We start from the raw sequence: 57,671 nt of genomic DNA on the forward strand, positions 1-57,671 counted from the left end.
CGGCGCACCATTTCTTCTCGACTACGAACCGTCAGTTTGGCATTCTTATGGCTGTTCACCCTTTCCCCCTCTCGGTTTGCTGTTGTCTGTTAACTCCAGCTTTACCGATTTGGGGAGGGTGAACAACCTATTGAAACACTACATCTAGCGCACTTTCAGCCTGAAAGCGCGCTAAAAATCCTTTGCCCCCAGGTCACAGGGCTCGCCCTCTGCCGTTCTGCGTGGAAGCAGCGGTTTTTGCGGCCTGGAAGTTGTGATAATTCATTATATTTCAGAAAATTATCTGTCGAGGACGGGCCTTCTCGTTACGGACAGGCGGGGCTATACGCCTGCACCGCCGGGCCCTAATACTCAATTCCGGCCGCGGCAGTGACGCCGGTGCGCCAGGGGTGTTTGATTTCGGTCATGGAAGTGACCAGATCTGCCGTATCCACCAGCCAGTCCGGGGCGTTGCGGCCGGAGAGGACCAAATGCCGCCCGCGCGCGCGGGCCAGGGCAATCAGTTCTTCCACTTCCTCGCGGGTGAGCACGCCGGCTTTGAGCGCGTAGAGGGTTTCGTCCAGCACCAGCAGGTCCACGTTTTCCAGTTGCTTCTGAGCCCACTGCAGCACGCGCAGGGCGGCTTCGCGGTGGGCGGGGCGGTCTTCCTCCCGCCGCAGAAAGCCCGGCCCGCCGGCCATAAAGCGCGGTCCCAGCCATTGCGCCAGCATGGCCTGTTCGCCGGCCTGACCGTCGCGTTTCATAAACTGCCCAAAGGCCACAGCCAGATTTTGCCCCAAGGCGCGCACGGCCTGCCCTATGCAGGCGCTGGTCTTGCCTTTGCCGTCGCCGGTATAAACAAGGATCATGACCACACCCCAGCCAGATGCGCACCGCAGGCCGGGCACAGCCCGTTGCGCCCGTGCAGGCGCACGGCGTAGCCCGCGCGTTCCACCACGAGCGCGCCGCAGTGCGGGCAGAAGGTATTGGCGCCCACGGCGCTGGCGGCGTTGCCGATGTAGACGTAGTTGAGGCCGGTTTGGCGGCCCAGACGCCAGGCCTGCTCCAGGGTTGCGAGGGGTGTGGAAGGATGGTCGGCCATGAGGTAGGCTCCATGAAAGCCAGAAATGTGCCAGGGCGTGTCCGGTCCCAGTTCGTCGTGGATAAAGGCGGCCAGGCGGCCTAGTTCGTCGGGGCTGTCATTGACGCCGGGGATGACCAGGGTGGTCACCTCCAGCCACCAGCCCATCTCCTTTATTCTTTTGCAGGAATCCAGCACGGGCTGCAGGCGGGCATGGCAGTAGTGGCGGTAGAAGCGGTCGCTGAAGCTCTTGATGTCGATATTGGCGGCGCAGATGCGGTGCTCCAGAGCACGCAGGCAGTCCTGCGACATAAATCCGTTGCTCACCAGCAGGCAGCGCAGGCCGCGGTCCACGGCCAAGCCTGCCGTGGCGTAGACCAGCTCGAAAAAAACTGTGGGTTCATTGTAGGTAAAGGCCATGCTGGGCGTGCCGTATTCGCGCGCCAAGGCCACCAGGTCTTCGGGCATGGCCCGCTTGCCGGGTATGCGGCCATCGGCGGGCAGTTGGGAAATGCCGTCGTTCTGGCAGAAGCGACAGGAAAAATTGCAGCCTGCGCTGCCTGCGGAAAAGGTGCGCGTGCCGGGCAAAAAATGGTAGAGAGGCTTTTTTTCCATGGGGTCGAGGCTCACGGAGGTGACCACATCGCCCACCAGCGTAACCATGCCCCCATCACGGTTGACCCGCACGCCGCAAAGGCCCTTTTCGCCCGGTTTGAGGCGACAGGCCTGGGCGCAGAGGCGGCAAACCACGGATTTGTCCGGTCGGCCTTCCCAAAGCAGTGCCTGCATATATTTCTCCTCCATGCCGGTGGTTATTGCCGCAGGGAACCCTGGGGGGGCGGCCGGTGGCGCGTGGACGACCACGGGCGGCGGTCTTCGTGTTGGCTGGGGCCGTTGTAGCCGCCGTGTGCCGCGCCGCTGTTCCCGCCGGGGCGGTCAGCGCCGAAGTCCCGGTATCCGGAGTCCTGGCCCGCGCCCTTGTGGCCGGGACCGCCCTGTGGCCGGGAAGACGACGGGTCGCCGGGCCGGGCGTGGGGTACAAAACCCTGTGCGTCATGGCCGTAGAAACCGCCGCCTTGGGGGCCCGCGCCATGGCCCGGCACTCTGTGCCGGTTCGGGCCGTTGTGGCCGGGGCCGCCGGGTCGGCCGGAATGCCCCGGCGCGTTCCATCCGGGCGGAAGGGGCTGGGGCCTCTGGCCGTCTGGGCCGTAAGGCATTTGCGGGTAGATCTGCGGCGCGATGAACAGAAAGTTGGGGTTCTGCTGCTGCGGCTGGTGGGGCGGCGTCACTGAGGTGATGCTGTCCCCGCTTTGCGGATCACGCCACTGGCGGACCTGCCCCTGGTCTGAAAAGTTGCTTCCCTGCAAATCCGCTGTGCCCTGCGTCTGCGCGTCTTCTTCTGTCCAGTCCGTCTGGGGCCAGTCCGTCTGGGGCCAGTCCGTCTGGGGCCAGTCCGTCTGGGAAGGATCAGCGGGCCGCTGGCCTGTTTGTTGCGGGGCGTTGGGGGGCAGGTCTGCCTGGGGCAGATCCGTCGGAGCCCGATCCGTCTGCGGCGGAGACGCCGCTGGGGGCAGGCCTGCCTGAGTCCCGTTTACCTGCGGCGGGGCAGGCTGCAAGGCAAGTGGTGCTGCGCTGCGGGCGGCCTTTTCTGCGCCTGCTGTCGGCGTGGCGGCGGTGGGCTGCGCCCGCAGCACCTCTGCGTTCACGGGGGCGCGGTATTCCTGTGCGGTACGAGGGAGCGCGTCTGGCGCGGCAGCGGCGGCCAGGGTCGGGCCTGCACCCAGCAGGGCCAGGAAGAGCCCGCCGCTCAGGCGCGGGAATTTGCGGAAGGCTGCAAACAGAAGCATGGGCACACTCCGGTCTTGAAGGCAGAATAGCAGCAGGGGGCGCGTCGGTCCATGAAAAAAGCGGGGCGGGTTCGCCCAAAAAGAGGCTTGGGGTTTGCGCTGAAATCTGCTAAGGTTGGTCAAGAAGTAAGGAGGGACGGATGTCCAGCGAACGCGCAAAAGCCTATGCCCAGGCGGGCGTCAACATCGAAGCGGGCAATGCCCTGGTTTCGCGCATCAAGGATCTGGTGCAGAGCACCCAGACCCGGGGCGTCATCTCGGACATAGGCGGATTCGGCGGGCTGTTCCGTCCTGATCTCACCGGCATGGCCGAACCTGTACTGGTAGCCTCTACGGACGGCGTGGGCACCAAGCTCAAGCTGGCCTTTGCCTGTAACAAACACGATACCGTAGGCATCGACCTGGTGGCCATGAGCGTCAACGACATTCTGGTCCAGGGCGCGACGCCGCTGTTTTTCCTGGATTATTTTGCCACTGGCAAGCTGGACGTGGATACGGCCCAGACCGTGGTGGGCGGCGTGGCCGAAGGCTGCCGCCGGGCGGGCTGTGCCCTTTTGGGCGGCGAAACTGCCGAAATGCCTGATATGTACGGTCCCGGCGAATACGATTTGGCGGGCTTTTGCGTGGGCCTTGTAGACAACGCCCGGCTTATCGACGGTTCCAGCATCCAGGTGGGCGACAAGATTGTGGGCATAGCTTCTTCCGGCCTGCATTCCAACGGGTATTCCCTGGTGCGCAAAATTCTGGCCCAGAGCGGCCTTGGCCCGGACGATACTCTGCCCGGCGCAGCGGCCAGCGTGCGCGAGGTGCTGCTTGCCCCCACCACCATCTATGTGGAGGTGGTGCGCTCCCTTTTGCGCGACCTGAACATCAAGGGCATGGCGCACATCACGGGCGGCGGCTTTTACGACAACATCCCCCGCGTGTTGCCCGGCCAGGTGGAGGCCCGCATCCACTTCGGCAACTGGCAGATGCCCCCGGTCTTCCACTGGCTCAAGACGGCCGGTGGTCTTACCTGGCCGGAAATATTACAGATTTTTAATGCTGGTATTGGCTATGTGCTGGTATTGCCCGCAGATCAGGCCGAGGAGGCCGTGGGACGCATCCGCGCCTTTGAATTGGAGGCCTGGTGCCTGGGCGACATAGCCCGCCGCAGTGCGCCCGACAGCGAACAGGTGGTCATCACGTTTTAGCGTCGGCGCGGACACAACTGCTGTCTGTATGCGCGGCTGCGCGCAGAAAAGAGCGTGTATTGCCTTTGAGAATGCATTTTACAAAGGCAATACACGCTTTACGCATTTTATTTCTGAACGAATATGCCCAAGGGTATGTCGCGCCAGAGCATGTTGATTTTGAAGAGTACGTTTTACCTATTTCCAGCCTTCCCCGCGTTGTCGCTTACCACAGGTAGCGAAATAATTTATCCTAATAGTTCAATATCCTGTCGGCTTTTTTGACCTCTTCGTAAAGAGCCTTCATGCTGGACTGTCTGACGTGCTCGCTTTCGTCCACCCCGTGGACGATCATGCACTTTCCTCAGGCGGCTATGGCGCCGTCGCTCAGGGCAAATTTTTTTGCTTCCTCCGCAATGGGAAACTGGGCGGAATCGCCCTCATACAGGTCAACGCCAGCGCCGTTAAGAAAAAGCGTGACCTCTTCGCCCGCATTGAGCAAAAAATTGCCGAAGCGCACGGCGTTCCACTTAATTTCCGGAACATTGCTGGAAAGGATGATTAATACTTGCATTGGCTTGCCTCCTCTGGCTTTGAGGGAGGATAGCCCCTGGGAGGGAAATGTTCAACCGGAGCGACAACAGCGGCTTTGTCCGCTTTGTTTTGCACTCGGTAGTTCTGAGCCTGTGCGTTTAACAACCTTGGGCGAATGCGCGGGCAGCGCACGCGCGGCCTTCCCCGCTTGTCGCTGCCACATGCAGAGCAGGCTTGTCCGCGCAGGACTCTGCGAAGGCAGAAGACGCCGGGGGGATCTGAGGCCAGTCGGAATTGTTGCCGCGGCAGCCTCCCGGGCGTAGTGGGGTTCAGGCCTGAGGGGTTTGCCCCTGCGGGACCACAAGCGCGTGGGCCGGGTGCAGCAGGCGCAGCTCCAGGGCGTCCAGCAGGGCAGGCAGGCCTTCGCCGCTGTGGGCCGAAAGGGGCAGGGCCTGGGGCAGGGCGTCGGCCAGCTGCGCACGGGCTGGGGCGGCGAGCTGGTCCCATTTGTTGAGCAGCAGCAGGCGGGGCACGCGGTCCAGGTCCATCTGCGTCAGGGTGTCTTCCACGGCGGCTATCTGCTGCAGCAGATCTGGGTGGGCGGCGTCGGCCACATGCAGCAGCAGGTCTGCGGATTCCAGTTCTTCCAGAGTGGCCTGAAAGGCCTCCGTCAGTTCTTTTGGCAGGTTGCGGATAAAGCCCACGGTGTCAGCCAGGACCAGTTCGCGCGCGGCGGGGAAGCGCAGCCTTCTGGTGGTGGGGTCCAGCGTGGCGAAAAGTTTATTTTCGGCCAGCACTTCTGAGCGGGTCAGGGTGTTGAGCAGGGTGGATTTGCCCGCATTGGTGTAGCCCACCAGCGCGGCTACGGGCAGGCCCTGGCGCGCGCGCCGGGCGCGGGTGAAGGCCCGTTGCCGGCGCAGCTGGTCCAGCGCGGTGCGGATGCGGGCCATGCGTTCTCGGATTTTGCGGCGGTCTGTCTCCAGCTTGGTTTCACCGGGGCCGCGGCCGCCAATGCCGCCCATGAGCCTATCCATGGCGCGGTTTTTGCCCACCAGACGGGGCTGGGTGTAACGCAGCTGGGCCAGCTCCACCTGCAGCTTGCCCGCGCGGGTTACGGCGTGCTGGGCAAAAATATCCAGAATGAGCTGGGTGCGGTCCATGACCTTGCGCTCGGTGATGTCCGCCAGGTTGTGCAGCTGGGCCGGGGCCAGCTCGCCGTCAAAAACCAGCATGTCCGCCCGGCCCTGCAGGGCCTGCACCTCCAGCTCCGCCACTTTGCCCTTGCCCAGAATAAGGCGCGGATTGACCTGGGTTACGCGCTGCACCATGCGCCCGGCCACGGTCAGCCCGGCCGTGTGGGCCAGAGCCGCCAGTTCGTCCAGGTTGCGCTCCTGCACTAGCCGGGGCAGGGCGGAAACAGAAACCAGCAGGGCGCGCGGGGTGTTGGCTGCCTCGCGGCCCACGGCGGCCACGCGCGCCAGTTCGTCTTCCAGGGCCTGTGCCGTGGCGGCAAAGTCGGCCGCCGTGCGCGTCCAGGCCTGGGGCGCGCTCAAATGGTAGGGCAGACCTTCCACGGCGCGGGGCAGCAGATGGGCCGCCTGCCACTGTATGGGCTCGCCGGCGGGATTGACGCTGAGGGCGATAACCGCGTCCAGCCGCAGGAAAAGCAGGTCCATAAGGTCTTCTTGACTGACGCCTTCGGGGGTCAGGTGGGTGTGCAGCAGGCGCAGGCCGCGCAAACGCTCCTGCCCGCTGCGGCCGCGCGCAAGCTGGGGGATGAGGATGCTGCCGGCCTCGCCCACCAGCACGGTCTGCACCCGGCCTTTGCGGTCGATAAGCAGGCCCAGCTGCCGGCCCAGCGCGCGGGAGAGCAGGGCGATTTCACGGGCCTGCTCCGGCGTGTAGACGTCCGCTGCGGGAAAGCGGCGGTTGAACAGCCGGTTGAGCGCGGTAAGCTGGCTGGGTTTGAGGCCCTGCACGTTGCCTTCTGGCTTGGGAATGGGAAGCTCCTCGGTTAGGTGTCTGCCGGGCGCAAAAAAAGGGCGGCCCTGGCCGCCCCTGCTTTTACGGCCGCAGATAGGAAGTGATGAGCGCGTCGTAGCGCGAGGTGGCCTCAAAAGCCCGTGATGCCATAATCTGCCGGAACTCCAGGCCCACGTTCATGTCCTTGTTGCGCAGCTCGTCCATGGCGGCGCCGTACCATTGGGGCGAGGACAGCACCAGCACGCTGTGAAAATTTTTGGCGGCGGCGCGCAGCATACAGGGGCCGCCGATGTCGATTTCCTCCACGGCGTCCTCCAGCGAGAGGTTGCGCTCCACCGCGCCGGCAAAGTCGTAGAGGTTGACGCAGACCAGGTCAAAGGGGCGGATGCCTTTTTCCGTAAGGGTCTGCATATGGGCGGGGTCGTCCTTGCTGGCCAGAATGCCGGCGTGGATTTTGGGGTGCAGAGTTTTGACGCGGCCGCCCAGAATTTCCGGAAAGCCGGTGACCGTGCTCACGGCCGTGACGGGCAGGCCCGCGGCCTCCAGGGCCTTTTGCGTGCCGCCGGTAGAAACCAGCTCCACCCCCCTGGAAGTGAGGAAGGTGGCCAGATCCACCAGACCGCTTTTGTCCGTGACGCTCAGGATGGCGCGACGAATGGGCAGATTTTCCATAACCGACTCCTTTCCCTTCCTCATATAAACCAGAACCGTGACGGAAGCAATGGCGACGCCCCTTGCCCGCCGGCTGTGGCCCGGCTATGCTGCGCCACGGAGGAACGTATGCTGCTTAAACTTGTATCGTGGAATGTGAACGGCCTGCGGGCTGTGGCCGGCAAGGAGGCCTGGGACTGGTTTCGCCGCACGGACGCCCAGGTGGTGGCCCTGCAGGAGACCAAGGCCCATCCGGACCAGCTGGACGAAGACCTGCGTCGGCCCGAAGGCTGGGAGGCGCATTGGGCCTCCAGCACGGTCAAAAAAGGCTATTCCGGCGTGGCCGTGTTCAGCCGCCTTGCGCCCCAGCGGGTCAGCGTGGAGCTGCCCCAGCCTGAATTTCAGGGCGAAGGCCGCCTGCTGCACCTGGAGTTTCCGCATTTTCATTTTTTTAACGGCTATTTCCCCAACGGCGGGGCTGAAGAGCTGGACGAAAACGGCAAACCCACGGGGCGCTTTAAGCGGCTGCCTTACAAGATGGGTTTTTTTGAGGCGTTTTTCGCCTATGCCGAGGCCTGCCGCAAGAGCAAGCCCATAGTGGTCTGCGGGGATTTTAACATTGCTCACAAAGCTGTGGACCTGGCCCGACCCAAACAAAACGTCAAATGCACGGGCTTTCTGCCCGAAGAGCGCGCCGTGCTGGACCGCTTCACGGCCATGGGCTATGTGGACACCTTCCGCCAGGTGCATGGCGAGGAGCCGGGGCACTATTCCTGGTGGTCCTACAAAAGCCGCGCGCGGGAAAAAAACGTGGGCTGGCGCATCGACTACTTTTTTGTTTCGCAGGAGCTTGCCCCGGCCGTGCGCGACGCCTGGATAGAAGACGCCGTCTACGGTTCGGACCACTGCCCCGTGGGCCTGAGCCTGGATCTTTAGAGCATTTAACACTTGAAATGCTCGATTACGGCAGGCAAAAACCTGCCTTCTCGCATTTCGTGGCAAGGATTTTCAAGAAAATCCTTGCAGAGCAGTTAGCTCATTTCATTCGCTAACTGCTCTAGAACAGGGAACCTTTGAGAATATGTCTGCTCAAAGGTTACGGGCCCGCTCGTTCCGGCGCTTAGCCGCGCAAATACATAGGGGCGCTGTCTGCATCCGCAGCCAGCGCTGCTGTTTTGCCCCGTAACCTTCTTCGTTGTAACGGCTGTAGTTACGCTTGCGCCTCTGCGGCGGGCGTCTGCGTATGCAACCGTCAAGGCATTGCAATGCGGCACGTCCCTGGGTGAAAATTGCCCGGTGCGCGGCGGGCTTTTGCCGAGACGTAAAGGCCGTGTGTCGCCTGACGCAACGCTACTCCAGCAGGTCCAGCAGCCGGGCCACGCGCTGGGCGTTGAGGCCGGAGTGAACCTCGGCCAGCTCCCGGCTGTGGGCCTGGGCCTGGGCTTCCACATCGGCCAGAGCGGCGCGCAGTTCTGCCGTGTTGAGCATGTGCGGGGTTTCCGGCGCGGCTGGCGGCAGAGCCGGGGCGGCGGCGGTTTCGGCTCCCTGCCCGGCGGTTTCGGCCCGGTTTACGGGCAGCATGGCGTTGACCCTTTCCTGAAACGTGGGCAGCAACGGCCCCAGGTCGTTGTTGCGGACGCGAAATTGCAGTTCCATACGGACGCTCCTTGCGGGATATCAGGCGGCAAAACCGGCCGCCGTGAGCGGACGCCCGCAAGGTAGCAATATCCGTGCCTGACGGTTTTTTGCCGCGGGCAGCCACGGCAAAAAATCAACCCGAAGACAAATGCCCGTTCGGCCCGGCGTCCCGCAAGGCCCGTGGCGCTTCCATTATCGGTTTGTATTGACTTTGCGGGCGGGACCGGCATAATGACGCTTCTTTTTTTACAAGTCCGCGCGGCGCATCCGTGCGGCAAGGAGCAGGCATTGGCAAAGAACCGCGCGTTGCAGCAGTGGCGGGTGGAAGACTCCATAGAGCTTTACGGCATCCGCAACTGGGGAGCAGGGTATTTTGACGTTTCTGACGCGGGCGAGGTGGTCATCTGCCCGCAGGGCCCCCAGGGGCCGCAGGTGTCCATTCCGGAAATCATCGCCGGGCTGCGCGACCGCGGCTACGATATGCCCGTACTTCTGCGGGTGGAAAACATCCTGGATTCGCGCATCAGCAATATCCATGAATCGTTCCGCAAGGCCATTAAAAACCTCAGTTACACGGGCTGCTACCGGGGCGTCTTTCCCATCAAGGTCAACCAGCAGCAGCAGGTGGTGGAAAAGATCGCCCAGTTCGGCCCTTCCTACCACCACGGGCTGGAGGTGGGCTCCAAGGCCGAACTCATTGCCGCCGTTTCTCTCATGCGCGACCGCGAAGCCTGCATTGTCTGCAACGGCTACAAGGACGAGGAATTTATCGACCTGGGCCTGCAGGCCCGGCGTCTGGGCTTCAACGTCTTTTTTGTGCTGGAAATGCCCGGCGAACTGGGGCTCTTGCTGGAACGCAGCAAGGCCCTGGATGTGCGCCCCAACATCGGCGTGCGGGCCAAACTGGCCGTAAAGGCCGGCGGGCACTGGACGGATTCCGGCGGGGAGCGCTCTACCTTCGGCCTTTCTCCGGCCCAGGTGGTGGACGTGGTGGATACCCTCAAGGCCCACGACATGCTGGACTGCTTTAAACTGCTGCACTACCACCTGGGTTCGCAGGTTTCCAACATCCGCGACATCCGCACCGGCGTCATGGAAGGCGCGCGCCTCTATGTGGGCCTGGTGCAGGAGGGCGCGCCCATGGGCTATCTGGACCTGGGCGGCGGCCTGGCCGTGGATTACGACGGCTCCCACACCAACTACATTTCGTCCCGCAACTACACCCTGGACGAATACTGCACCGACGTGGTGGAAGCCATCATGAGCATCCTGGACGAAGAAAACGTCCCCCACCCCCACATTATCACGGAATCAGGCCGCGCCACAGTGGCCTACTATTCCGTGCTGCTCTTCAACGTCCTGGACGTGAGCACTGTGGAGGAGGTGCAGCTGCCCGAAGACCTGCCCGAAGGCACGCCCGAACCCGTGCTCAATCTGCGCGAAACCCTTAACAGCATCACCCTGCGCAATCTGCAGGAGTGCTACAACGACGCCATCTATTACCGCGACGAAATGCGCCAGCTCTTTTCTACCGGAAGGGTCAATCTGCGCCAGCGTACCCTGGCCGAGCGCTTCTTCTGGGCCATCATCCTGCGCATTGCCCAGGAAAAAACCCGCCTCAAAACCGTGCCCCGTGACTTGGCCGACATCGACGTGAGCCTGGCCGACATCTATTACGGCAATTTCAGCGTGTTCCAGTCCCTGCCGGACTCCTGGGCCATTGACCAGCTCTTCCCGGTCATGCCCCTGCACCGGCTGAAGGAATTCCCTTCCCGCCAGGGCATCATCTCGGATATTACCTGCGATTCGGACGGCCGCATCGACCACTTTATCGACCCACAAGGCATGAAGCCCACTCTGGACCTGCACCCCCTGCGCGAAGGCGAGGAATACTATCTGGGCGTCTTTCTGGTAGGCGCGTATCAGGAAACTCTGGGCGATTTGCACAACCTCATGGGCGACACCAACGTGGTTTCCATCCGTGTGGCCGAAGACGGCAGCTACGAATATGTGCGTGAAATCCGCGGCGACTCCGTGGCGGACATCCTGAGCTATGTGGAATACGACCCCCGCCGCATTCTGGAAGATCTGCGCAGCACTGCAGAGCTGGCCGTGCGCCAGGGGCGGATTACGCCCAGTGAGCGTTTTGCCGTTATGCAGGCCTTTGAGGACGGGTTGCGGGGGTATACGTATTTTGAGCGCTAACCTTTAACTTATATATATCCGGGGCGGCCACGCGCGCGGCTTTTGCCCCCTGGCTGCGTCAAAAAACGCTGCGGACCGGGTCTGTACCAGAAGAGTACTATCCCCGATTCCGCAGCGTTTTTTTCCTTGCCAGGGGCCAAAATCCGCGGCGCGTGGCCGCCCCGGATGCGACGGTGGCCGGGGTCAACAGCGCATGGTCCTCCGCGGCTGCGTCAAAAAACGCTGCGGACCGGGTCTGTACCAGAAGAGTACTATCCCCGATTCCGCAGCGTTTTCGAAGCTACAGGCCCTTGTCGGCCATAAGGCAGATCAGGTCGCAGACCCGGTTGGAGTAGCCCCATTCATTGTCGTACCAGGCCACGGCCTTGACCAAGTGTCCTTCCTGCACGGTGGTGTAGGAAGATTCCAGAATGGACGAGGCCGGATTGCCCTTGAAATCCATGGAAACCAGGGGCTTTTCATTGTATTCCAAAATGCCCTTGAGGTCGGTTTCAGCAGCCTGGCGCAGGGCGGCCAACAGGCCTTCCGTATCCGTTTCCTTTTCCAGAATGCCGGAAAAATCCACTACGGAAACCGTAGGCGTGGGCACGCGCAAAGAATAGCCGCTGAATTTGCCCTTGAGCTCCGGAATGACCTTGGCCACGGCCTGGGCCGCGCCCGTGGAGGTGGGGATGATGCTGCAGGCGGCGGCGCGGGCCCGGCGCAGGTCTTTGTGGGCCATGTCCAGGATACGCTGGTCGTTGGTGTAGGAGTGGATGGTGACCATATTGCCCAGTTTGATGCCGAAACTGCGCTGCAGCACCAGGGCCACCGGGGCCAGGCAGTTGGTGGTGCAGGAGGCGTTGGACACAATATGGTGTTTTTGCGGGTCGTACTGGTTCTGGTTCACGCCCATGACGATGGTAATGTCTTCTTCCTTGGCCGGGGCGGTGATGATGACCTTTTTGGCGCCGTTGTCACGGTGCACGGCGGCCTGAGAGGCCTTGCGGAAGATGCCCGTGCTTTCTACCACAATGTCCACGTCGTAGTCGCGCCAGATGAGCTGACGGGGGTCGCGCTCGGCAAAGCAGTGAATGTTCCAGTCGCCCACGCGCACGTCCGTGCCGTTGATGGCCACGTCCAGGTGCGCGCGGCCATAGACGGAATCGTATTCCAGCAGGTGAAAATTGGTTTCCGCATCAAACAAGTCGTTGATGGCCGTCACTTCCACCCTGTCGGCATAGGACTGATGCAGGGCGCGAAACACCTGCCGGCCGATGCGGCCAAAACCGTTGATGCCCACTTTGATCTTGCGCATTGCTGCCTCCTCACAATCTGCAAAGAAAATTTTGTGTGTCGTCGCCACCCAAGCTGTGGCGGCTAATCTTCATAGAGCGAGTAGGCGTGCTTGGCCATGAGGTCGTAGTTGTTGCGCAGGGCCTCGTGCAGCCGGGCGTTTTCAATGGCCAGGGCCGAGATGGCGGCCACGGCCTCCATAAAGGTCTGCTCATCGGGGCTGAACTCGCGCTCCACGTCAGAATAAACGCGGATCAGGCCAATGGCCTTGCCGTCCGCCATAAGCGGGGCCGAGAGCACGGAAACCAAGCCTTCGGCCTTGGCCGACTGCGGGTACTGAAAGCGCCCGTCCGAGGTGGCGTCCTTGAGGTGGATGGTTTTGCCCGCCAGCACTTCGCCGTCAAGACCGCTGCGTTTCACTTCCACCGGGCCTTTGCGCATGTAGGTGGCGGAAAGGCCGTAGGCGGCGCTGGGCAGCAAAAAACGTCCGGTGCTGTCCAGCAGGCGGATGGTGCTGGCCTTGCAACCCATGGTTTGGGCCGTTTGCTCTGTAATTCTGTGCAGCACGTCGCCGGGTTCCAGGCTGGAGTTGATGACCAGCGCCACATCCCTGAGCGCGCGGAAATAATCCTGTGCCATAAAAACCTCCTGTAAAGAACGCCTCCGGCGTGGCCAGGGGCGTTGGAATGGGTAGGGAGGAAAGTCCGCCAAAGGCGCGGATTGAGCGGCGAGAAGCGCCCGCCTTGCGGGCGCTTGTTCATTTTATCACTAGGGCGGTGCCACGTTGCAATGCCCTGCGATTGCGTAAGCGCAATTTATTTGCACCTTAAGCGCTGGAACGAGCGTGCCGTAACCTTTGAGACGGCATATCCTCAAAGGTAATCTGCCTTACAGTATGGCCTTTTTTTGCACCGGGGGCAATGGCCCCCGGGCTTGGGCATGTGGCGTGAACGGCGGGGCGCGCTGCTGCAGGCGCAGCGTTTAAAATTTCCGGGTAGCGCCTACGGCAGGCCCGCCCGGCGCTCCACCGCCGGCAAGTTATTTTGCCAGCAGCACCCAGGCCGGGCCTTTGGCGTCCAGGTGGCTGGCCACATAGTTGGCGCGCTCGTCGCCACCGCAGAAAATATCAATGCGGTTGCGTTTGATGGCCCCGCCCACATCCTGCGCAAAGCCGATGCCGCGCAAAGGCACGCGGCCGCGTTTTTCGTCCGGGGCGTTCACGCCGTAGGCCACTACCGCGCCCAGGGGGATAAAGCCTCTGTCTGTGGCCAGGCTCAACCAGTCGTCCACCTGGTAGCCCATGGCCCCGGTAGGGCCGCGCGTGCCGAAGCGGAAAAAGACGTAGCTCGGATTTTCATTGAGAATTTCGCGCACCCGGTCGGGATTGTTGCGGAACCACTCGCGCTGTTCGTAAATGTCGCCGCGTCGGAGCAGGCCTTTTTCACGCATGATCCGGCCGGAGCTCTTGTACTTGTGTTTGTTCTGCCCGGCGTAGTTCACATAGGCCTGGGTACCATCATCAAAAATCAGGCGACCGGAGCCCTGAATTTCCAGAAAAAACACGTCCACGGGGTCGGCGGCCCAGGCCAGCTCCAGACCCCGGCCCGCCAGAATCTGTTTTTCCTCAATAGTCCTGCGGTCATAGTACCGGCCCTTCTGGGCCAGCACCTTGCTCAGTTCCGGCGGCCGGGCGTAGATGGCCTGGGTGTAGCCGGGCTTGCGCGTGCGGCTGGCGCGTACCGCCGGCTCATAGTAGCCGGAATAGTTGATGCCGCCCGCCACCTCCACCCAGCGAAAATTCTCCAGCAGCAGCCCTGGTTCGGCGTCCAGGCGGGGCAACAGAGCCTGCAGCCGGGTCAGCGTGCGCTTGAGGTCGCCCCAGGTCACGTCCAGGCCGGGCCGCTGCACGGCCACGTTGCCCTGGGGTCGGGTGTTGACATAGTTGAGGGACTTGCGCACCGTTGGGGCCATGTCCTTCCAACTGGTCAGATCCTGGTTGCGCGGGGCAAGATAGGTGACAAAAAAATCCGGGCTTTCCATGGCCACGGGCGGGCCCAGCGGCTCAACTTCCGGCGTGGGCGCTTTTTTGGCGCAGGCCGTGAGCAGCAGACCCAGCAGCAACAGTACTCCCAGCCGCCGCAAACGCGGCGGGCTGTACGCAGACCTGTAAGGAGCCAGCCTATGCATGACGCTTTTCCCATCCCCCATGTCTGGATGCCCCACCGGGTGTCCTACGGCGAAACGGACACCATGGGCGTGTTGTACTACGCCGAATATCTGCACCTGTTTGAACGCGCGCGCGGTGATTATATCCGCCGTTGCGGCATGGGCTACGCCGAGGTCGAACGCCGGGGCATCATCCTGCCCGTGCGCGAGGCTCAGTGCCGCTACCGCTCTCCCGCCCGCTACGACGACCTGGTGCTGGTGCGCGCCGGCATCGAAGAGTGGGGGCGCGCGTCACTGCGTTTTGTATATGAGATATGGAATGAGGACAAGACGCGCCTGCTCGCCACCGGCATGACCCAGCACGCCCTGGTCAACCCCCAGGGCCGCCCCGTGCCCGTGCCGGACTGGTTTCGCAGCCTGACTTTCAGCATGGAAGCGTAGTTGTTACGGCAGGGAGGCAAAATTTTTTGTGCGGTGAGGGGTACTGCCATGAACAGCAGTGCCCCTTGCCCCTATCCCTAAAATTTCTTTCCACAAGCATCGCGCCAGCCTGCGCCGGGCAGGCGCGCCCCAACCGGCACAGCGTGCCGCCAACGTCCTTATTCCGGCTTGCCTCGCCACTGCGGCGGCATGGCCTGCTGCGGGGTATGGGCCGCCTCCCCGGTGGGGCGTTCCGTCTTCCGGCGCGTGCCCGGACGCGCCAGACGGCGGGCCAGGTGCGGCGGCTCCGGCCTGACCGGGTCCGGCAATTCCGCCCCCGGCTGCGGCGGCAGGTGGGCCGGGCGGGTGCGCTGTGCCAGACGGCCGTTGCAGGCGCGCAAGAGCTGGACCAGGTCCGTAAAATCCTCTTCCACGCCCGGTCCGCTGAGCCGCCAGCGGGCCTGGCCGTGGGCCACTTTGTGGGTGCCGCGCAGTTCGCGTTCCCGCATAAACAGGCGCACGCGCCATTCCTCCGGCCTTCCGTCCGGACCGGGCAAGCGCCAGACCAGGCACTGGCCTGCCGCGTCCATCTCCACCAGCAGGCCGTCTTCTGTGGGGGCGCCTGCCTGCCGCAGCAAATCCTCCAGCGCGGCGTGCACAATGCGCAGATGCTCGCCGGAGGGCATGTTTTTCTGGTCTTCCCGCACCTGCTCTTCCATTTCGCGGATGCGCTCCAGGCAGCGGTCGCGCTCTTCCTCCAGCGTGCCCAGACCCTGCCGCGTGAGCCGCAGGCAGAACAGTACCGCCACAATGACCGCTGCGGCCGCCGCCGCCCATTCCCACAACATGCCTCACCTCCGCAACAAAAGCCTGCGGACAGGGCTACTCTGTGCCGCTGCGTTTGCCGGTGCAATGGACCACATCCACCCGCCAGACGCCCAAGGGCTTACGATAACCCTCCACATAGGCCCGGCCCTTTTCATAAAAATCTGCGGAATATTTGCCCACCAGCGCCATCAGCGCCCGTCGCCGCTCTTCGGGGTCCTCCACCAGCACCGCCTTGCCGAAAACAATGACGCTGGCGTAGCTGGTGGTGAACCGCTCCGGCGCCACCTGCTCATAGCCGATAACGGCCAGGCTCACCCGCGCGTCGCGGCGCAGGGCCGCTACCTTGTGACCCTCTGTGGCGCAGTGAAAATAAATGGCGTCGGGCTCCACCAGCACAAAGTTGAGCGGCACGGCATAAGGATAGCCCACAGGGCTCAGACAGGCCAGGGTGCAGAAGGGCGCTGCGCGCAAAATATCCAGGATTTCTTCGTGGCTCAGGGCCTTGGCGGCGCGGCGCAGAGGGGGGAAATTACATGAGGACATGGGGGCTCCTTCGGAAAGGGGAGTTCCGCCGGGGGCGGCGGGAGAGTCGGTTTTTGGTGCGTTGCGACAACCAGGGAAAAGGCATGATTGGACCCAGGCCGGGATTTTTATTGCCCTGTGGCAACTGGAGAAAAAGGCGTATCCCAACCGGGAGTTTTTGTTGCCCTGCGGGCATGGCGGCCTGGTTCTTTTATGGCGTTTGGGCCGCCTCCGGCGAGGGCAGGGGGCCAGGGGCGGGGCTGCCTCCCCTTCGGCCCCCTACAACCCCCATAACCCCCGCTTTCCCAGGGCAGCCGCGCGCAACCTTCGGGGGGGCATGACATGAATGTGGAGGTGCAGGGTGGCAAAAGCCCGTACCGTGGTCATCTGCCATGCAGATTTGTTTCGGGCAGGGTACGCCCGGCGTATTCCTTCGGGAAAGAAAGTTTTTTGAAGGATGGGGGCGTGGGGGAAGGGAACTTTTGTGAGCAAAAGTTCCCTTCCCCCCACAAAGCCTTTCCCTCCCCCCGCAAAGCGCTACACTTCCGGCCCGCGGCCATTGCGGCGGGCGTGCCACCAGAGTTGGAAGACCAGCAGGGTCCAGAGGGGTTTGCGCAGGTCTGCCTTGCCGGAGAGGTGGGCGTCCATAAGGCCGCGCACGGCTGTGGGGTTGAACAGCCCCTGAGCTGTGAGGGTGTCGGGCGCCAGGAGGTCTTCCATGAGGGGGCGCAGGCGGCCGCGCAGCCATTGGGCCACGGGGATCTGGAAGCCGCGTTTGTTGCGGTGCAGGATTTCTTTGGGCAACAGGTCGGCAAAGGCTTTTTTGAGCAGCCATTTGCGTTTGCAGCCGTGCAGCCGGTAGCGCACGGGCAGGCGCGCGGCAAAGGCGGCCACGTCCTTATCCAGAAAGGGGGCGCGCACTTCGAGGCTGTGGAGCATGGAGCAGCGGTCCACCTTGACCAGGATGTCGTCCAGCAGAAACTGCCGCACATAGACGTGGAAGGCGCGGGCCAGGGGCGTGGCGGCCTGCGGGGGCTGCCAGTGTTCATAGGCCTGGCGGGTGGGGGCAAAGAGGTTTTCGGGCGCGAGCAGATCGGGGGCCTGTTCCCGCAGGGCCGGGCTGAGCAGTGCGGCCTGTGTGTCCGGGCCCAGGGCCGTGAGCATGGTCTGCACCCTTTGCCAGGCCGGAGCGGCGGCCGCGCGCAAAAAGGTAGCCACGGCCAGGCGCGGATTGATGTAGCCGGCAGAAGAGGGCAGCAGGCGGGCCAGGGGCTCCACCAGGCCGCGCCGCAGCGCTGCGGGCAGGGCATTATAGCGTTCCGCCAGTTTGAAGCCGATGTAGTGCTCGTAGCCGGCCCAGAGCTCGTCCGCGCCGTCCCCGCCCAGGGCCACGGTGACTTTTTCGCGCGTGACGCCGGAAAGCAGCCAGGTGGGCGCTACGGAAGCGTCGGCCATGGGCACGTCCATGCTGCTGATGATCTCGGGCAGGGTGTCGGCGCACTGGGCGGCGGAGAGCACGCGCTCGTGGTGTTCTGTGCCGTAGGCGGCGGCGGCCAGGCGGGCGTAGCGCGATTCGTCGTAACTGGCCTCGCTGAAGCCGATGGAAAAAGTCTTGACAGGCACGGCGGACTGGCTGGCCATAAGCCCGGCCACAATGGTGGAATCTATGCCGCCTGAAAGAAAGACGCCCAGGGGCACGTCGCTGACCATGCGCCGCCGCACGGCGCGGGCCAGCAGGTGGCGCAGCTCTGCGCACAGTTCGGGCACGGGGCGGGTTTCGTCTTCGTCCGGCACGGGCATGTCCCAGTAGCGTTCCAGGCGCAGGCGGCCTTCCTCCAGCAGCAGCCAGTGGGCAGGCGGCAGGCTGACCACCTCCTTGTACATGGTCTGGGGGGTGGGGGCGTATTCGTAGGCCAGGTAGCGCATGAGAGCGGTGGGGTCCAGGGTCAGGGCCAGGCCCGGCAGCTGTTCCAGGGCGGTCACTTCAGAGGCGAAGTGGAAGCGTCCCTGCTGCAGGGTATAGAAGAAGGGTTTTTTGCCGAAGCGGTCCCTGGCGCAGAACAGGCGGCGGCGCGGCGCGTCCCAGAGGGCAAAGGCAAACATGCCGTCAAACCGGGCCAGGCAGTCCGGCCCCCAGAGGCGGTAGGCTTCGAGGATCACTTCCGTATCTGAACTGGTCTGGAAGCGTGCGCCGTGGGTCAGGAGTTCTTCCTTGATCTCCGCGAAGTTATAAATTTCGCCATTGAAGGTGACGGTAAGTTCGCCCGCCGTGCTGCGCATGGGCTGGCCGCCGCCGGACAGATCAATGATGGAGAGCCGCCGGTGCCCCAGGCATACGGGGCCGTCCAGCCAGAGGCCGGAACCGTCGGGGCCCCGGTGGGCCAGTCGGTCGGTCATGGCCCGCACCCATGGCCCGGCTTCCTGCGGCAGGGGGCTGCCGTCCGTCTGGCAGAGGCCCGCTATGCCGCACATGATTGCCGCCACTTCTGGTAATATGTGATGAAGATGTCCGCCAGGCGGCGACTGTTGCGTTCAGGGTCGAACATTTCTTCAGCCAGGCGCCGGCCGTTCCGGGCCAGGCGGCGGGCCAGGTCGGCGTCGTCGGCCAGGCGGGCCAGGGCTTCGGCCAGGGCCGGGGCGTCGCCCGGAGGGACGGCCAGGCCGGTTTCGCCGTCGCGTACGACCTCCGGCAGGGCGTTGACCGTAGTGCTCACCACGGGCAGGCCGTAGGCCAGGGCCTCGATAACCGTGTTGGGGATGCCGTCCCGCCGGCCCGATTTGTGCACAATACAAGGCGCGGCAAAGATATCGTGGCTTTCAAGAATGTGCGGCAGGTCGTTGTGCGAGATGAGCCCCGGCAGGTTGACGCGGCTTTCCAGAGCCAGTTCTTTGCGCAACTGCACGATCTGGGCGGACATGCGGCCCAGGCCCATGACGGCGCCGCCTCCGCCCGCGAGGGTGAGGGTGAAGTCCAGGCCTCTGTCCCGCAGCAGGGCGCAGGCCCGCAGCAGCACGTCAAAGCCCTTGGTCACGTCGAAGCGCCCCAGGGCCAGCAGACGCACGGGCCGGGGCATGGGGCGGACGGCCCCCGGAGGCGTCGGTTCGTCAGTGGGAGCGCTTTCCGGCGGGGCGGGCGGCAGGGTAAGGCTGTTGTAGACCAGAGCCACCTTGCCGCTGGCCTGGCCCTGGCCAAAGGCTTCAATACGGGCCAGGTCCGCCGCGTTGTTGGCGCGGATAAAAAAGGCCGCTTCCAGCTTGTCGCCCAGGTCCGGGTCCGCGGGGGCCAGGTTGTCGCCGCGGGCGGCCGTGGCAAAGGGCAGCCCCGTAATGCTGGCCGCCACCCAGGCGGCCGTAGCCGTGCCGCGCGGCCACGGGGCGTAGATCATGTCTATGCCCGCGTCCTGAAACAGGCGGCCCAGATACAGGCCCACGCAAAAGGCCCAGAAATTCTCGCCCAGCGTTTCCCAGCTCTGCCAGCGGCGACACACGCTGCGGCGCAACAGTTTCCAGGTGCGCCGGGGGTGCAGCAGGGTTTGCCGCAGCACCTCGCCCAGCACAGGAAACAACCGCCGCGCGCCCAGCACATAGGATCTCCCCGCGGCGGCGCGCATTTCCGTGGAGCACTGGCGCAGGTTGCGGCCATAGAGCGTAAAGACAGAAAGCGGCAAGAGCCGCCGCAACCCTTCCACTTCCCGAAAAATGAAGGGCTGCGTGAACAGTGGGTACCAGAGCAGCACATACGCTATGTGGGGCAGCCCTTCTGGGAACGGACGGGATTCGGCGGCGGTCTGTGACATGGGGGCGGGAACCTGCGGTTGGGGTGATGGGGCGGGAGCGGTGGGCCTTCAGCCAAAGGTGCGGGCACTGCGCGTCGGGCGTGGTGCGCCGTGCGGCAGAGCGGTCTGTCACAGTCGTTGAGGCAACAGTGCAAGCCGCGCTGCCGACAGGATGTTCAGCGAAGAACTATAGCCCCGGCGGGCACGTCAGGCAAGGGGCGCGCAGGTCCAGTCGCCCACGGCCGGAGGCGTGGGCGTGGGGGCCGTGGGGCCCATGGCGCGACGCAGCTCGTCCAGGGTCAGACAGCGCACCTGGTAGCGTTCATTGAGCCAGTGCAGCCAGGACAAAATTTTGTGCAGCAGGCGGTCCACGGCCGCCGCGTCGGGCATATGGGGCGCGCCACCGGGCATCATTTCAGAAGAATGCCAGGTCAGGGAAAGGACCCGCCCGCCCCGCGCCACAAACAGGCTGGTGATCCGGCGCATGGCCCAGAGTGGATGGTAGACGGGCAAAAGGGCCAGCGCCCCCCACTGCCGGAAACCCGCCCGCATGGCGACGCCCGCCTTGCCTGGCGCGGTTCGCAGCAGACCGGGCAGCGCCTGCACAAGCGGCGTGACCGTAAGGGGCAGCTCAAATATGGCCTTGTCCGCCACAGGCGCCCAGTAGGGGGCGGTGGGAGCGTCAAAGTGGTCCGGGCCCTGCAGGGGGGAGCGGGCACAGTGCAGGGGCCGCACCGAAGCGTCGGCCAGAACGCCGGCCTGAGCCAGCAGGGGCCAGTGGGCGCGGTGCAGATCCCACCGGCCCATGCGAAAGGAGGTCAGGGGCGCGCCCTGAAAGGATCTGCCGACGGCCATAAGGGTTGCCAGCTTGGCGGCCATGAGTTCCGGGCTCACGGCAATGGCGGGCACGGCCGCTGCCGTATCCGGCGGTTCCGGCGTGCCGGGCAGGGCCAGGGGCGGGGTGTTCCAGTGGTGCAGGTGCGCGCCGATTTCTGCATTGCAATGGTCGCGCAGCCGGGCCAGTATGGGCAGGGATGCCGGGTCGGCAAGCACACTGTGGGCGCAGAACAGGGTGGGGCGCACGCCAACGTCGCAGAGGGGGATCAGGCGCTCCAGGCAGGCCGTGTTGGCGGTGGTGCAGCCTCGCCGGGCGTACTGCCCGCCGAACAGGCCTTCTTCTTCCACGTCCAGGCTGACGGTGAGGTACAGCTCCGGCCGCGCGTTCATGCCTGCGAGGAAGGGGCCTGCCAGTAGCGGCGGCCTTCACTGACATACAGATCAAGAAGGGTCGCGATGTTGCGCTCGCGGTCAAACATGCGCGTCACCCGTTCCCGTCCGGCCTCGGCCATGCTTTGGGCGTGGTCCCGGTCTTCCACCATGCGCCGCACGGCGTCGGCTAGGGCGCGGGCGTCGCGCTGGGGCACCAGCAGGCCCGTCACGCCGTCTTCCACCACCTCGGCAATGCCGCAGACGTCGGTGGCAATGACCGGCATGCGGTGCGACAAGGCTTCCATGATCACGTTGGGGATGCCGTCCCGGTCGCCGTTGGTGTGCACCACGCTGGGCATGATCAGGATGTCGTGGTCCAGCATGTAGCCGCAGATCTGATCGTGGGGGATAAAGCCCGGCATGTTTACCACATCCTGCAGGCGCAGGCGTTCGCACATGGCGGTGAGCTTGCGCCGCCACCTGCCGTCGCCCACCAGGGTCAGGGTTACGGGCACGTTTTCACGCCGCAGCCTGGCCATGGCCGTGAGCAGATAGGGAAAACCCTTGGTGCGGGCAAAGCGTCCCACGGCCAGCAGCCGGTAGGGGGGCCGCATGGCGATGGCGCACTGCCCGCGCGGGGTGAAGGTCAGGCTGTTGTAGATGGCGTGGACTTTGTCCTGCTGCTCCTGGGGGCAGAATTGGCGCAGCCAGCGCACATTGGTGTGGTTGTTGGTGCGGATGAACAGGGCGTCGGCGGATTTTTCACGCAGGAGGCCGTCTTCGGGATAAATGTCGCCCGCGCGTCCTGTAAAGGCAAAGGGAATGCCCGTGAGCCGCGAGGCCACCCAGGCCGCCGTGGCCGGGCCGTTGGCCCAGGCCGCGTGGATGAGACGTACGCCGTCCTCCCGGCAGTAGCGGGCCAGCAAAAAGCCCGCCATAAAGCACCAGAGATTCTCGCCCAGGGATTCCAGATTGCGCATGCGGTGGAAAAAGCCCTGGCGCAGCAGCCGCCAGACCTGGCGCGGCTCTTTCCACAGGGCGGTGACAAATGCGGCCAGAATGGCCCCCGCGGCCTTTGCGCCCAGACGACGCACCGGGCCGTCGTAGCGGCGCATTTCCTCGCTGCAGCCGCGCAGCTTGGCGCCGTACAGGGTGTAGGCGTGCACCGGCAGACCCAGCTTGCGAAGCTGTACCACCTCGCGAAAGATGAAGGTTTCCGAAGACAGGGGAAACCACAACAGCACATAGGCCACCGGGGGCAGGCCTGCGCCGATGTCGGAGCTTTGACCTGTCGCAGGAGGGACTGGGGCTGCAGCGCCGTTCGCGGGGAAAGCCTGGTCGGTCGCGGCAGGGGGTGTTTTGCAGAAAGGCCCCGCCGACGCGACGGTATCCGCCCGCGAAGGGGCAGATGCCGCAGTCGTGGAACCGTTGTGTATAAGACCTGTCATAGATTTTTGCCCCCAAGGGGGCTAGTCGCCCTCCGCCGCGTCGGCGTGGGTGCGTTTGTATTCGTCCACAATGGCCCTGGCTTCAGGCATGGCTTCGCGTACGGCGTCCAGCGCTCTGCGGATGTGGTCTTCGGTGTGCGCGGCGGAAAGGAAGAAGCGCAGACGGTCCGTGCCTTCTTTGACGGCCGGGAAGGTGATGGGCATGACGTAGACCCCGCGTTTGAACAGGGCGTTGGACAAAAAGCCCGCCACCATCGGGTCGCCCACCATGACGGGCACCACGGCATAGCCCTGGGCTGCGCCCGTATCCAGGCCGATCTCCGCCGCATAGCGGATGAAAAACTGGGAGATGCGCTGCAGGTTGCGCACACGCTCCGGCTCACGCAGCATAATTTCCAGCGCCTTGCGGCAGGCCACGGCAATGACCGGGGGCATGCCCACGCTGAAAACAAAGCCCGGCGAACCGTATTTGAGAAACTCCACCAGCTCGTGACTGCCGGCAATGAAGCCGCCGCAGCCGCACATGGACTTGGAGAGGGTGCTCATCCACATGTCCACGTCCGTGGGATCTATATTAAAATATTCGCGCGCGCCCCGGCCCGTGGCCCCCAGCACGCCCAGAGAGTGGGCTTCGTCCACCAGCAGCATGCAGTCGTATTTTTTCTTGAGGGCAATGATGCGGGGCAGGTCCGGAATGTTGCCGTCCATGCTGAAGAGGCCCTCGGTAACGATGATGGCGCGTTTGTGTTCGGCGCGCTTGTTGCGCAAGAGCTCTTCCAGGGCGTCGCAGTCGTTGTGGGCGTAAGAGTAGCGCGTGGCGCCCGAAAGGCGCGCGCCCTGCACCAGAGAGTTGTGGGCGAGTCCGTCATGGAAGATGGCGTCGCGGTGGCCGAACAGAAAACCCAGGGTGGAAACGTTGGTGGCGTGCCCGCTTACATAGACGATGCAGTCCTCCACACCGTAGAGCTCGGCAAGAGCACGCTCCAGCTCGCGGTGGGGCGGGCGTTCGCCGCCCACCAGACGGCTGGCTCCGGCAGAGGTGCCATAGAGGGCGGCGGCCTTGGTTACCGCCTCGGTAATTTCCGGATGGGCGTTGATGTCAAGGTAGTCGTATGTGGAAAAGTTGAGATATTCCCTGCCGTTGATAAGCGTTGTGGCCTTGGCCGCGCGTTCGTGGCAGAGAAACAGAGGATTTTCCATCCCCATCCTGGCACCCATTTCCACCAGCCGATCAAAGGCGAGTTTGGAACGCATGCGGGTGAATCCGGTGGCGTTGCCGTCTGTGGCGGATGCGGGCTTCGCCCCGTTGCCGGCCTGACAGGAATGGTCGTTCTTCATGCCTTGTCCTCGTCAAAGTTATCCGAAAAAAAGCTCCGCAGCCCCTAGGGCGCAGAGCGAGCGCCATTTATTGTAAGGAGACAGCATAGCCAAAGCGGACACGTATGGCAAGCGGGAAGGCGCATACAAAAACCTTGTGCCGTCCTGCGGCCCCGGCCGCGTCCGGCAAGCCCGCAATCAGGCCGACAAAGGGGAAAGGCCTGGACAAGAGGGTTTGGATAGTCTAGCATGCCCTGTTGGTCACCCTTATATAAATAATTCTTTCCACCATCCTGCGCAAGGGGCGCTTTGCCGGCGCGCAGGCTCCGGGTTCAGCATGCAGCATCCGCCAGAATCCACCGCCAATCTCGCCGCCGTACGGGGCGAGAAACCCCAATCGCCGCTCACGGGGGACGCAGCCTCCGGGCTGGACGCCGCTCCGGATTGTCCCGTTCAGGCCCCCGCCGCCCCGGACCCTGCCGCAGAACTGGCGCTGGACGGCGTGCGCTATGTGGATCTGTGCGAGGCTGGGCGCACCTGGCGGCTCGGCAGCTGCACACCCCTCTGGCGGCAGGATCTGCCCCTCGCGGGAGGCGAACCCGACCCCGCGACGCTGGCGGCCCTGGCGGAAAAAGACGTCTGGCTTGCCCCGGCGGACGCGCCGCCGCCTCTGGCCCTCATGTGCTGCGGGCTTGGCTCCGTGTGGCCGGGCATGGGCCGGGAGCTCTACGACCATGTGCCTGCGGCCCGGGCTATGATGGACCGCATCGCCGCCGTGGCGGGCTGGGACGTGCTGGGCCTCATGGACGAAACGGATGTGGAAAAAATCAGCCGCACCCGCTGGCAGTCGCCCTATCTCTTTATGGTAGAGCTGGCCCAGTGGAGCGTCTTGGAAAGCCTGGGGCTCAACCCCGCCCTGTTTTGCGGGCACAGCCTGGGGGAGCTTATCGCCCTTTGTCTGGCGGGCATCTACACGCCGGAAGTGGGCTGGTACATACTGGATACCCGCGCCGCTCACATGGCCGAACTGGAGGCCCGCCCCGGCGCGGACACGGGCATGATGGCCGTACACGCGGAGCGGTCGGTCATTGACGAGGCCCATACTGCCTGGCCCGATCTTTATATTTCCAACTACAATACGCCGCGCCAGTATATTCTGAGCGGCCCGCGCCCTGTTTTGCTGGAAGCCCGCAAAAGTCTGCGCAAACGGCGCATCCCGGCCATGATGCTCAACGTGAGTCTGGCCTTCCACCATCCCGGCATGCGCGTGCTGCGCGACCTTTCCCTGCGCCGTCTGGGCGCGCTGGACATGGCCCCGCCCCGTCGCCCCGCACTGAGCTGCGTGACCACACAGTTCTACCCCCCGGACCAACCCGGCATCTGCCGCCATATTGCGGATCTGGACGAACACGCCGTGCGCTGGAGCGAAGCCGTGCAGGCCATCTGGCAACGCGACGGCATACGCCATTTTCTGGAACTGGGTCCGCAGGACACGCTCTGCGGCCTTGTCGCCGATAACGAGCCCCGCGCCCTCTGCTTGGCCGTCTCCCGCAAGGGGCACGAACTGGAAGCCCTGCGGCGCGTCTGCGCCCGTCTTTATGCTCTGGGGCATTTGCGGCGCGACGCCATTGCGGCCCGCATGGCCGCCGCCCCTGCCGGCCCCCGGTCCGCCGCCTTGCGGCCTTTGCCCCACTGCGGGCTTATCCCGCTGAGCGCCACGCGGGAGGCCGCCTGCTGCGTCTGCCGGCCCGACGAGGCCGAGGGGTCGAATGCCCCGGCCACGCCCCCTGCCCAGCCCGTCCCCGCCGTGCACTGCCCCCCCGCGTTGCTGGAAGTTTTGTCCAGGGCCAGCGGTCGCCCCGTGGCGGAACTGCGGCCGGACATGGACCTGCGCTATGACCTGGCCCTGCGCTCCAGTCGCTTCCCGCTCATTGTGGAAGAGCTGGAAAAGGTCTTGGGCCGCAGCGTCAATTTTGAAGATCTGCTGCGCGCTGTCACGGTGGGCGACCTGGCCCGGCTGCTGGGTGCGGGGCAGGCTCCCGACCCCACGGCAACCGTCCGCCGTCCGGTCAGAATCTGCCCTGCGCCTTTGCAGCGGCTGGCCCCGGCGGAAGGCGACGCCCCGCTCCGCCCCTTGCCCCTGGACCCCTGCGGCGCGGGCCTGCCGCTGGCAAGCGGGCAGACCTTGGCCGTGTGGCTGGAGGACGACCGCCTGTTGCCGCGCCTTCTGCGCGGCCTGGCCCCGCTGGGGCTGACCCTGGCCGTACCTGCGCGCCTGCTGGCGGCCTGCGCCCCTTTGACCGCGGGCGCGCGCCTGCTGCCCTGGGACGTCCCCCTCGGCGTTGCGACGGATCCCGCCGTCGCGGCGGCCTCTCTGAAGGCCCTGGCCTCCGTCGCCGGCACGGTGGACGGCCTGTTGCTGACGCCCCCCCCGGACACGGCGGCCCTCGCCGAGCAAGGGGCCGCACAGGCCGACCTGCTTACGGCTCTGTGGACGGCGGCCCGGCCCCACGGCCTGCGTTGGGCCTGCTGCTGCGCCGCCCTTGCGCCCACGCCGGAACACGCCGGCGGGCTGCTGCCCCTGGAGGATCGCCTTCTGGCCCTGGGCGCGCGGGATTCTGTGCCGGTGCGGGCCATACGCCTGCTGGACACGGGCCGGGCGGGGTTGGACGAATGGGGCGATCTGCTGGCCAGGGAGCTTTTGCGCGGTACGGCCGCGCGGGTGCTCTGGGCGCGGCCGGGCACGTTGCCCGACCTGCCGGACACAGGGGCCCCCAGTCCACTGCTGGAGCGGCCCCGGGCCTTTCCGCTGGTCTTTCCCGATCCGCACCCGGCCTATCGGGCCACGGCCACCCTGTTTCAGGGGGCCTGCCATTTTTCGCGCTACGCTGATCCCTCCCTGTCCCGACACGGGGGTTGCGGCCAGGCCAGGGCCGCCGGTCTGCCGGACCTGCCGTGGCTGCCTGTAAGCCGCGCTTTGGAAGCCTTGCTGGAAGGCGCGCGCCAGCTGCTGCCCTGGCTGACGGTCTGCGGTTTTTCAGACCTGCGTTTTCACGATTCGCCCCTGTTGCCGCCGGGCATTACCCGTGAATGTCGGGTGCTGGTGGAGGCTGAACCCTGGCTGGGACAGGATGCGGTCATGACCCGCCTGTGCCGGGGGCAACTGCTGACGCGGGGCCTGACGTCCAACGGACGTCATACGGACCAGTACGTCCCGGCGGCCGAAGGCCATGCCCTGCTGGCGGCGGCGGCGGGTTCCGTGCCGCCGCTCTGGCCGCGCGCCGAGGCTCAGGGAACGGGCGCAGCGCCCGCGGCTTTTTACGACGCCGCAGGCCTGGGGACGGACTGGCGGTTACTTACAGATTTTCTGCCCCTGGACGACCATTGTTTTGCCGCAGGCCTGCAGCCGGCGGGTTCGACCTCCATTGCTCCTCACGACGATTGCGGCTATACTGACGCTCTGCATGTGGTGGAGGGGCTGGTGCAGGCCGCCTGGCTGGCCATTGCCCATGATGCCGGCGCGCCCGGCGCTGTTGTGGACCCCACCGCCGGGCTGCGCGGCTGGCGGCTGGCGGCGGCGGGTTTTATCCGCTGGCGGGGGGCAGGGGCCGTCGGGCCCTGGCGGCTCATGCTGCGGCGTTCTTGGGCGGACGCCAATCTGCTGCGTTTTGACGCCCAGGCGCGGGACGCGGAAGGGCAGGTCTTTCTGACCCTGCACCATCTTGAGTTCGACCGTCTGCGGCCAGAGGCCGGGAGTTCGGCCCGCGAGGCCTGATACAATTTCGCGTTTCTGCGTGACGCTTCACGCGGGGGCGCAGGCACGCGGCAATGTCGGCCGCGTTTTCGCCCATATCCTTCCATCCGCCCGGCCCAGGTCCGGCGTGTTATTGCAAAGGATACCAGATGCAACGTGCGCACACTACCATACCGGGGCCTTTGCCGTTGTTGCTGCTGCTTATGGCGTTGAGCCTTGCACTCTGCGCCTGTGCCTCCAGCAAGGCCGGGCTCAAATCGCCGGAGCTGCCCGCCCGGCACTGGCTGGAAGAGGCCCCGGGCGTGCCCGTGGAAAACAAGGCCAAACTGGAAGCCGCGGTTCCCAATCTTTATGACCCCTCCAAGGTCTTTTCTTTTGAGGACTGCGTATTCCTGACCATTCAGCAGTCCCCCCTGCTGGTCAACAGCGCCGTGGAGCTGGAAATTAAGCGCGTGGCCCTGACCAACGCCGTGTGGAAGTACCTGCCCGAACCGCGTATGACCCTTACCGTGTCCAACAACCTCACCCGTTATAATATGGACCACAAGGACACGCCCGGCGACTACGGCCAGACGAAATTTCAGGTGGGCTTTTACGCTGCCTTCCCCAATCCGGTGGCCACCTATTTTGAGCATCAGGTGCAGAAGGCCATGGTCAACCTGGCCATTGCCACTCACCGCAAGGCCGTGGGCGAGGCCATCTACAAGATTGCCCAGGCCTACCTGCAGCTTCAGGCCCAGAGCAATATTGTCAAGGCCCAGCAGGAACTGCTGCCCCTGGGTAAGGAACTGGTGGACTACTGGCAGCAGGTGGAATCAGTGGAAGGCCGCCAGGGCGTTTCGCTGAACCTGGCCCAGCAGCACCAGCGCGAGCTGGAACTTATGCTGGAGCAGACCCGCATGCGTGAAACCATGCAGCGTACCCAGCTTAAGATTCTGGCCGGCGTGGAGCCGCAGCAGCGCCTTAATGTGGATACCGACAGCGCCGACGGCATCCTGGCGGGCTTTGACGGCCGCAAACTCACCTGGGACAATCGTTGGCCCGCCACTGAGGACGACCTGCTGTTGCGCGGCCAGGTCAAGCTGGCGGACTACAACATTATGGTGGCTTGGGCCCAGTATCTGCCCGATATGAGCCTTTCCCTCAACAACAATCCCCCTTCCGGGCAGTATCAGCCCGCCAGCGGCAGCGAAGACACCTTCCTCCATTTCAACATCAGCTTCCCTCTGGTGGACTGGGGACGTCGTTACCGCGGCGTGCAGACCGCCCGCATGCAGAAAGCCCAGGCCTTCCACGAGATGGCCCGCAAACGTACGGACTACTCCAACAACTGGCTGCAGGCCGAACAGCGGGTGTCTCTGGCCGAAACCGAACTGAAGCTGGCCAAGACCCGTTTGGACACCGCTGCCATGCAGTACAAGGAAGCGCACATTTCGTTTAACGAAGGCATTGAACAATTCCCGGAAGTGGCCAAGCGGCATGAAGCGGAAGTTCAGGCCCGTGTGGCCTACATCAAGGCGGATCTGGAATGCCGCCTGGCCCGTCTGGAATGGATGTATGTGGCCAACCTGCTGCAGGAGCGTTTTCTGGGGCTGCCCGCCAAGGAGATACTGTAATGCTGCGTGCCCGTACTCTTTGCCGTGCGGCCTCGCGCCGCGCCGTCTTGTCGTTTGTGCGTGTCCCGGCCGTGTTTTTGTTGGCCGCTTTGCTGTCTGCACAGCCGCTGACAGCGCCCCTGGCTGCACCGTCCGTCAGCGCGGCCGAGGCGCAGCCTTCCATCGGCAATGGCGCCACTATCCTCACGGGCAAGGTGGTGACCACCGTCACCCGCGCCGTGCCTGTGCCCTTCAACGCCGTGGTGGATCAGGTGCTGGTCAAGCCCGGCGATGCGGTGCACAAGGGCGCGCCTCTTTTGCGCTACCACCTGCAGGAAGAAGCGGAACGTGTTCTGCAGCGCGAAGTCACCACTGGCGCGGGCACTGAAGACCTCAAGGGGCAAGCGCTGGATCTGGAGCGTCGTCTGGCCGAAACCTCGGCCCAGCGCAACAAAACCCGCCAGCTGGTGGCCTCCGGCCTGGGGTCGCGTCAGGCTCTGAGCCGCCTGGAGGACGACGTCCACTCCCTGCAACGACGCATCGAACTGCTGCGCACCACCATCAGCAAGACTGAAAGCAACTTTGCCGCCCGCCTCAAGGAGCTGGGGGGCTATTTTGGCGCACCCATCCGCGAAGGCGAAATTCTGCCCGCTACCCTCACCCTCACCGCCCCCATTGAGGGCTATGTGCTCTCGCTGGACACCACCCTCAACGCCGGCACCTTGCTGCCCGCCGGCAGCGCGCCCATCCGCGTGGGGCAGCTGGACCCCGTGCTCATCCAGGTGCCCGTCTACGAGGCCGAAATCAGCGCCATCAAGGAGGGAGACGCTGTGGAGGTGGAAATTCCCTCCCTCAACAACAAAAAGTTTCTGGGCAAAGTGAACGAAATATCCTGGGTTTCCAGTGATATGAGCGTGGCAAACCCCTCCTACTACACCGTTGAGCTCACCGTGCCCAATCCCGGGCTGGAGCTCAAGCCCGGCTTCAAGGCCGTGGTGCGGTTCAAAGGGAGCAGGTAAGCCCGGTTCATGAAGCTCAAGAGTATTCCTCGCAGGCTGGGCTATATTCTGGGCGCGCAGTGGACGCGCGACCTGGCCTGGACAGGCTTCACCATCCTTCTGGCCCGGCACAGCCCGGACGTGCTGGGTCAGATAGTGCTGGCCCTGACCTATGGCTATCTGGTCAAGACCGTGGCCGACGTGGGTCTGAACGATTTTCTGCTTTCCACCTTCGCCCGGCGCGAAGGCCACCCCCGCGCCCTGCTGGGCGAAGTTACCTGGCTCAAGCTCGTGGTTTTGCTGGCGGCCTTGGGCGTCACCTGGCTGGTCACCGGCTGGCAGCACTATACGCCGGAGCTGCGCCTGGTGGTTATGTGCATTGCCCTGGGCCTGGGGCTGGACGGCGTCAGCGATTCCTTCTTCGCCCTTTGCCAGGCGCGCGGCCGCCAGGATGTGGAAATGCGCATCCGCGTGCCTGCCTCTCTGGTGGGCATCGGCTTTGGCATCGGCTGCGTACTTTTTGATGCCCCGCCCCTGCTTATTGCCCTTTATAAGCCTATAGAATCCCTGCTTTTTATCGCATTTGCCCTGACGGCCTTGCGCCGTAACCCCCTGGCCGGCGTGGGCTGGGAGAACATGCGCCACCTGGCCCGTCAGATGAAAAACGGCTTTATCTTCACCTGTATGGCCGCCTGCGCCATGTTTTACAACAAGATCAACGTCATTTTTCTCAAGCAGTACGGCGGCAATGCTGATGTGGGCGGCTACGGCGTGGCCTGGGAAACCGTGGAAGGTCTCTCCGTGCTCGTTTCCAGCGCCCTGCTGGGCAAGGTCATCTTTCCCCTCCTGGCCCGCTACTGGGAAGAAGACAAAGCCGCCTTCAGCCAGCTGGCCGGGCAGACCGCCCGCACCCTCTGGGCCGCCGCCCTGCCCGTCATTTTTCTCATCTGTGTGGAAAGCGACCGCTTCCTGCCCCTCATCTACGGCCCCAACTACCAGAGCGCCGTCACGGCCCAGCGCCTGCTCACCCCCTGTCTGGCCACGGCTTTTCTTCACAATCTGGCCGCCTACGCCATGATCGGCATGCGCCGTCACCGCTTGCTCCTGGCCTTCTACGTCAGCGGCCTGGTCTGCAATCTCATCTGCTGCTTTGTGCTTATCCCCCGTATGCCGCTGGAGGGCGCGGCGCTCTCCCTCACCATCACCAAGGTCTGGGTGGCTCTGCTCACCGTGGGCTACTTTCAGTGGGTCGCCCGCCCCATGCGCCTTGGCCAGTGGGCTTTGCTTCTGGGGGCCGCCCTGGTCAGCGTGGCCCTGTGGTGGGCCTGCGGCCACGTGGTTCCGCGTGAGCTGGCCGAGTTGGCCGGCCTTGTCCCGCTTCTGGCCCTGTTCTGGTACTGGCGACCGCCCCCGCCTTTTGAAAAGGCGTAGGGGAGAAATGCGTGTGAGAGGTAGGGGTGTTGGGCGCTGCTGCCCGTAGCCAGGGCAATTTTACTTTACCAGGGGGCATGGTTGCACAGGCAGGCGGATCGCCAAGAGGCGTACAGGCAGGGTAGCCCGTTGCGACGGGATATACGGGCAAGGACGGCGTTCGGTTTATTTATGCCGTGCAACGCCGGAATGCACGTCTTGAAATTTTGAAAATATATTTCTTCAGAGATGCAATGCCCAGTGGTTGCATAAGCGGACGCCCGCCATGGAGGCGCAAGCGTAGCTTCAGCCGTTATGCCGAAGGACGTTACGGACAAAGGCGCTGTGTCTTTGCGCGGGAACGCTTCGGAACGAACGTGCCGTAACCTTTGAGAATATATACTTTTTAAAGGTATCTGCCCTAGAGCATTTAACACTTGAAATGCTCGCTTACGGCAGGCAAAAGCCTGCCTTCTCGCATTTTGTGGCAAGGATTTTCAAGAAAATCCTTGCAGAGCCGTTAGCTCATTTCATTCGCTAACTGCTCTTGGGCTGCTGGGGCGGGCGGCCATGGGGGCATTTTGTGCCGGTGGGGCCGTTTCTGCAGGGGGCTCGGCGGGTTTTTGCGGGCGCAGAGCTTTGGCAAATTCTATGAGGCCGCGTTGGGTATTGCCGAAGGCGCGCGGCACGTGGGGGGCGTTGTTTGCGGGGGCAGCAGCGGCCTTGTCGCCCGCAGCGGTCGGCCCTGTGGCCACGGCTGGGTGGAGCTCCCGTTCCACCAGGGCAAACACGGCCATGCCGGCCACGCCTATCACCACCATCAAAGTCAGAAAGGCCGCAGACCGCAACAGCATGCGCGTGCTTTCCGTCATGAGTGCGCCTCCACAACAGGTTGGGCGGGCAGGATGTCCAGGCTGTCGCCGGGGCGTACCGTGCCGCCGCGCAGTACGCGGGTGAAAATGCCCTGTGTGGGCATAATGCACTCGCCCATGGTGTGGAAAATCTGACAGTGACTGTGGCATTCCTTGCCGATTTGCGTCACTTCCAGCAAAAATTCTCGCCCGGCCAGACGCGTGCCCACGGGCAATGCAGCCAGGTCAATGCCGTCCACAATAAGATTTTCGCCAAAACAGCCGTCCGCCACCTTGGCCCCACGGGCCTTGAAAGCCGTAATGGCCTGCCAGGAAAGCAGACTCACCTGACGGTGCCAGGGTCCGGCATGAGCGTCGCCTTCAATGCCGTGTTGCGTCGCCAGTACGCCTTGCCCCACGGGCTTTTTGGCCACGCCTTTTTTCGTGCTGACGCACACGGCCACAATGCTGCCCATATTTTTGCTCCTTTCTTCGGCCGATGAGGCCGCCATAACGGGTATAGCTTAGCACAGCCCGGGCCGCCGCGCCAGTGGGGCGGCTTGAGAAGCCTTACGCGCATCTGGCGCCTCAGCCCCGCGCAGAAAATTTTACGCTGCGCATGCATGAGAAAGGGCAATACAGCACATTGCATTATTTATTTTCGAAAAACAAACAGATATTCATGGGCCAACAAAAGGAAATTGTATTTAAGACTGTTAGTTTTCCAGTAGCCAGTTGCTTTGCAGTTATGTTGTTCCTTGATGATGATTTCCTTGATGGTAAATTTTGCTTGTTGAAAAATTTTCATGACCTCAAAACTCATGGGAACAACGCAGCCTTTTTTTCGAGTATCGCCCATCAAAATGGCGCAAAATTTCCCAGATTTTAATACGCGGTGGCTTTCTGCCGCGACTCTTTGCATTTGTTCTAAAAAGTCAGAAACAGGAAGAAGAGACATATCGCCATCGATATCTTCGCTGTAGTGTATTATATCAGCATAGGGGGGATGCGTACAAATAAAATCTATACTATTGTCGTTAATAAAAGGCATATTTCTGGCATCGCCGTGAATAATTTTTACTTTACCACCATCAGGCATCGCGAAGTCCGTTTTTTCTTTACACCTCTCAAGAGCTTTAGGATTTATATCGATTCCAATAATGTTGCGACGCAGTAATTTTGCTTCAACCAGAGTAGTTCCACCACCAGAGAATTGGTCAAGAATTGTATCTCCTTCTGCAGAATAACGGAGGAGTAAGTTCCTCGGGATATACGGAGACCAATTTCCACGATATTTTGCATCATGTGTGGCCCAGTTTCCTCGTTGTGGAAACGACCATACCGTATTCATCTCCAGTTCAAAGTTGTCAGGACAAAACTTTTTCAGTGTCATATAAATATTTTCCCCATAACGCCATTTTCAAGATCAGCGATGCTATAGATATGTTGCATGACGTCAAAGGTTTCTTCAAGGTTGTTTCGCGCCGACTGCCAACCCCGCCCATCTGTAAACCATACAAATGTAAACCTGGGAATGTGTTGAGCTTCAAGCGCTAGGGTTTTATAACTGCGAGCTGTTTCGTTCAGCTTTGATCCCCCGCTGGCGTAAAAGTTTGTTTCAATTCCATATATGTTCGATGAAGCCTTAACGACAAAATCAAATCGTTTAACGGCCTTGCCTTGATTGGATAACGTCGCTAGGTTTATACCCCAGTTTTTTTCTATGGCAGCTATGGTCATTTCTTTAAAATAGGTTGCGTCACGAACAAGGCCGGCTTTACGCAGATGAGATTCCACAAGGTTTTCCATTAAGTGGCCACCACGATTTTTCCGCCCATTGCTGTCAAGCCCTGTTTCAACCCCTGTAGCATAGTCAACAAGATTAGACACAAGATGCTCTTGTATCAGTCTGAATAGTCCAGTTTTACGCATAAATATTTTATATTGTTCTAAAGAATAATTCATTTTTGAGAAGGAATATAAAAATTCGCCATCATCATCAATGGCATAGATTTCACTAGTGCGAACAGCGAGCAAAAGCGGTATACATTTTATTATTTCAGGATATCTGCGTACAAGATTTGTAAAGCATAGCTCTATGTCATTTTCCCCGATAAGGGAGTTTAGAATATTTAATTCAACTTTTATATTGTCAACATTTCTATAAACTTTTTCAAAATCTGTGTAGTATTTGTAGTCTGCAATGCTTGATTTGAATTTTTCAAACCATTCCGCGAAATTTCGCATTTTAACCCTCTTTGAAATAGGTATATTCACAAAATTACAATATATTTTATCTACACTTAGCAGTCTGTTAGTCCTGCATTGCATATTTGCTATGATGTCTGCTTTTGCTGCAGCCGGAATAGATTTAACGTAACATTGCTTTAAGTATTGCAGATAAGCAATTCACTTATCTTCCCACGTGAGCCCCCCACAGAGTTGATGGCCCTGTTTGCGCCAATGCGTATGATTTTGTGTTTTGCATAAAGATTGTCAAAAAAATTGTCCTTTACATCCGCATTCTTGGGGTCGCTGTTGCTTGCGACAATATGGGCTCCACGCGCACTTATCTCATTTATAAAAAGGGCAAGTTCCCTTTGCTCATTATCGCCAAATCCGCTGGTTGCATAGGCGGTGAAGTTTGCCGTTGCTGTCAGCGGGCGATAAGGTGGGTCAAAATAGGCAAAGGTGTTTTTGTCTATGAACGTGCCGGATTGCTTGTAGTCCCCGCAGACGATATGAATGCCTTGCAGCAGGGATGAAACTTTTTGCAGGTTTTTGACATCGCAGATTTTTGGATTTTTGTAGCTGCCTTGTGGAACATTGAAATTTCCGTGTGAATTGACCCTGTACAATCCATTGAAGCAGGTTTTGTTGAGAAATATAAATAGAGAAGAAGTCTCAATTGTGGAATTTTTTAATAATTTTATATCGTTAAAGCGTTGCCTGTTTTTATAATATATTTCTTTTTGTAGCGCATTATCAGCTGAGATATAATTTGATTCAAGACGCTGCAGCTCATTTATAACGTCATCGACATTGTCGCGTATTGCTGTATATGCTGTGATAAGTTCTTTGTTTATATCGCTTATGTAGGCATGCTGTATTCTATGCCTGCTGATGACGTCAAAAAGGACGGCTCCGCCGCCAACAAATGGCTCAGCATATTTTGTAATGCGTCTTCCAAGTTCTGCCGGATACTGCTGTCGGATCTCATTTAAAACCTGCGCTTTTCCTCCCACCCATTTCAGAAAGGGCTTGACGGGGGTATCCATTGGTGGCTCAAACCGAGTGGATCGCCCGTCTTCCGGTTTTTGGGCTGTTTTAGGGATAAGCCACATCTTGCCGACAACTACGGCTCCTTGAATCCGGTTTTCTGTGCACAGCGCGGTTACGCGCCGCGCGGAAATGCCCCATTTAACGGCAGCTTGTTTCGTCGTCATCATATCCATAGAAAAGTCCTTACGACCCCAGTCATATTCGTGTGTCTTTGCCGTTGCGGCATTGTCACGGCCCTGGCACGACGGTGGCCCTAAAGCGCCGCTGCGCTTACAAGCGGACGTGCATTTTTTGTATGCGTGGTGGGATGCTTTTTGTGTGAAAGGCTCTGATATAACATTATTCCGATGTGGGAATGTTGTCAAGATGGTAATGGATATCCGTTAGTTAAATATTTTTTTAGGCAGATTTAGGGCTACGCTCCCCCCTATGCCCCCTGCACTGTTCAGTAGTCGGAAAAGGTTTTTGCTGGAACGGGCGTGGGGAGAAGGGATGTTGTGTTCACAAACGTTCCCTTCTCCTACACGGATGCCCGTTTGAGAGCAGTTAGCGAATGAAATGAGCTAACTGCTCTGCAAGGATTTTCTTGAAAATCCTTGCCACGAAATGCGAGAAGGCAGGCTTTTGCCTGCAGTAAGCGAGCATTTCAAGTGTTAAATGCTCTAAAAGAACAGCCAGGTAATGAGCAGGAAGGCTGGGATCAGGATGCCCACGGACCAGGCCATATAGCCGAAGAAGCTGGGCATGCGCACGCCCTGGTTTTCGGCAATGGAGCGGACCATGAAGTTGGGCGCGTTGCCGATGTAGGTATTGGCCCCCATAAAGACCGCGCCGGCCGAGATGGCGGCCAGGGTGCCGGGGATGTCGTTCATGAGGTGCACGGGGTCACCGCCGGCGGTATTGAAGAAGACCAGGTAGGTGGGGGCGTTGTCCAGAAAGCTGGAGAGCGCGCCCGTAAGCCAGAAGTACATGGCGTTGTTGGGCTGACCGTCTGCAGTGGTTACCAGCTGGATAAGCCCGGCCAGAGCGCCGTCCGTCCCGGCCCGCAAAATGGCGATGGCCGGGATCATGCTGAGGAAGATGCCGAGAAAGAGCTTGGCCACCTCTTCAATGGGGGCCCAGGTAAAGCCGTTGCGTTTGCGGCATTCTGCGGCGGTAAAGCGCAGAGAAAGGCCGGCAAGGCAGAGCAGCAGCACGTCGCGCAGCAGGTTTTGGCCTTCTACGGGCACACCGTATACCGTAAACAGTTCGCCCAAGGGGCAAAGGCCGGAGGCCAGCACCACCAGCACCACGCCCAGCAGGAAGAGCAGGTTGATTTTGCCGTCAAGGCCGAGCTTTTCTCCGTTGCCGCGGTCTGCGGGCGCGGGTTGGGGCTTGCCTTCCTTGGCGTAGAGGGCCGCATCCAGCCCGAAGTAGAGGCAGAGCAGAATGAGTGAAATAAGCGCTGTTTTCAGAAAGAGGTTGGTGGTGGTCCAGAAGAAGCTGACGCCCTTAAGAAAGCCCAAAAAAAGCGGCGGGTCGCCCAGAGGGGTGAGGGAGCCGCCGATGTTGGCCACCAGAAAGATGAAAAAGACCACGCTGTGGGCCTGGTAGCGGCGGTGGGCGTTGGCCCGGAGCAGGGGGCGGATGAGCAGCATGGCCGCGCCGGTGGTGCCCATCCAGCTGGCCAGCACGGTGCCCACGGCCAGAAGGCCCGTGTTCACCAGTGGCGTACCGGTAAGCGAACCTTTAAGCCGCACGCCGCCAGCCACGGTAAAGAGGGTGAAAAGCAGAATAATAAAGGGGATGTAATCCAGAAGAATGATGTGCAGAAATTCGTAGAGGGCCGTGGAGGCGCCGTAAACCAGGGCGCAGGGGATCAGAAAGGCCAGGCCCCAGAACAGTGAGATCTTGCCGAAGTGGTGTTCCCAGAGGTGGGGAGCCAGCAGAGGCATAAGGGCGATGGAAAGCAGCATACAGGCAAAAGGTATGGCCCAGTAAACGGCCAGTTCCGCTCCGGGAACGGTGGGGTGCCCCTGAGAGGCCAGCGCGGCTGCGGGCAAAGCGAGCAACGTAACAGAACAGGTCAGAAAAAAAGGAAGTTTTGGCATGATTGCTCCAGCAGGTGGGTTTAGGGCCGTGCCATTTTACAATAGATTGGTCGGCTGCACAGGCGTATGGCCGATGCGCGGCGTCGGCGCGGCATCTTTTATCTTTGTGGCGCCCCATTCGCAAAGATCATAGTCCTACAAGGCGGCGTCTGGCTCAGCGCCGGGTCTGCAGGTACGTTTTGTTGGCCAGCAGCACGGGCACGTCGGCCTTGTGCAGCACGTCGTGACTCACGCTGCCGAGGGCCAGGCTTTTCAATTCGCCCCTGCCGCGTGTGCCCATGATAATCAGAGTGCAACCCAGTTCTGTGGCCGTGTCCGCAATGGTCTGGCCGGCGGCTCCATAGCGGAAAGCCGTTTTGAGGTTCAGGTCGCTGTGCTGCAGCAGGCTGCGGGCGGCTTCAAATATTTGGGCGCTTTCCGCTTTGTGTTGCGCCTCCAGTTCCGCGCGCTGTTGGCCGCCGATAAGGGCGGGAATGGGGTCCACGCAGTACAGCAGGGTGATGGTTTCTTTGCCGGGTATGGCGGCGGTGAGCTGCTCGGCCACGCGGCAGGCGAACAGGGCGTCGTCCGAGCCGTCTACCGGTACAAGGATGTTGGAAAATTGCATCTCTGCTCCGTTGGGTTGGAGGTTGCAGGGCCAAGGCCCGCCGCCGACTATGCCGACGAATTATTTTTGTAAAATGTGCTGGTTGGCATGGATGCTGGCTAACCAAATGCAGGTCACTACATAGCAGGATCCCCTGGCAGAGGCAAAGCTGTTTTGGCGCGCAGAGCGCGGACGCGGCGGCCTCAGGGGGCTGGTGCACAGCAAATGAGGCCAAGGAATACTCTGTCAGCAGTCTTGTGATAAATAATTCACAAGTTGTTCTCAGTTTATAGTATGCCAAAATGCTGGAAAATGCCAAGTTTTAAAAGGAATGTTGTGATTTTTTGCACATGTTTGCCATAAAAAAATTTTTCTGCCTTTCAGCTTGGAATTTTTGAAAAAAATATAAAATTGTTCATACAAACAAAATAAATATATTGCATTAACATAGAGATAGTGTCATGTATCCTGTAAGGTTAGTATATTAAGTTTTATTCGTCTCTCGCATCCCGCAAGAATCCACTGCGTGCCTTGCAGAGACCCCACCAAACTCTATTCCCACTTGGAGGTTGACGGATGAAACGAATGTTCTTACTGGCGGTGGTTGTGGTTGTGGCAATATGCTTGCTCGATCAGGACGCAGTTGCCGCGCAGCCCTTGGGCATCACGCTGCCGGAAGACCCCACAAAGGCATACATCACATTAGGTATTTTGTTTGTGGCGGCCATCATGTTTTTTACCGAGGTCGTCCCGCTGCCCGTCACCGCCCTGCTGGTGCCCATCGCCCTTTCCCTCACCCATGTAATCACCTCCAAAGTGGCTTTCAGCTATTTCGGCAATCCTACAGTAGTGCTGTTCATGGCCATGTTCATTGTGGGCGAAGCCACGTTCATTACCGGCTTTGCCGACAAGGTGGGCGCTTTGGCGGTAAGGCTTTCCAAGGGCAATCCCATTAAATTGCTGGTCTACGCCATGGCCGCCGTGGGCCTGCTTTCCACCGTGCTTTCCAACACCGGCACCACCGTAGTGGCCGTGCCTATGGTTATGGGCATGTGCCTCAAGGCCAAGCTGGCTCCCGGCAAGGTGCTCATGCCCGTGGCCTTTGCGGCATCCCTGGGCGGTACGGTCTCTCTGGTGGGCACGCCGCCCAACGGCATCATCAACTCCATGCTGGCCCAGACCGGCCAGACCCCCTTCGGCTTTTTTGAGTTCGGCCTTATCGGCGTGCCTCTGCTGGCGGCCGGCCTGATCTATTACGCGCTCATCGGCCACCGTTTCCTGCCCGACCGCCAGCCGGTGGACGACGATGTGGTGACGGAAGGCGCCCAGCACCGGCGCGAGAATAAAATGTGGCACGCCATGATCATTTTTGCCTTCGTGGTCTTCATGATGGCCAGCGAATTGATGCCCTTGACCACGGCGGCCATGCTGGGCGCCTGCCTGATGATCATCACCGGCTGCATGACCATGCGCGAAGCCTTCCGCAGCGTGGACTGGACCACCATCTTTTTGTTTGCCGGCATGCTTTCCATGTCCGCGGCTATGGACAAGTCCGGCGCGGCGGCCATTGTGGCCAACGCCGTGGTGAGCATGGTGCACGACCCCTGGATGCTCATGCTGGTCTGCTGCGCGCTCACGGCCCTGATCACCAACTTCATGTCCAACACGGCCACGGCGGCCCTTATGGCCCCTCTGGCCCTGCCCATCGCCATGGGCAGCGGCATTTCTCCCTTGCCCATAGCCATGGGCATTGCCATGTCCGCTTCCTGCTGCTTCCTGACGCCCATAGCCACGCCGCCCAATACCATTGTTCTGGGCCCCGGCCGCTACTCCTTTATGGACTACGTCAAGGCTGGCTGGCTGCTGCAGGTTATCAGTCTGCTCATGTGCTGGCTGCTCATTCCGCTCATCTGGCCTTTCCATTAGGTCGGGTGTTATACGGTTGCGGTCGACGCCTTTGTGACGCCGGACCGTGGGAAAACAATAAAACGAGGCAATGTTATGAGGGAAATTCAGTATGAGGACATTGCGCGGGCCGTGGCGGATCTGGCCGTAGAGGCGTGTTACCGCCTGCCTGCGGACATGAAGGCGGCCATGTGCAAGGCGCGGGAAGACGAGCCTTCGCCCGTGGGCCGCAATATTCTGGACCAGCTTCTGGAAAATGCGGATATCGCCGCCAAGGGCGAAGTGCCTCTTTGCCAGGATACGGGCCTGGCCGTGGTCTTTGCCGAGGTGGGGCAGGACGCGCACATTGTGGGCGGGGCCTTTGAGGATGCCGTCAACGAGGGCGTGCGTCGGGGTTATGTGGATGGCTATTTGCGCAAATCCTGTGTGGCCGAACCGCTTTTTGAGCGCAAGAACACCGGGGACAATACCCCGGCGGTGCTCCACACCCGGCTGGTGCCCGGCGACCATCTGCGTCTGCGTCTGGCCCCCAAGGGGGCCGGATCCGAAAACAAGAGCGTGCTCAAAATGCTGGTGCCTGCGGACGGCATTGCAGGCGTGCGCAAGGTGGTGCTGGACGCTGTTTTGACGGCGGGCCCCAATTCCTGTCCGCCCCTGGTGGTGGGCGTGGGCCTGGGCGGCACTATGGAGATGGCCGCCATTTGCGCCAAGCGCGCCGCCGCGCGCGACCTGGAAAGCCGCAACCCCGACCCCCGCTACGCGGCCTTTGAGGACGAACTGCTGGAGTTGATCAACAAAACCGGCGTGGGCCCGCAGGGCCTGGGCGGGGCGACCACGGCCCTCAAGGTGCATGTGGAGTGGGCTCCCACCCACATTGCTTCGCTGCCTGTGGCCGTCAACATCAACTGCCACGCGGCGCGTCACGCCGAAGTCGTGCTTTAGGAGGGCGCCATGTCTGACGCAGTGAAAAAAATACGCGCGCCTTTTGACGAGGCCACGGCCCGCTCCCTGCGCGCCGGCGACAGGGTGCTCATTTCCGGCACCATTCTGGCCGCGCGCGACGCGGCCCACAAACGCCTGGTGGAAACTCTGGATAGGGGCGAAGCCCTGCCCGTCAGCCTGGAGGGCGCGGTGGTCTACTATGTGGGGCCCAGCCCTGCCCGGCCAGGGCACGCCATCGGCGCTGCCGGGCCCACCACTTCGGGGCGCATGGACGCCTATACGCCCCGTCTGCTGGACCAGGGCCTCAAAGGCATGATTGGCAAGGGCTACCGCAGCGCAAAAGTGGTGGAAGCCATGAAAAAGCACGGCGTGCCCTATCTGGCGGCCGTGGGCGGGGCGGGCGCGCTTATCGCGCGCGCCGTCAAAAAATATACCGTGCTGGCCTATCCCGACCTCGGCCCCGAAGCCGTGGCCGCCATGGAGGTGGAAGACTTCCCGGCCATTGTGGTTATCGACAGCACGGGCGACAATTATTACGAAACAGGTCAGGCCCCTTACCGACATCTGTAACCAAGGCGGTTATCACATCATGACTGCTTCCAACCCATCATTTGCAGAAGGAGTTGCCATGACTTCAAACAGAGTCCCTCTCGAGGGCAAGACGCGCCTGGATTTCTGGCAGGCGGCCTCGGGCGCGCTTCTGGCCCTGTTTGTGTGCGTGCACCTGGTGCTGGAGGGCACCGTGGTCATCAGCCCGGCTCTGACCAACGGCATAGCCTGGCTTCTGGAGGTCACCTGGCTCGCGCAGATCGCCGCCCCCGTCATCCTCTTGCTCATTGTCTTTCATTTTTACATTGCGGCCCGCAAAATGCCCTTCCGCGCGCATGAGCTGGGCATTTTTGTACAGCACAGCAAAAGCCTGAAGGATTTTGACACCTGGCTGTGGCTGGTGCAGGTCTTCACGGCCATCGTCATTTTGCTGGGCGCATTCTACCATGTGTACACCGTCATGACCGACCTGCCCATTAACGTGGCGGGCAGCGCCAAGCGGCTGCACAGCGGTTGGCTGGCCTTCTATGTGGTCTTTCTGCCCTGTGTCATCCTGCATACGGGCATCGGCATCTACCGTATCGCCGTGAAATTCGGCATCTGCACCAAGAGCTCAAAGCCGCAGTGGCGCAAATGGACCTGGATTGTCATGGCTTGTTATCTGTTGCTCGGCGCGCTGGCCCTGACCCGCGCCTGGTTCCAGGGATAAGGGGGTGCCGCATGCGTATTTTTGAATCTGACGTTCTGTGCATCGGGGCCGGCCTTGCCGGAGAGCGTGTGGCCGTGGAGGCCGCCCAGGCCGGGTTCCGGGTTATTTGTCTTTCTGTGGTGCCGCCCAAGCGTTCGCACTCATCGGCGGCTATGGGCGGCATGCAGGCGGCCCTGGGCAATTCCATCATGGGCGATGGCGACTGCCCCAAAATCCATTTTGCCGACACCGTTAAGGGGTCGGACTGGGGCTGCGACCAGGAAGTGGCCCGCCTTTTTGCCGAAACTGCCCCCATCGCCATGCGTGAAATGGCCTGGATGGGCGTGCCCTGGAGCCGCGTGGTGCCGGGCGAGCACACCTACTTTAAAGGCGGCAAGCCGTTTCAGGCCACAGAAAAGAAGGAAAACGAGGGCCTGATCCACTCCCGCGCCTTTGGCGGCACGGCCAAGTGGCGTACCTGCTACACTTCGGACGGCACGGGCCACGCCGTGCTCTTCACCCTGGACAACCGCTTGCTGCAGCTGGGCGTGGAGGTGCACGACCGCATGCAGGCCGAAGTGCTGGTCCACAACGGCGAACACTGCATGGGCTGCGTGGCCCGCGACCTGCGCACCGGCGAGCTTACGGGCTACTTCGCCAAGGCCACGCTCATCGCCACGGGCGGCTACGGCCGCATCTACCGGGCCACCACCAACGCGGTCATCTGCGACGGTGGCGGTCAGATCACAGCCCTGGAAACCGGCCTGGTGCCCTTGGGCAACATGGAGGCCGTGCAGTTTCACCCCACGGGCACGGTGCCCACGGATATTCTGGTCACCGAAGGCTGCCGCGGCGACGGCGGCACCCTGCTGGACGTGAACGAATACCGCTTCATGCCCGACTATGAGCCGGAAAAGGCCGAGCTGGCCTCGCGCGACGTGGTTTCCCGCCGCATGACCGAACACATGCGCAAGGGCTACGGCGTCAAAAGCCCCTATGGCGAGCACCTCTGGCTGGACATCCGTCACCTGGGCGAAAAGCACATCACCACCAACCTGCGCGAAGTGTACGACATTTCCACCCACTTCCTGGGCGTGAACCCCATACACCAGCTCATCCCCGTGCGGCCCACCCACCACTACAGTATGGGCGGCGTGCGCATCAATAAAGATGGTCACGCCTACGGGCTCAAAGGCCTTTTTGCCGCCGGCGAGGCCGCCTGCTGGGATATGCACGGCTTTAACCGCCTGGGCGGCAACTCCCTGGCGGAGACCGTGGTTTCCGGCCGCATTGTGGGCAAGAAGCTGGTGGAATTTCTGGAGGGCTACGAAACGGTGTTTGCTACCGCCTCCATGAAGGAAGGCATGACGCGAGTGCAGGACCGCATCACGGCACTTTTGCGCGGCACAGGCGACGACTGCTATACCCTGCGCAACGAGATGCAGGACGTGATGATGGAGCACGTGGGCATCTTCCGCAACGGCAAAGACCTGCAGGAAGGCGTGGACAAGCTCCAGGCTCTGCTGGAGCGCTGCAAAAACATGCGGCTTGCCGGCGGCAATGTCCCCGGGCCCAATGCCGAGCTTTCCATGGCCCTGCGCGTGCCGGGCATGCTCAAGCTGGCCCTGTGCACGGCCTACGGCGCGCTGATGCGTACCGAAAGCCGCGGCGCGCACGCCCGGGAGGACTACCCCGAACGCAACGACAAGGACTGGTTGGTGCGCACCCTGGCCTATTGGAATGAGGGCGACAGTCTGCCCACGCTCAAGTATGAACCCGCCACGCCGTTCTTCATCATGCCTCCGGGCGACCGCGGCTACGGCGGCGGCAAGATCATATCCGGCGACATCAGGGAAGACCAGGTCGTTTCCTACGACCAGAAAGGCTAAGGGAGGAGAGCATAATGGGACGTAATCTTACCTTCGAGATCTTCCGCTTCAATCCGCTGGATCCGCATTCCACGCCACATATGCAGACATTCCAGCTTGAAGAGCACCCCAGCATGACGCTCTTCATCGCCCTGAATATGATCCGCGAAAAGCAGGACGCCACCCTGCAGTTTGACTTCTGTTGCCGCGCCGGCATCTGCGGCTCCTGCGGCATGGTCATCAACGGTCGTCCCGGCCTGGCCTGCCACACCCAGACCTGCGACCTGCCGGACCACATCAGCCTGCACCCTCTGCCGGTGTTCAAGCTGCTGGGCGACCTTTCTGTGGATACGGGCACCTGGTTCCGCAATGTGGGCCAAAAGATCGAATCCTGGATCCATACCAATAAGGGCTTTGACCCTGCCGCCCAGGAAGAACGCATGAGCAACGACCTGGCCACCCAGATCTTTGAGCTGGACCGCTGCATTGAATGCGGCTGCTGCGTGGCGGCCTGCGGCACGGCCCGCATGCGCGAAGACTTTATCGGGGCCACGGCCATCAACCGCATGGCGCGTTTCTACATTGACCCTCGCGACAACCGCACCCCGGCGGACTACTACGATCTCATCGGCGACGACAAAGGCGTGTTCGGCTGCATGGGCCTGTTGGCCTGTGACAGCGTGTGCCCCAAGCAGTTGCCCCTGCAGGATCAGTTGGGCATCATGCGGCGGATGGTCACTATGGAATCGGTGCGGGGCATCCTGCCCGAAAAGCTGCGCCGCAAAATGCAGGGCTGCGGCTGCTCCGGGAGCTGTTCCGCTTGACGCGTAACGGCATTTTCCTTCCGGCGGGGATCCCCTCCCCGCCGCAGGCCTTGTCTTTGGGCACAATCCTTGAGGCTGCGCCGCTGGCCGGATGCAACGCCGTCGGCGCAGCCTGCACTGGCAAGTACAGGATTTGGCCTCTTGGAATATTGAGAATGCAGATCCTCAAAATTAACTGATCGATAAGAGGGGATGTCATGCTTATACTCGACTGGATGAAGCAAAATGTTGTCACTATTACGCCTGAAACAACTCTTCTGCAATGCAAAAAACTTCTCAGAGACCACCATATCAACCGTCTTCCCGTTGTGGACAAGGACAATGTGGTGGTGGGCCTGATCTCCTCTTCAGATCTTAAGGCTTATGCGCCCCTGCATACCACGGGCTATGAAATTTTGGAGGCCATGGACATCATCTCAGAAACTACGGCTAAAGACGTTATGGTGGTGGCCCCCACCACCATCTATTACGGCAATACCGTGGAGCAGGCAGCCAAACTCATGTTCGACAAACATGTGGCCTGCCTGCCTGTCGTCAATGAAGAGGACAAGCTGGTGGGCATCCTCACCGGCTGGGACGTCTTCCACGCCTTGCTCACCATCAGCGGCGCGGAACAGCCCGGAGAAGAAGCCGGTTTTGTGGTGCCCAATCAGCCCGGCACCATCCGCGCCCTGCTGGAAGTGCTCAAAGCCAACGGCATGAGCGTCATTTCCGTGCTTTCCGCCACGATAGAGAACGGCATGCGGCAGGTCAAAATCCGTTTCCGGTCCCCCGATTCCGCAGCTCTGGACGCCGCCATAGAGAGCTTCAAAAAGCTGGACGGTCTGCGCTACTGGCTGCGCGACGGCAAATTGTATATGAAAGACGAGGAACGCCCCAAGGCGTAGCCCCGCGCGGGCAGCCCGCCGCGATGTCGCCCCAGGGGAAAATTCCGGGGGACTGGCGTCCTTTCGGACTGTCCGGCGGAAAAACCGTAGCCGGAATGTGGCGTGCCGCCCCGGAGTCTCAGCGTGCGGCTTTTGGTCAAGACGCGTAAGTGGAACCGCCGCAGCGCTGGACCACACGGATACGCGGCGCATGCGCCTTATTCATCACCATTCAAGGAGTGAGCCATGTCTCGGATCAAGAATCTGAAGGAAGAAGCCCTGGCCATGCACAAGGACTATCAGGGCAAGATAGAAGTGCGGGTCAAAGTGCCCGTGCGCGACAACGACGACCTTACCCTGGCCTATTCGCCGGGCGTGGCCGAACCCTGCATGGAAATCCACCGTAATCCCGATACCCTTGATACCTACACCAACCACGCCAACTTCGTCTGCGTGGTTTCCAACGGCACCGCCGTGCTGGGGCTGGGCGCCATCGGCGCCGCCGCCGCCATGCCCGTTATGGAGGGCAAATCCTTGCTCTTCAAAACCTTTGGCGACGTGGACGCCTTCCCCATCTGCGTAGACACCAAGGATACCGCCAAAATCGTGGAGCTGGTGGAACTCCTGGCCCCCACCTTCGGCGGCGTGAACCTTGAGGACATCAAGGCTCCGGAATGCTTCATTATTGAAGACAGCCTCAAGAAAAACGGCGTGTTCAAGGGCCCCATCTTCCACGACGACCAGCACGGCACCGCCGTGGTCACTCTGGCCGGCCTCATGAACGCCCTCAAACTGGTGGGCAAAAAACTGGACGATATCACCGTGGTCACCAGCGGCGCGGGCGCAGCCGGCATTGCCATCATCAAGCTGCTCATGGCCCTGGGCCTCAAAAACGTCATTATGTGCGATTCGCGCGGGCCTATCTGGCAGGGCCGCGCCGAGGGCATGAACCCCTATAAGGAAGACATTGCCGCCCGCACCAACCCCAATAGAATCAAGGGCGGCCTGGCCGACGCCATCAAGGGCGCGGACGTCTTTATCGGCGTTTCTGCCCCCAATACCCTCACCGAAGAAATGATCCGCAGCATGGCCAAAGACCCCATCGTCTTTGCCCAGGCCAACCCCATCCCCGAAATCTGGCCTATCCAGCGCGCCAAGGACGCCGGGGCCAAAGTGGTGGCCACCGGCCGCTCCGACTGCCCCAACCAGATCAACAACGTGCTGGCCTTCCCCGGCATTTTCCGCGGCGCTCTCGACGTCTGCGCCACCGATATTAACGACGCTATGAAGATCGCCGCCGCCAAGGCCATCGCCGCCTTGGTCAAGCCTGAAGAACTCAGCCCGGAATACATCGTCCCCTCCACCCTCAACCCCGAAGTGGCTCCGCAAGTGGCCGCCGCTACCGCCAAAGCCGCCATAGAGAGCGGTATTGCCAGAAAACCGCAGGATCCCGCCGTGGTGGCCGAAAATCTGCGTAAGCGCCTTGCCGGCCGCCAACTGCAGCGCGGGTAGAGCAGTTAGCGAATGAAATGAGCTAACTGCTCTACAAGGATTTTCTTGAAAATCCTTGCCACGAAATGCGAGAAGGCAGGCTTTTGCCTGCCGTAAGCGAGCATTTCAAGTGTTAAATGCTCTAGTAAGAACAGACGGAGAGGAAAGACTTGCGTTTTTGCGGGGAGAAAGGGGGATAAACAGCGGCAGCGTGTTGCGTGTGTCTGCAAAGGGCAAGGCCCGCGGCCTGGACCGGGCCTTGCCTGACAGGCGCTTCCGCCGCCGGGCGGCGCGGGGAACAAAAGGGGGAAGGGAGCCTCTTGAAAAAAGCTCCCTTCCCCTCACGGCCTTGTAAGTACTCTTTATTTGCGCGGTTAGCGCCGGAATGAGCATTTCAAGTGTTAAATGCTCTAGTGGCCCAGCACTTCCACTGTGGCCAGGGCGATCTGCAGTTCCTCATTGGTGGGGATGACCAGCACGGGGATGCGGCTCTCCGGCGTGGAAATGGTGCGCGCGCCGGGCTTGCGGGTGCTGTTTTCCTTCTGGTCCAGCGTAACGCCAAAGGCTTCCAGCCCTGCGCAGACTTGGGCGCGCACGATATCGTCGTTTTCGCCGATGCCGGCGGTAAAGACCAGAGCGTCCGCCTTGCCTTCCAGCAGCACCAGATACGCGCCCAGGGTCTTTTTGATGCTGCGCACCAGCAGGGCCAGAGCCAGGGCGGCGCGCTGGTCGCCTTTTTCCACCTGGGCGTGCACGTCGCGCATGTCCGTATAGCCGCAAAGGCCCAGCAGACCGGATTTTTTGTTCATCAGGGTGTCGGCTTCGGCCGGGCTCAGGCCCTTTTTCTCCATGACAAAAGGCACAATGGCCGGGTCGATGCTGCCGCAACGGGTGCCCATGACCAGACCTTCCAGCGGGGTCAGGCCCATGCTGGTGTCAAAACACTTGCCGTTTTTGACGCAGCTCATGGAAGAGCCGTTGCCCAGATGCATGGTGATGGAGCGCAGCTCGCCCAGCGGCTTGCCCAGGTATTCCGCCGTCTTGTGGGCGATGTACTTGTGCGATGTGCCGTGGAAGCCGTAGCGGCGGATTTTCAGCTCTTCATACAGCTTGTAGGGCAGGGCGTACATATAGGCTTCCTGCGGCATGCCCATGCCGAATTCCGTGTCAAACACGGCCACGTTGGGCACGCCGGGGAAGAGCTCTTCCGCTACTTCAATGCCCATGAGGTTGGCCGGGTTGTGCAGGGGCCCCAGGGGAAAGCACTCCCGTATAATGCCCTTGATGCGGTCGTCCACGCGCACGGGCTGGCTCACGGCTTCGCCGCCGTGCAGCACGCGGTGCCCGATGGCGTAGATTTCGCTCTTGTCTTTGATAACGCCCTTCTGGGCATCGGTGAGCAGGGCGATGACCAGCTTCATGGCGTCCACATGGGTCTTGAACTCCGCCTCGCGGATGAGTTTTTCTTCCTTGTCCGTATCCGGGGCGATTTTGTGGGTCAGGCGACCGCCCCCCTGGCCGATGCGTTCGGCCAGACCGGAGCAGAGCACGCGGCGGTCGTCCATTTCCAGCAGTTGGTATTTGCAGGACGAAGAGCCCGCGTTGATGACCAGAACTTTCATAGCAGTACCTTTTTGCATTGGAGCGCGCTGCCGGGCAGCGTGCATCCTTGCCTGTTGCGGCACCCAGGCCGTGAGAAGGGAAATCGGCGGCAAGGAGGGCTGCGCCCCCTTTGCCGCCGGAGGCATCTTCTACCAGTATTCCGGTCGCCCGCTTACGCTTTGGCGGCCTTTTTTTCTGCCGCGGCCTGTACTGCGGTAATGGCCACGGTGTTGACAATATCAGGCACGGTGCAGCCGCGCGAGAGGTCGTTGACCGGCTTGTTCAGGCCCTGGAGCACGGGGCCGATGGCCACGGCCCCGGCGGCGCGCTGCACGGCCTTATAAGTGTTGTTGCCCGTGTTCAGGTCCGGGAAGATGAACACGGTGGCGCGACCGGCCACCTGGCTGTCGGGCATTTTGGTCTTGGCCACGCTGGGGTCGATGGCGGCGTCGTACTGCAAGGGGCCTTCCAGGGCCAGGTCCGGGGCCATTTCTTTGGCAATGCGGGTGGCTTCCACCACCACGTCCACATCCGCGCCCTTGCCGGAGGTGCCCGTGGAGTAAGAGAGCATGGCCACGCGCGGTTCAATGCCGAAGACCTGGGCCGTGTGGGCCGAGGCTATGGCTATTTCCGCCAGTTGCTGGGCCGTGGGGTTGGGGTTCACGGCGCAGTCGCCGAAGGCCAGCACGCGGTCTTTGAGGCACATGAGGAAGACGGACGAAACCACCGAAAAGCCGGGCTTGGTTTTGACGAACTCAAAGGCCGGGCGGATGGTGTGGGCCGTGGTGTTGATGGAGCCGGAAACCATACCGTCGGCGTCATCTTTCTTGACCATCATGGTGCCGAAGTAGGTGGCGTCGGTCATGGTGTCGCGGGCCTGTTCCGGGGTGATGCCCTTCTTTTTGCGCAGTTCGTAGTAGGTGGCGGCGTAGTCGTCAAACTGGGGCGCGTGCATGGGGTCGATGATGGTGGCCTTGCTGATGTCCAGGCCCAGGGTGCTGGCCTTGGTGCGGATTTTTTCCACATTGCCCAGCAGAATGATTTCGGCCACATCGCGGCGCAGCAGAATGTCCGTGGCCCGGAGGATGCGTTCTTCCATGCCTTCGGCCAGGACAATGCGCATTTTGTCCGTTTTGGCGCGTTCGATAAGCTCAAACTCGAACATCATGGGCGTGATGCGGCTGCTGCGCTCGCCGCCGATGCGGCTGGTGATTTCCTTGCCGTTGACGTGGTGCTCAAAAAGCCCCAGCACGGTGTTGATCTTGCGCAGGTCGCCGGGCTCAATGGGGGCGATAATGCCCTGCAGGGCCAGTACGGCCTTGTAGGTGTGGTCCTGAGTCATAAGGATGGGCAGGGGGGAGCCGGTCCAGCCCTCAATGAACTTGCAGACCCGTTCTGAAGGGCGCAGCCCGCCCGTAAGCAGCACGCCGGCGATGTCCGGAGTGGAGGAGGAAAGGCGCGAGGCAATGGCCGCCAGCAGCACGTCCGTGCGGTCGCCGGGGGTGACCAGCAGCTGGTCTTTGGCAATGTAGCCCAGCACGTTATCCACATGCATGGCGGCGATGAGGTAGTCGCCCACCAGGGCATCCAGGCGGTTTTCACCAAAAAGCACCTGGGCGTTGAGGCCTTTTTTCACGTCGCGCATGGTGGGCTGGCCGATGGTGGGGTCGTTGGGCACGGAGTAGATCAGCGCCGGGCGGTCGTCCGTGCTGAACTGGCCGCGCAGTTCGTCCAGTTCGGTCTGGCTCAGGTTGCGGCGGTTGATGATGGTGGCCACCACGTCCAGGGCATGGGGCTTGAGGCTGTCCATGGTGATCTGCAGCGATTCGCGGATGTCTTCTGCGCTCACGTTGTAGCCGCTGGTAACCAGAATGACCGGGCAGCCCAGGTTGGCGGCGATTTCGGCATTGAGCTCAAATTCAAAGACAGGGTCTTTGGCCAGAAAGTCGGTGCCCACGCAGAGCACGAAATCGTGGGTTTCCAGCAGTTTTTTGTATTTCTGGATGATGTGTTCAATAAGCAGGTTGCGGGAGCCCTGATTGATGATCTGGCGGGCTTCGCGCTGGGTGTAGGCAAAGGTGTCCGCGTAGTCCATGTTGAGTTTGAAATACTCAAGCATGAGGTTGATGTCGGGGTCGCGGTCGTCCCAGAGGGGTTCGTTGATGATGGGGCGGAAAAAGGCCACCTTGCGCATGCTGCGGCTGAGCAGCTGCATGGCCCCCAGGGCAATGGCGCTTTTGCCCGTCATGGGGCCGGTGGCGGTGATGTAGAGACCTTTAGGCATGGTGCCTCCAGCGGTTGGCCGTCGTGCGCGCAGACGGGGATTTTCCGGCCCGGGCCGTTGCGCGGCCCGCCGGACGCCGCTGCGCAGGCGGAGGAACACAAAAAGGGCGCGGGCTTTGCCGCGCCCCGACCACATGTATATGTCCGGCGTTGCCCGCGTCCGCCGTTTCCGTGGCGTCGTCCCCGGCAGGACGGCGTCGGGTCCGGGCGGACGCGGGCATCATTACGGTTGTTCCCTACTTGGCCTCAGAGGGGTCGGGGTAGGGCATTTCAGCCATCTGCTTGAGCATGGCGTAGCGCTCCGCATAGGCTTCGGCCAGTTCGGCGCGCAGCTTTTTGGAGGCTTCGGGGTCTTTCTTCTCCAGCGAGGCGTAGCGGGTTTCACCGCCCAGGAATTCCTGAATGTCCGCGCTGGGGGCCTTGCTATCCAGCAGGAAGGGGTTCTTCTTTTCCTTGGCCAGCTCAGGGTTGTAGCGGTACAGGGGCCAGTAGCCGGTCTGCACGGCCATCTTGGCTTCTTCCTGGCTGCGGCCCATGCCCTTGCGCAGGCCCTGGTTGATGCAGGGAGCGTAGGCGATGATCAGCGAGGGGCCTTTGTAGGCTTCGGCTTCGCGGAAGGCCTTGAGAACCTGCTGCTTGTCCGCGCCCATGGACACGGAAGCCACATACACATAGCCGTAGGTCATGGCCATGCGGCCCAGGTCTTTTTTGCCGGTGCGCTTGCCCGCGGCGGCAAACTGCGCCACGGCGCCCAGCGGCGTGGCCTTGGAGGACTGGCCGCCCGTGTTGGAGTATACTTCGGTGTCCATAAGCAGCACGTTGATGTCGTCGCCGCAGGCCAGAACGTGGTCCAGGCCGCCGTAACCGATGTCGTAGCCCCAGCCGTCGCCGCCGAAGATCCAGACGCTCTTCTTGGTGAAGAGGTCGCTCATGTCCCAGATCTCATGGGCCAGGGCGCTGTTCAGGGCGTCGATGTTGTCGAGCACGTCCTCACCGAACTTGCGGGAGGCTTCGGGGTCGTCCTGGTTGGCTAGCCAGCCTTCCAGAGCGGTTTTGAGTTCGGGGGTGAGGTCTTCCGTCTGCAGGGCCTGGTCCACCAGCATGCCCAGGCGCTTGCGGCGCTGCACGTAGGCCAAGCCGATGCCGCAGCCGTATTCGGCGGCGTCTTCAAACAGGGAGTTGCCCCAGGCCGGGCCGTGGCCGTCCTTGTTGGTGCAGTACGGCGTGGTGGGGGAAGAGGCGCCCCAGATGGAGGAGCAGCCCGTGGCGTTGGCCACCAGCATGCGCTCGCCAAAGAGCTGGGTGAGCACCTTGACGTAGGGGGTTTCGCCGCAGCCGGCGCAGGCGCCGGAGAATTCGTGCAAGGGCTGCTGCAGCTGCGAACCCTTCACGCTGTCGCGAGACATGAGGCCGTCCTTGAGGGCCACGTGGCCTTCGGCGAAGGCCAGGTTGGCCTTCTGGACGTCCATCTGGGTTTCCAGGGGCTTCATGACCAGGGCCTTAACCTTGGCGGGGCAGACTTCGGCGCAGGAACCGCAGCCCAGGCAGTCTTCGGGGTAGACCTGAATGCGGAAGTGCATGCCCTTGAGTTCTTTGCCCATGGCGGGCTTGGTGGTGAAGCCTGCGGGCGCGCCTTCAAGCTCTTCGTCCGTGGCGACCACGGGCCGGATGGCGGCGTGGGGGCACACAAAGGAGCACTGGCAGCACTGGATGCAGTTTTCCACCTGCCATTCGGGAATGTTGATGGCCACGCCGCGCTTTTCGCAGGCGGCGGTGCCCAGGGGCATGAAGCCGGCGGGGTCCATGGCCGAAACGGGCAGTTTGTCGCCCTGCTGGGCCAGAATGGGACGCACCACGGCGCGGATGTATTCCTCATCGCCGCAGTGACAGACTTCAGCGCCTTCGGTGGTGTCGGCCCAGGAGGCGGGGTATTTGATCTCTTCCAGGGCGTCCGAGCCCTTGTCCACGGCGGCGATGTTCATGTTGACGATCTTGTCGCCCTTGCTGCCGTAGGTTTTTTTGATGGATTCCTTGAGCAGGGCCACGGCCTTGTCAAAGTCCAGCACCTTGGCGAGCTTGAAGAAGGCCGTCTGCATGATCATATTGATGCGTCCGCCGAGGCCCACTTCCTGGGCCACCTTTACGGCGTCCACATTGTAGAACTTGAGCTTTTTGCGGGCGATGACGCGCTTCATGGAGGCGGGCAGGTGCTGTTCCATGTCAGCCAGGGACCAGCCGGAGTTGAGCACAAAGGTGCCGCCTTCCTTGATGCCTTCAAGAATGTCGTACTGGGTCACATAGGCGGACTTGTGGCAGGCGATGTAGTCGGCCTTGGTAATAAGGTAGGAGGACTTGATGGGCTCTTTGCCGAAGCGCAGATGCGAAACGGTGAAGCCGCCGGACTTTTTGGAGTCGTAGGCAAAGTAGGCCTGGGCGTAGAGGTCGGTGTTGTCGCCGATGATCTTCACAGCCTGCTTGTTGGCGCCCACGGTGCCGTCCGCGCCGAGGCCGAAGAACTTGCACTGCACGGTGCCGGAGGGCACGGTGTCGATTTCTTCTTCCACATCCAGGGAGGTATTGGTCACATCGTCGTTGATGCCCACGGTAAAGTGGTTTTTGGGCTGCAGGCCCAGCATGTTGTCAAACACAGCCTTGGCCATGCCGGGGGTGAAGTCCTTGGAGCCCAGACCGTAGCGGCCGCCCACGATGGTAGGCGCTTCGCCCTTTTCCATAAATGCGGTGCAGACGTCCTGGTACAGGGGGTCGCCCAGCGCGCCGCTTTCCTTGGTGCGGTCCAGCACGGTGACGGCCGAAACCGTGGCCGGCAGGGCGCGCAGCAGATATTCGGGGGCAAAGGGGCGGTACAGGCGCACTTTGACAAGGCCCACGCGCTGGCCCAGATTGTTGAGGTACTGCACCGTTTCTTCGATGACCTCACAGGAGGAGCCCATGGCGATGATGACGCGGTCGGCTTCGGGGTGGCCCACATAGTCGAAGAGGTGGTACTTGCGCCCGGTGATGGATTCCACCTTCTTCATGTTCTCAATGACAATGGAGGGCACGGCTTCGTAGAAGAGGTTGGCGGCCTCGCGGTTCTGGAAGTAGATGTCCGGGTTCTGGGCGGTGCCGCGTACATGGGGGTGTTCGGGGTTCATGGCGGTGGCGCGGAATTCCTCCACCTTATCCCAGTTCACCAGGGGACGGATGTCTTCGTAGTCGATGACGCTGATTTTCTGCACTTCGTGCGAGGTGCGGAAGCCGTCGAAGAAATGGCAGAAGGGCAGGCTGGAGTCAATGGCCGAAAGGTGGGCCACCAGGGCGAGGTCCATGGCTTCCTGCACCGAAGCGGAGCACAAAAAGCAGAAGCCCGTCTGCCGGGCGGCCATGACGTCCTGGTGGTCGCCAAAGATGGACAGGGCGTGCGAGGCCAGGGCGCGCGCCGCCACATGGAAGACGCCGGGCAAAAGCTCGCCCGCAATTTTGTACATGTTGGGTATCATCAGCAGCAGGCCCTGAGAGGCCGTATAGGTGGACGTGAGCGCGCCACCCGAAAGCATGCCGTGCACCACGCCGGCCGCGCCGGCCTCGGACTGCATTTCGCGTACGATGACCGTCTGTCCCAGCAGGTTTTTCTGTCCCTTGGCGGCCATTTCGTCCATGACCTCGCCCATGACGGACGAGGGGGTGATGGGATAAATGGCTGCCGTTTCCGACAGGGCGTAGGCAATGTGCGCGGTGGCGTTATTGCCGTCCATGGTTTTCATGTGAGCCATCTGTTCCTCCTTGGCGCCCCGGCAGGGCGCGTGTTGTTTCCAGTTGGGCGCGGGAGCCGGCAGGCTCCTCAGAGTGCCCCGCGCGGGCGGGGGTGAACAGCGGCAGGGCTGCCGCCCGGTGCGGATGTGAAATTTGTGTTTGTGCTGCGTGTGGCTTTCGCTACTATATACAATCTGCCCTCGCACGTCCAGAAAGGCCTTGCCCCGTAAGGCCGTCGCGGGCTGCCCGGCGGTTTTGCCGTCAGGGCTCGCCTCTGGTCATGCCTGCCCTTAACCCTTTTTCTGCTTAGCATGAAATTGATTGTTTGAACAGTTAAAACAGCCCCTGTGGAAAAAAATTTTTCTCAATAAAAATATACTGTAATTTAGATATATTGCAGTATGATGAGATTTTTTCGGGCTGTTGCTGTGGTTATATCAAGGGGGATTACTGATAGGTTAGCTGCGCCCTTGCCATCAGGGCGCAAAGACACCAGGCGTGTGCTGTGGAGCGTCGGTACGGGCGGTTTGTCCGTGTTTTTCCGTCCGCCCTTTTTTTCCGCAACACCCCCGTGTGCCGGGAGGGCGGTAGGGGCGAACCTCAGGCGGCCGTGCGCCAGTATGTGGCCTCCAGGTGCCGCAGACATGGCCCGGCGTGGGCAAACTGCGGCCGTAGCTCGGCGTAATCGGGCACCATGCGGGCCTGGCCGTGGTCGTAGAGGATGAGGCTGCCGGCAAAGGCGTCCACATCGCCGGGGTCGTGGGTGATGATAATGGCCGGGATGGTCAGGTCGGCCATGAGTTCCAGCAGTTCGTCGCGCAGGCGCTCGCGCAGCAAAGGGTCCAGGGCGGAGAAAGGTTCATCCAGCAGCAGCAGGCGCGGGTCGGCGTTGAGGGCGCGGGCCAGGGCCGCGCGCTGGCGCTGGCCGCCGGAGATCTGCGAGGGCAGATGCCCGGCCAGACGTCCGATGCCAAAGCGTTCCAGCATGGCGTAGGCCTTTTCTTTTTCGCCGTTGCGCACCAGCCAGGGCCAGCAGCCCGTACGGGGAAAGGCCACGTTCTGCAGCAACGTCAGGTGCGGGAAAAGGGCGTAGTCCTGAAACATGTAGCCGATGCGGCGCTGCTGCGCGGGGATGCAGATATTGCTTGCGGCGTCAAAAAGGGTGCAGTCGCCAATGCGGATGTGCCCGGCGTCGGGCCGCATAAGCCCGGCCAGGCATTGCATGGTCAGGGTTTTGCCCGATCCGGAGGGGCCGAAAAGCACGGCGCTTTTATCGCCGTCCTCGATACTGTAGTCCACGTTCAGGCTGAAGGGCGTGCGTGCGGTTTTGAATTTTTTGACCAGTCGCAGCGAGATCATGGTTACCGCCTTTTGAGTTTCAACAGCAGTTCCGCCGCCATAAGCAGGCTGATGCAGACCGCAGAGGTGATTACCACAAGCCATGCGGCCTGGGCGTCGTTGCCGGCCTGAAAGGCGTCATAAATGGCCAGGGCCAGGGTTTGCGTTTTGCCGGGAATGTTGCCCGCAATCATGAGGGTTGCGCCGAATTCGCCCATGCCCCGGGCAAAGGCCAGCATGATGCCGGCAAAGATGCCCTTCCAGGCCAAGGGCAGGGATACGCCGATGAAGATGCGCCACTCCGACGCGCCCAAGGTGCGGGCTGCGTCCTCCAGATGGCGGTCCACCTGCTCCAGCGAGGCGCGGGCCGATTTGTAAATAAGCGGGAAAACCACCACCGTGGCGGCCACTACGGCGCCCTGCCAGGAAAAAACCAGGTTGATGCCCATATCGGCCAGCCATTGGCCCAGCAGACCGCGGCGGCCCACCAGCAAAATGAGGTAGTAGCCGAGCACCGTGGGGGGCAGCACCATGGGCAAGGTACAGAGGGCGTCCAGCAAGGCGGGCAGGGGGCCCTTTTTGCGTGCCAGCAGCCAGGCCGTAAGGGTGGCCGCCACAAAGGAGATGGCCGTGGCCATGCCGGCCACGCGCAGAGAGAGCTCCAGCGGACTCCCGATGGAAACGGCGGAAAAATCCATTCCCGGAAACTCCTCCACAGGTCTGTGTCCCAGGGGACAACAAAAATAAGCCCTCGCAGTGTGCGGCGGCCTGCCGACCGGGCTGGCAAAGCCCGCGCGGCCGTCTCTGCCGAAGAGGCGTCCGCGCGTCGCGCGCTGCGGGGGGAGCAACGTCCGCGGCGGGTTCGCCGACGGTGTACGGTTACATAAAAACTACGGCAATATCCGGCGGCCCGCAAGGCGCGGCCAGGGCCGCACCTTGCGGGCC

General features: G+C 61.8%; 45 protein-coding genes. 16 read left to right on the forward strand and 29 right to left on the reverse strand.

Annotated features, from left to right (window positions below):
* Positions 1-344: 344 nt before the first annotated feature.
* From EB812_RS09035 to EB812_RS09045, 3 genes are read right to left on the reverse strand one after another with little or no spacing between them, the layout of a single operon-like run.
* Positions 345-848: a cob(I)yrinic acid a,c-diamide adenosyltransferase gene (locus tag EB812_RS09035; RefSeq protein ID WP_118230450.1), complete on the reverse strand. Its 504-nt coding sequence runs from the start codon at positions 846-848 to the stop codon at positions 345-347.
* Positions 845-1,849, reverse strand: a complete 1,005-nt coding sequence (gene amrS, locus EB812_RS09040) for an AmmeMemoRadiSam system radical SAM enzyme (protein WP_118230449.1) — start codon at positions 1,847-1,849, stop codon at positions 845-847. Before amrS ends, EB812_RS09035 begins: the two co-directional genes overlap by 4 nt.
* 23 nt (positions 1,850-1,872) lie before the next feature.
* Positions 1,873-2,907 (reverse strand): hypothetical protein, encoded by a 1,035-nt coding sequence (locus tag EB812_RS09045; protein ID WP_130958132.1) that lies wholly within the window; start codon positions 2,905-2,907, stop codon positions 1,873-1,875.
* A 140-nt stretch (positions 2,908-3,047) separates the two neighbouring features.
* Between EB812_RS09045 and purM the strand changes: the two genes are divergently transcribed.
* The gene (gene purM / locus EB812_RS09050; RefSeq protein ID WP_118230447.1) at positions 3,048-4,100 is read left to right on the forward strand and encodes a phosphoribosylformylglycinamidine cyclo-ligase; all 1,053 of its coding nucleotides are present in this window, start codon (positions 3,048-3,050) and stop codon (positions 4,098-4,100) included.
* Positions 4,101-4,332: 232 nt separating this feature from the next.
* Here purM and EB812_RS09055 read toward each other — a convergent pair whose 3' ends face one another.
* The 3 genes from EB812_RS09055 to EB812_RS09065 all read right to left on the reverse strand — a co-directional run bounded on the left by EB812_RS09055 (position 4,333) and on the right by EB812_RS09065 (position 7,268).
* A complete protein-coding gene (locus EB812_RS09055) occupies positions 4,333-4,653 on the reverse strand; it encodes a DsrE family protein (protein WP_242621258.1) in 321 nt (106 codons plus the stop codon).
* 289 nt (positions 4,654-4,942) lie between these two features.
* A complete protein-coding gene (hflX, locus tag EB812_RS09060; RefSeq protein WP_118230445.1) occupies positions 4,943-6,592 on the reverse strand; it encodes a GTPase HflX in 1,650 nt (549 codons plus the stop codon).
* Between the two features lie 85 nt (positions 6,593-6,677).
* Positions 6,678-7,268 (reverse strand): IMP cyclohydrolase, encoded by a 591-nt coding sequence (locus EB812_RS09065; RefSeq protein ID WP_118230444.1) that lies wholly within the window; start codon positions 7,266-7,268, stop codon positions 6,678-6,680.
* Positions 7,269-7,376: 108 nt separating this feature from the next.
* On the opposite strand from EB812_RS09065, the gene EB812_RS09070 reads away from it, so the two are divergent.
* The gene (locus EB812_RS09070; protein WP_118230443.1) at positions 7,377-8,183 is read left to right on the forward strand and encodes an exodeoxyribonuclease III; all 807 of its coding nucleotides are present in this window, start codon (positions 7,377-7,379) and stop codon (positions 8,181-8,183) included.
* Positions 8,184-8,597: 414 nt separating this feature from the next.
* Here the strand turns inward: EB812_RS09070 and EB812_RS09075 are convergent, their stop codons facing one another.
* Positions 8,598-8,903: a pseudouridine synthase gene (locus EB812_RS09075; RefSeq protein WP_118230442.1), complete on the reverse strand. Its 306-nt coding sequence runs from the start codon at positions 8,901-8,903 to the stop codon at positions 8,598-8,600.
* 270 nt (positions 8,904-9,173) lie between these two features.
* On the opposite strand from EB812_RS09075, the gene speA reads away from it, so the two are divergent.
* The gene (gene speA / locus EB812_RS09080; RefSeq protein WP_130958133.1) at positions 9,174-11,090 is read left to right on the forward strand and encodes a biosynthetic arginine decarboxylase; all 1,917 of its coding nucleotides are present in this window, start codon (positions 9,174-9,176) and stop codon (positions 11,088-11,090) included.
* Positions 11,091-11,370: 280 nt separating this feature from the next.
* Here the strand turns inward: speA and gap are convergent, their stop codons facing one another.
* The 3 genes from gap to EB812_RS09095 form a co-directional block, all read right to left on the reverse strand.
* Positions 11,371-12,387: a type I glyceraldehyde-3-phosphate dehydrogenase gene (gap, locus tag EB812_RS09085; protein ID WP_118230392.1), complete on the reverse strand. Its 1,017-nt coding sequence runs from the start codon at positions 12,385-12,387 to the stop codon at positions 11,371-11,373.
* A 62-nt stretch (positions 12,388-12,449) separates the two neighbouring features.
* Entirely contained in the window at positions 12,450-13,004 is a 555-nt protein-coding gene (locus EB812_RS09090) for a GAF domain-containing protein (protein ID WP_118230391.1), read from the reverse strand.
* Between the two features lie 399 nt (positions 13,005-13,403).
* Complete coding sequence (locus EB812_RS09095) at positions 13,404-14,486, reverse strand: MltA domain-containing protein (RefSeq protein ID WP_242621259.1); 1,083 nt, start codon at positions 14,484-14,486, stop codon at positions 13,404-13,406.
* A gap of 60 nt (positions 14,487-14,546) precedes the next feature.
* On the opposite strand from EB812_RS09095, the gene EB812_RS09100 reads away from it, so the two are divergent.
* Entirely contained in the window at positions 14,547-14,972 is a 426-nt protein-coding gene (locus EB812_RS09100) for an acyl-CoA thioesterase (RefSeq protein ID WP_118230389.1), read from the forward strand.
* A gap of 158 nt (positions 14,973-15,130) precedes the next feature.
* Here the strand turns inward: EB812_RS09100 and EB812_RS09105 are convergent, their stop codons facing one another.
* The 7 genes from EB812_RS09105 to EB812_RS09135 all read right to left on the reverse strand — a co-directional run bounded on the left by EB812_RS09105 (position 15,131) and on the right by EB812_RS09135 (position 24,072).
* The gene (locus EB812_RS09105; RefSeq protein ID WP_207287359.1) at positions 15,131-15,799 is read right to left on the reverse strand and encodes a translation initiation factor IF-2; all 669 of its coding nucleotides are present in this window, start codon (positions 15,797-15,799) and stop codon (positions 15,131-15,133) included.
* 34 nt (positions 15,800-15,833) lie between these two features.
* Complete coding sequence (locus EB812_RS09110) at positions 15,834-16,322, reverse strand: pyridoxamine 5'-phosphate oxidase family protein (protein ID WP_130958135.1); 489 nt, start codon at positions 16,320-16,322, stop codon at positions 15,834-15,836.
* A 516-nt stretch (positions 16,323-16,838) separates the two neighbouring features.
* Positions 16,839-18,773, reverse strand: coding sequence for an asparagine synthase (glutamine-hydrolyzing) (asnB, locus tag EB812_RS09115; RefSeq protein ID WP_118230387.1), 1,935 nt, complete (start codon positions 18,771-18,773; stop codon positions 16,839-16,841).
* Positions 18,761-20,098, reverse strand: coding sequence for a glycosyltransferase family 4 protein (locus EB812_RS09120; protein WP_130958136.1), 1,338 nt, complete (start codon positions 20,096-20,098; stop codon positions 18,761-18,763). Before EB812_RS09120 ends, asnB begins: the two co-directional genes overlap by 13 nt.
* A gap of 186 nt (positions 20,099-20,284) precedes the next feature.
* On the reverse strand, positions 20,285-21,304 hold the full coding sequence (locus EB812_RS09125; protein ID WP_130958137.1) for a polysaccharide deacetylase family protein: 1,020 nt from the start codon (positions 21,302-21,304) through the stop codon (positions 20,285-20,287).
* On the reverse strand, positions 21,301-22,560 hold the full coding sequence (locus EB812_RS09130) for a glycosyltransferase (RefSeq protein WP_242621261.1): 1,260 nt from the start codon (positions 22,558-22,560) through the stop codon (positions 21,301-21,303). Before EB812_RS09130 ends, EB812_RS09125 begins: the two co-directional genes overlap by 4 nt.
* A gap of 195 nt (positions 22,561-22,755) precedes the next feature.
* Complete coding sequence (locus EB812_RS09135; RefSeq protein ID WP_118230383.1) at positions 22,756-24,072, reverse strand: aminotransferase class I/II-fold pyridoxal phosphate-dependent enzyme; 1,317 nt, start codon at positions 24,070-24,072, stop codon at positions 22,756-22,758.
* Positions 24,073-24,388: 316 nt separating this feature from the next.
* Between EB812_RS09135 and EB812_RS09140 the strand changes: the two genes are divergently transcribed.
* The 4 genes from EB812_RS09140 (at position 24,389) to EB812_RS09155 (ending at position 31,829) form a co-directional block, all read left to right on the forward strand.
* Positions 24,389-27,826, forward strand: coding sequence for an acyltransferase domain-containing protein (locus EB812_RS09140; protein ID WP_130958139.1), 3,438 nt, complete (start codon positions 24,389-24,391; stop codon positions 27,824-27,826).
* 128 nt (positions 27,827-27,954) lie between these two features.
* Positions 27,955-29,421, forward strand: a complete 1,467-nt coding sequence (locus EB812_RS09145) for a TolC family protein (protein WP_118230381.1) — start codon at positions 27,955-27,957, stop codon at positions 29,419-29,421.
* The gene (locus EB812_RS09150; protein ID WP_118230380.1) at positions 29,421-30,419 is read left to right on the forward strand and encodes an HlyD family secretion protein; all 999 of its coding nucleotides are present in this window, start codon (positions 29,421-29,423) and stop codon (positions 30,417-30,419) included. Before EB812_RS09145 ends, EB812_RS09150 begins: the two co-directional genes overlap by 1 nt.
* A gap of 9 nt (positions 30,420-30,428) precedes the next feature.
* Complete coding sequence (locus EB812_RS09155; protein ID WP_118230379.1) at positions 30,429-31,829, forward strand: oligosaccharide flippase family protein; 1,401 nt, start codon at positions 30,429-30,431, stop codon at positions 31,827-31,829.
* Positions 31,830-32,338: 509 nt separating this feature from the next.
* Here EB812_RS09155 and EB812_RS09160 read toward each other — a convergent pair.
* From EB812_RS09160 to EB812_RS09190, 7 genes are all read right to left on the reverse strand, one after another.
* Positions 32,339-32,680 (reverse strand): hypothetical protein, encoded by a 342-nt coding sequence (locus EB812_RS09160; RefSeq protein WP_130958140.1) that lies wholly within the window; start codon positions 32,678-32,680, stop codon positions 32,339-32,341.
* Entirely contained in the window at positions 32,677-33,135 is a 459-nt protein-coding gene (locus EB812_RS09165; protein WP_130958141.1) for an MOSC domain-containing protein, read from the reverse strand. Before EB812_RS09165 ends, EB812_RS09160 begins: the two co-directional genes overlap by 4 nt.
* Before the next feature lie 179 nt (positions 33,136-33,314).
* The gene (locus EB812_RS09170; protein WP_130958142.1) at positions 33,315-34,052 is read right to left on the reverse strand and encodes a TRM11 family SAM-dependent methyltransferase; all 738 of its coding nucleotides are present in this window, start codon (positions 34,050-34,052) and stop codon (positions 33,315-33,317) included.
* Positions 34,049-34,906: a type II restriction endonuclease gene (locus EB812_RS09175; RefSeq protein ID WP_130958143.1), complete on the reverse strand. Its 858-nt coding sequence runs from the start codon at positions 34,904-34,906 to the stop codon at positions 34,049-34,051. Before EB812_RS09175 ends, EB812_RS09170 begins: the two co-directional genes overlap by 4 nt.
* 140 nt (positions 34,907-35,046) lie before the next feature.
* Complete coding sequence (locus tag EB812_RS09180; RefSeq protein ID WP_130958144.1) at positions 35,047-36,114, reverse strand: Dam family site-specific DNA-(adenine-N6)-methyltransferase; 1,068 nt, start codon at positions 36,112-36,114, stop codon at positions 35,047-35,049.
* A gap of 489 nt (positions 36,115-36,603) precedes the next feature.
* A complete protein-coding gene (locus tag EB812_RS09185; RefSeq protein WP_130958145.1) occupies positions 36,604-38,031 on the reverse strand; it encodes a sodium:proton antiporter in 1,428 nt (475 codons plus the stop codon).
* 154 nt (positions 38,032-38,185) lie between these two features.
* Positions 38,186-38,638, reverse strand: a complete 453-nt coding sequence (locus EB812_RS09190) for a universal stress protein (RefSeq protein ID WP_130958146.1) — start codon at positions 38,636-38,638, stop codon at positions 38,186-38,188.
* A gap of 555 nt (positions 38,639-39,193) precedes the next feature.
* Between EB812_RS09190 and EB812_RS09195 the strand changes: the two genes are divergently transcribed.
* The 8 genes from EB812_RS09195 to EB812_RS09230 all read left to right on the forward strand — a co-directional run bounded on the left by EB812_RS09195 (position 39,194) and on the right by EB812_RS09230 (position 47,771).
* Positions 39,194-40,543: an SLC13 family permease gene (locus EB812_RS09195; protein ID WP_118230374.1), complete on the forward strand. Its 1,350-nt coding sequence runs from the start codon at positions 39,194-39,196 to the stop codon at positions 40,541-40,543.
* Between the two features lie 75 nt (positions 40,544-40,618).
* On the forward strand, positions 40,619-41,464 hold the full coding sequence (locus tag EB812_RS09200) for a fumarate hydratase (protein WP_118230373.1): 846 nt from the start codon (positions 40,619-40,621) through the stop codon (positions 41,462-41,464).
* Between the two features lie 9 nt (positions 41,465-41,473).
* Entirely contained in the window at positions 41,474-42,034 is a 561-nt protein-coding gene (locus EB812_RS09205; RefSeq protein ID WP_118230372.1) for a Fe-S-containing hydro-lyase, read from the forward strand.
* Between the two features lie 58 nt (positions 42,035-42,092).
* On the forward strand, positions 42,093-42,722 hold the full coding sequence (locus tag EB812_RS11925) for a succinate dehydrogenase/fumarate reductase transmembrane subunit (RefSeq protein WP_118230371.1): 630 nt from the start codon (positions 42,093-42,095) through the stop codon (positions 42,720-42,722).
* Between the two features lie 11 nt (positions 42,723-42,733).
* Positions 42,734-44,590, forward strand: a complete 1,857-nt coding sequence (locus EB812_RS09215) for a fumarate reductase flavoprotein subunit (RefSeq protein ID WP_130958147.1) — start codon at positions 42,734-42,736, stop codon at positions 44,588-44,590.
* A gap of 14 nt (positions 44,591-44,604) precedes the next feature.
* Positions 44,605-45,393, forward strand: coding sequence for a fumarate reductase iron-sulfur subunit (locus EB812_RS09220; RefSeq protein WP_118230369.1), 789 nt, complete (start codon positions 44,605-44,607; stop codon positions 45,391-45,393).
* A gap of 197 nt (positions 45,394-45,590) precedes the next feature.
* Positions 45,591-46,280, forward strand: coding sequence for a CBS and ACT domain-containing protein (locus EB812_RS09225; RefSeq protein WP_118230368.1), 690 nt, complete (start codon positions 45,591-45,593; stop codon positions 46,278-46,280).
* 225 nt (positions 46,281-46,505) lie between these two features.
* Positions 46,506-47,771 carry an NAD(P)-dependent malic enzyme gene (locus EB812_RS09230; protein WP_118230367.1) on the forward strand — a complete coding sequence of 422 codons (1,266 nt, stop codon included), beginning with the start codon at positions 46,506-46,508 and terminating at the stop codon, positions 47,769-47,771.
* Between the two features lie 389 nt (positions 47,772-48,160).
* Here the strand turns inward: EB812_RS09230 and EB812_RS09235 are convergent, their stop codons facing one another.
* The 5 genes from EB812_RS09235 to modB all read right to left on the reverse strand — a co-directional run bounded on the left by EB812_RS09235 (position 48,161) and on the right by modB (position 57,424).
* Positions 48,161-49,372: an acetate kinase gene (locus EB812_RS09235; protein WP_118230366.1), complete on the reverse strand. Its 1,212-nt coding sequence runs from the start codon at positions 49,370-49,372 to the stop codon at positions 48,161-48,163.
* 152 nt (positions 49,373-49,524) lie between these two features.
* Complete coding sequence (pta, locus tag EB812_RS09240) at positions 49,525-51,636, reverse strand: phosphate acetyltransferase (protein WP_130958148.1); 2,112 nt, start codon at positions 51,634-51,636, stop codon at positions 49,525-49,527.
* 235 nt (positions 51,637-51,871) lie between these two features.
* Positions 51,872-55,408 carry a pyruvate:ferredoxin (flavodoxin) oxidoreductase gene (nifJ, locus tag EB812_RS09245; RefSeq protein WP_118230365.1) on the reverse strand — a complete coding sequence of 1,179 codons (3,537 nt, stop codon included), beginning with the start codon at positions 55,406-55,408 and terminating at the stop codon, positions 51,872-51,874.
* A 580-nt stretch (positions 55,409-55,988) separates the two neighbouring features.
* On the reverse strand, positions 55,989-56,747 hold the full coding sequence (locus EB812_RS09250) for an ATP-binding cassette domain-containing protein (RefSeq protein ID WP_118230364.1): 759 nt from the start codon (positions 56,745-56,747) through the stop codon (positions 55,989-55,991).
* A 2-nt stretch (positions 56,748-56,749) separates the two neighbouring features.
* The gene (gene modB, locus EB812_RS09255; RefSeq protein ID WP_118230363.1) at positions 56,750-57,424 is read right to left on the reverse strand and encodes a molybdate ABC transporter permease subunit; all 675 of its coding nucleotides are present in this window, start codon (positions 57,422-57,424) and stop codon (positions 56,750-56,752) included.
* Positions 57,425-57,671 lie beyond the last annotated feature (247 nt).

The organism is Desulfovibrio legallii (assembly GCF_004309735.1).
In the GTDB taxonomy this organism is placed as follows: domain Bacteria; phylum Desulfobacterota; class Desulfovibrionia; order Desulfovibrionales; family Desulfovibrionaceae; genus Desulfovibrio; species Desulfovibrio legallii.

Coding starts and splice junctions, on each gene's coding strand:
- EB812_RS09185 (WP_130958145.1), bottom strand. CDS start 38,031: ATGCCAAAACTTCCTTTTTTTCTGACCTGTTCTGTTACGTTGCTCGCT.
- EB812_RS09170 (WP_130958142.1), bottom strand. CDS start 34,052: ATGACACTGAAAAAGTTTTGTCCTGACAACTTTGAACTGGAGATGAAT.
- EB812_RS09110 (WP_130958135.1), bottom strand. CDS start 16,322: ATGTCCTCATGTAATTTCCCCCCTCTGCGCCGCGCCGCCAAGGCCCTG.
- EB812_RS09070 (WP_118230443.1), top strand. CDS start 7,377: ATGCTGCTTAAACTTGTATCGTGGAATGTGAACGGCCTGCGGGCTGTG.
- pta (WP_130958148.1), bottom strand. CDS start 51,636: ATGCCTAAAGGTCTCTACATCACCGCCACCGGCCCCATGACGGGCAAA.
- modB (WP_118230363.1), bottom strand. CDS start 57,424: ATGGATTTTTCCGCCGTTTCCATCGGGAGTCCGCTGGAGCTCTCTCTG.
- amrS (WP_118230449.1), bottom strand. CDS start 1,849: ATGCAGGCACTGCTTTGGGAAGGCCGACCGGACAAATCCGTGGTTTGC.
- EB812_RS09105 (WP_207287359.1), bottom strand. CDS start 15,799: ATGTTGTGGGAATGGGCGGCGGCGGCCGCAGCGGTCATTGTGGCGGTA.
- EB812_RS09035 (WP_118230450.1), bottom strand. CDS start 848: ATGATCCTTGTTTATACCGGCGACGGCAAAGGCAAGACCAGCGCCTGC.
- EB812_RS11925 (WP_118230371.1), top strand. CDS start 42,093: ATGACTTCAAACAGAGTCCCTCTCGAGGGCAAGACGCGCCTGGATTTC.
- EB812_RS09235 (WP_118230366.1), bottom strand. CDS start 49,372: ATGAAAGTTCTGGTCATCAACGCGGGCTCTTCGTCCTGCAAATACCAA.
- EB812_RS09155 (WP_118230379.1), top strand. CDS start 30,429: ATGAAGCTCAAGAGTATTCCTCGCAGGCTGGGCTATATTCTGGGCGCG.
- EB812_RS09205 (WP_118230372.1), top strand. CDS start 41,474: ATGTCTGACGCAGTGAAAAAAATACGCGCGCCTTTTGACGAGGCCACG.
- asnB (WP_118230387.1), bottom strand. CDS start 18,773: ATGTGCGGCATAGCGGGCCTCTGCCAGACGGACGGCAGCCCCCTGCCG.
- EB812_RS09065 (WP_118230444.1), bottom strand. CDS start 7,268: ATGGAAAATCTGCCCATTCGTCGCGCCATCCTGAGCGTCACGGACAAA.
- EB812_RS09215 (WP_130958147.1), top strand. CDS start 42,734: ATGCGTATTTTTGAATCTGACGTTCTGTGCATCGGGGCCGGCCTTGCC.
- EB812_RS09180 (WP_130958144.1), bottom strand. CDS start 36,114: ATGGATATGATGACGACGAAACAAGCTGCCGTTAAATGGGGCATTTCC.
- EB812_RS09250 (WP_118230364.1), bottom strand. CDS start 56,747: ATGATCTCGCTGCGACTGGTCAAAAAATTCAAAACCGCACGCACGCCC.
- EB812_RS09075 (WP_118230442.1), bottom strand. CDS start 8,903: ATGGAACTGCAATTTCGCGTCCGCAACAACGACCTGGGGCCGTTGCTG.
- EB812_RS09190 (WP_130958146.1), bottom strand. CDS start 38,638: ATGCAATTTTCCAACATCCTTGTACCGGTAGACGGCTCGGACGACGCC.
- EB812_RS09045 (WP_130958132.1), bottom strand. CDS start 2,907: ATGCTTCTGTTTGCAGCCTTCCGCAAATTCCCGCGCCTGAGCGGCGGG.
- gap (WP_118230392.1), bottom strand. CDS start 12,387: ATGCGCAAGATCAAAGTGGGCATCAACGGTTTTGGCCGCATCGGCCGG.
- EB812_RS09200 (WP_118230373.1), top strand. CDS start 40,619: ATGAGGGAAATTCAGTATGAGGACATTGCGCGGGCCGTGGCGGATCTG.
- EB812_RS09220 (WP_118230369.1), top strand. CDS start 44,605: ATGGGACGTAATCTTACCTTCGAGATCTTCCGCTTCAATCCGCTGGAT.
- EB812_RS09125 (WP_130958137.1), bottom strand. CDS start 21,304: ATGAACGCGCGGCCGGAGCTGTACCTCACCGTCAGCCTGGACGTGGAA.
- EB812_RS09145 (WP_118230381.1), top strand. CDS start 27,955: ATGCAACGTGCGCACACTACCATACCGGGGCCTTTGCCGTTGTTGCTG.
- EB812_RS09160 (WP_130958140.1), bottom strand. CDS start 32,680: ATGACGGAAAGCACGCGCATGCTGTTGCGGTCTGCGGCCTTTCTGACT.
- EB812_RS09135 (WP_118230383.1), bottom strand. CDS start 24,072: ATGAAGAACGACCATTCCTGTCAGGCCGGCAACGGGGCGAAGCCCGCA.
- EB812_RS09140 (WP_130958139.1), top strand. CDS start 24,389: ATGCAGCATCCGCCAGAATCCACCGCCAATCTCGCCGCCGTACGGGGC.
- nifJ (WP_118230365.1), bottom strand. CDS start 55,408: ATGGCTCACATGAAAACCATGGACGGCAATAACGCCACCGCGCACATT.
- EB812_RS09175 (WP_130958143.1), bottom strand. CDS start 34,906: ATGCGAAATTTCGCGGAATGGTTTGAAAAATTCAAATCAAGCATTGCA.
- EB812_RS09230 (WP_118230367.1), top strand. CDS start 46,506: ATGTCTCGGATCAAGAATCTGAAGGAAGAAGCCCTGGCCATGCACAAG.
- EB812_RS09165 (WP_130958141.1), bottom strand. CDS start 33,135: ATGGGCAGCATTGTGGCCGTGTGCGTCAGCACGAAAAAAGGCGTGGCC.
- EB812_RS09090 (WP_118230391.1), bottom strand. CDS start 13,004: ATGGCACAGGATTATTTCCGCGCGCTCAGGGATGTGGCGCTGGTCATC.
- EB812_RS09120 (WP_130958136.1), bottom strand. CDS start 20,098: ATGTCACAGACCGCCGCCGAATCCCGTCCGTTCCCAGAAGGGCTGCCC.
- EB812_RS09195 (WP_118230374.1), top strand. CDS start 39,194: ATGAAACGAATGTTCTTACTGGCGGTGGTTGTGGTTGTGGCAATATGC.
- EB812_RS09225 (WP_118230368.1), top strand. CDS start 45,591: ATGCTTATACTCGACTGGATGAAGCAAAATGTTGTCACTATTACGCCT.
- EB812_RS09150 (WP_118230380.1), top strand. CDS start 29,421: ATGCTGCGTGCCCGTACTCTTTGCCGTGCGGCCTCGCGCCGCGCCGTC.
- EB812_RS09100 (WP_118230389.1), top strand. CDS start 14,547: ATGCATGACGCTTTTCCCATCCCCCATGTCTGGATGCCCCACCGGGTG.
- purM (WP_118230447.1), top strand. CDS start 3,048: ATGTCCAGCGAACGCGCAAAAGCCTATGCCCAGGCGGGCGTCAACATC.